This window comes from Ciceribacter azotifigens (assembly GCF_048159625.1).
In the GTDB taxonomy this organism is placed as follows: Bacteria; Pseudomonadota; Alphaproteobacteria; order Rhizobiales; family Rhizobiaceae; genus Allorhizobium; species Allorhizobium azotifigens.
Map to the genome: position 1 here is coordinate 55,087 of NZ_JBLQTA010000011.1, position 55,262 is coordinate 110,348.

The window sequence follows — 55,262 nt, forward strand, 5'->3', positions numbered from 1 at the left end:
CGGTCGCCGCCTATTACGAGCAGCTCGGCGGCAAGACGCGGATCGCCGGCAAGCCACACCGTCCGATCTACGAGGCCGCCCTTGCCGCCGCCCGCGAACAGCGCGGCGCCGATTTCCCGGTCTCGCGCGTTCTGGCGATCGGCGACGGGCTGCCGACCGACGTGCGCGGCGCACTCGATGCCGGCCTCGACCTTCTCTATGTGAGCGGCGGCATCCATGCCGGCGAATATACCGTCAGCGGCCGCACCGACGAGGCGATCCTGAAGGCCTATCTCGCCCGCGAGAAGGTGGCGCCGAATTGGTGGATGCAGAGGCTCGCCTGACGCGAGGTTAGTTCGCAGGGACAACGCATGACCGTCTTTCACCGCAACGAGAAGAAGAAGCCTCTGCCGGAAAAGTTGAAGGGCGGCGTTGTCGCCATCGGCAATTTCGACGGCGTGCACCGCGGCCATCAGAGCGTCTTGAGTCGCGCGCTCGATCTCGCGAAGAGCCGCAACGTCCCGGCGCTGGTGCTCACCTTCGAACCGCATCCGCGGACCGTCTTCAACCCGGAGAAGCCCGTCTTCCGGTTGACGCCTGCGCCGCTGCGCGCCCGCATCCTCGAAGCGATGGGCTTTCACTCGGTCATCGAATATCCCTTCGACCGGGAGTTTTCCCAGCGCTCCGCCGACGACTTCGTGAACGCGGTCCTGATCGGTTGGCTCGGCGCGAGCGAGGTCGTGACCGGCTTCGATTTCCACTTCGGCAGGGGCAGGGAAGGCGGCCCGGCCTTCCTGATGGAGGCTGGACGGACGAACGGTTTCGGCGTCACCCTGATCGACGCCTTCCGCGACGAGAACGCCGAAGTCGTCTCGTCGAGCCGTATCCGCGCCCGCCTCGGCGATGGCGATGTTTCGGAGGCTGCGGGCCTACTCGGTTACCGCTACACCGTTGAAGCCGAGGTGATCGGCGGCCAGAAGCTCGGCCGCACCTTAGGTTACCCGACCGCCAACATGGCGCTGCCGCCCGAAACGGAACTGAAGCCCGGCATCTATGCCGTCCGCCTGCGCCGCGCCGACGGTTCGCTGCATGACGGCGTGGCGAGTTTCGGCTACCGCCCGACCGTCACCGAGGACGGCGCGCCGTTGCTCGAAACCTTCGTCTTCGATTTCTCCGCCGATCTCTACGGCGAGGTCTGCGCCGTCTCCTTCTTCGGGCGCCTGCGCGACGAACTGAAGTTCGCCGGTCTCGAACCGTTGGTCGCGCAGATCCTCCGCGACGAGGAGGAGACGCGGGCGCTGCTTGCCGGCGTGCAGCCGATCAGCGCGCTCGATCGCAAGATCGCCTTCTGAAACCTCTTCTTTTCTGCGTTTTGCCCGGGCGCTGCAAAAGCGTTTCCGCGCGATCCCCGGAAATATAAGGAAATTTCTATATCACGGCCGCCGCGACCGATAGAGTCCGGCTATTCTCGCCGCCAGCCTCCCAGGATCGATTGCATGACCGAATTCACCCCCTACCTCTCCTTTGCCGGCGGCCTGCTGATCGGCCTTGCCGCCGTTCTGCTGATGGCGTTCTGGGGGCGGATCGCTGGCATGTCGGCGATCGTCATCGGCGTCTTCCCGCCGCTTGCCGCCGATTGGGGCTGGCGGGTCGCCTTTCTCGGCGGTGCGATCGGCGCGCCGGCGCTCCTGCAGGCCACCGGCCATACGGTGAGCTTCTCGGCGCCGCTCTCGCTTGCCGCCCTCGTCGTCGGCGGCGTGGTGACGGGCCTCGGCGTCACCTTCGGCTCCGGCTGCACCTCCGGCCACGGCGTCTGCGGGCTGGCAAGGCTCTCGCCGCGCTCGATCGCCGCGACGGCGAGCTTCATGGCGGCCGCCTTCGTCACCGTCTTCCTGCTCCGCCACGTATTCTGAGGATTGTCGTGATGAAATATCTCGCCGCGCTCCTCATCGGCGCCGTCTTCGGCCTCGGCATCGTGCTTTCCGGGATGGCCGATCCGTCCAAGGTGATGAACTTCTTCGATCTCGCCGGCACCTGGGATCCGAGCCTCGCCTTCGTCATGGCGGGGGCTCTCCTGGTCACCGCGCCCGGCTATGCGCTCCTGCAGCGCCGGCGCAAAAAGCCGGTCTTCGATACGCGCTTCCATATCCCGGCCCGCGGCCGCATCGACGGCCGGCTGATCGGCGGCTCGCTCCTCTTCGGCATCGGCTGGGGGATCGCCGGCTTCTGCCCCGGCGGCTCCATTCCCGCGCTCGGCCTCGGCCATCGGGAAGCCTATGTCTTCCTCGTGGCCATGGTCGCCGGCATGCTGATCGCGCGCCGTCTCCTCGACATGAAGGTCTTCACGCTCGCCGAGCGGCCGGCGTGAAGCATTTGCCGCGGCGGGCCTCTTCCTTTTCTCGGCAAAAACGCTTAAACAGCGCCCCATGACCAGGGTACGGCTGACCATGTCCCTTCGAATTATTGGCCCGGCCTTCCGCGCGCTTTGAAAGCTGCCGGAGGGTCCGGGTTTTCGGCGTTTGCAAAAGCGCCTTTTTCGTTTCCGTTTTTCCAGGAACTTGGCGCCGCCCTTCGCCGGCGCATCTCTCGATGGCAAGATCATGACCGATACCGCAGAAAAGCAAGACTATTCCTCGACCCTCTACCTTCCCCAGACCGAATTCCCGATGCGCGCAGGCCTGCCGCAGAAGGAGCCCGAGATGGTGGCACGCTGGCAGGAGATGGGCCTTTACAAGAAGCTCCGCGCCTCCGCCGCCGGCCGCGAGAAGTTCGTCCTCCACGACGGCCCGCCCTATGCCAACGGCAACATCCATATCGGCCACGCGCTCAACAAGATCCTGAAGGACGTCATCACCCGCTCGTTCCAGATGCGCGGCTACGACGCCAATTACGTTCCGGGCTGGGACTGCCACGGCCTGCCGATCGAATGGAAGATCGAGGAAGAGAACTACCGCGCCAAGGGCAAGGAAAAGCCCGACCTCAAGCAGCCCTCGGCGATGATCGAATTCCGCAAGGAATGCCGCGCCTATGCCGAAAAGTGGATCGGCGTGCAGTCCGGTGAGTTCAAGCGGCTCGGCATCGAGGGTGACTTCGAGAACCCCTACACGACGATGAACTTCCATGCCGAAGCCCGCATCGCTGGCGAGCTTCTGAAGTTCGCCACGTCCGGCCAGCTCTACCGCGGTTCGAAGCCGGTCATGTGGTCGGTCGTCGAGCGCACGGCGCTCGCAGAAGCGGAAGTCGAGTATCACGAGGTCGAGAGCGACACGATCTGGGTCAAGTTCCCCGTGCAGCATGCCGGCGAACGGTCGGGCGACCTTCTCCACACCTTCGTCGTCATCTGGACCACCACGCCCTGGACCATCCCGGGCAACCGCGCGATCTCGTTCTCCTCGCGCTTCCCCTATGGTCTCTACGAGGTGACGGCGGCACAGAACGACTTCGGTCCGCAGCCCGGCGAAAAGCTCATCTTCGCGACGCGCCTCGCCGAGGAATGCGCCGCCAAGGCCAAGGTGACGCTGAAGCTCGTCCGTGACGTCGAAGGCGATGAACTCGCCACCATCATCTGTGCGCATCCGCTCGAGGCCCTGGGCTACACCTTCCCGGTTCCGCTCCTCGACGGCGACCACGTCACCGATGATGCCGGTACCGGCTTCGTGCACACCGCGCCGTCCCACGGTCGCGAGGACTTCGACGCGTGGATGGACAACGTGCGTGCGCTCGAAGCCCGCGGCATCTCGACGAAGATCCCGTTCACGGTCGGCGACGACGGCTATTACACCGACGAGGCGCCCGGCTTCGGCCCCTCGGCCGAGGGTGGCGCTGCCCGCGTCATGGACGACAACGGCAAGAAGGGCGACGCCAACAAGCGCGTCATCGAGGCGCTGATCGCGGCCAACCACCTCTTCGCCCGCGGCCGCATCAAGCACGACTATCCGCACTCCTGGCGCTCGAAGAAGCCGGTCATCTTCCGCAACACGCCGCAGTGGTTCGTCTACATGGACAAGGACCTCGGCGACGGCTCGACGCTGCGCTCGCGTGCGCTCAAAGCCATCGACGAGACCCGCTTCGTGCCGGCCATGGGCCAGAACCGCCTGCGCGGCATGATCGAGCAGCGTCCCGACTGGGTGCTGTCGCGCCAGCGCGCCTGGGGCGTGCCGATCTGCGTCTTCGCCGACAAGGACGGTAACGTGCTGGTCGACGACGAGGTCAATGGCCGCATCCTCGACGCCTTCGAGAAGGAAGGTGCCGATGCCTGGTTCGCGCCGGGTGCCAAGGAGCGCTTCCTCGGCAACGCCCACAATCCGGACATCTGGAACCAGGTCATGGACATCCTCGACGTCTGGTTCGACTCGGGTTCTACCCACGCCTTCACGCTGGAGGACCGTCCGGACCTGAAATGGCCGGCCGACGTCTATCTCGAAGGCTCCGACCAGCACCGCGGCTGGTTCCATTCGTCCCTGCTCGAAAGCTGCGGCACGCGCGGCCGCGCGCCATACAACGCCGTCATCACCCATGGCTTCACCATGGCCGAGGACGGCCGCAAGATGTCGAAGTCGCTCGGCAATCAGGTGTTCCCGCAGGATGTGATGAAGGAATCGGGCGCCGACATCCTGCGCCTCTGGGTCATGACCACCGACTACTGGGAAGACCAGCGCCTCGGAAAGTCGATCATCCAGACCAACATCGACGCCTATCGCAAGCTCAGGAACACCATCCGCTGGATGCTCGGCACGCTCGCCCACGACAAGGGCGAGGAGATCGCCTACGCCGATATGCCGGAACTCGAAAAGCTGATGCTGCATCGTCTCGCCGAGCTCGACAGGGTCGTGCGCGAGGGCTACGACGCCTTCGATTTCAAGCGGATCACCCGTTCGCTGATCGACTTCTCCAACATCGAGCTGTCGGCCTTCTACTTCGACGTCCGCAAGGACGCGCTCTATTGCGACGCGCCGTCTTCGCTGCGCCGTCGTGCCTCGCTCGCGGTCATCCGCAAGCTGTTCGACTGCCTCGTTACCTGGATGGCGCCGATGCTGCCCTTCACCACCGAGGAAGCCTGGTTGTCGCGCAATCCGCAGGCGGCGTCGGTGCATCTCGAACAGTTCCCGGAAATCCCGGCCGAATGGCTGAACCCGGCACTCGACGAGAAGTGGAGCAAGATCCGCCAGGTTCGCACCGTCGTCACAGGTGCGCTCGAAATCGAGCGCAAGGACAAGCGCATCGGCTCCTCGCTCGAGGCCGCCCCGGTCGTCCATGTCGGCGATCCGGCGCTCTTCCAGGCGCTCGAAGGTCAGGACTTCGCCGAAATCTGCATCACCTCCAATATCACGGTGGTTGCCGACGAGGGGCCGGCGGACGCCTTCCGCCTGCCGGAAGTCGGCAAGGTTTCGGTCGAGCCGAAGCTCGCCGAGGGCCGCAAGTGTGCCCGTTCCTGGCGCATCACCACGGATGTCGGGTCCGATCCGGATTACCCGGATGTCTCTGCCCGTGATGCCGCCGCCCTGCGGGAGCTCGCCGCACTTCGTTAAGCAAATGTTACCGGGTGATTTGCGCTTTTGCCTGTCATCCGGTAAAACCTGCCTGAAATTGGCCGAAATCATCGTTCAGGCGAAGGTTGATTGGGTATTCTCGGCCGGATAGACTGTGCCGGCGAGACTGGAAGGGCGTTTATGAAAGCGGCTGATGTGTTCAGAGTGGGTGCCGGGGCGACGGGCATCATTGCGGTTTGCCTGAGCCTGACGGGTTGCGTCGGCAGCCCGACATACGGCACCGACAAGACGGCGATGGAACAGCTTGTCGACGACGTCGGGTCGGCGGTGTCGATCGGGTCGAACCCGAACAAGAACGCCGGCACCAAGTACAACCCGCGTCCCGCGTTGGTCATGCCGCCGGAGACCGCCAGGAACACGCTTGCCGCGCCGCAGCAGTCGCTTGCCAGCAAGGACAATCCCGAATGGCTGGAATCGCCGGAAGATGCGCGTGAGCGTCTCGTCGCCGAGGCCGATGCCAACAAGGACAATCCGCGTTACCGCTCGCCGCTACTCGCCGGCTACGGCACGGCCGGCACGATGACCGAAAGCCAGAAGTGGGCCGCCTTCCGCGAGGCGCGCCAGCTGCAGAAGGGCGCCTATCTCGACCAGCGCCGTTTCCTCTCCGATCCGCCGACGCAGTACCGCCAGGTCGCCTCTGCGGCGAACCTCGACGATCTCGGCGAGCCGGAACTCAAGAAGGAAAAGCGTCGCAAGAAGGAGGCCAAGGCCGCCCGCCAGACCTCCTCCTGGTGGATGCCCTTCCAATAAGAGGGCGCTCCCTCACAGTTTCGTCGCATGTCGCAGGCCGGAAACGGCCTGCTCGTCTGTTTGGCCCCGGGATATCCATGACCAGCTTCACCATCCGCAATGCGACGCCGGACGATGTCGGCGCGATCCTGCGCTTCATCACCGAGCTTGCCATCTATGAGAAGGCCGAGCACGAGGTCGAGGCGACGGAGGAAAGCCTGACCCGGACGCTCTTCGGGCCGGGTGCCGTCACGGGGGCTGCGATCCTTGAGGCGGACGGCGTCCCGGCCGGCTTTGCCATCTGGTTCTACAGCTATTCCACCTGGCAGGCGCGCAAGGGCCTCTATCTCGAGGATCTCTACGTATCGCCCGACCATCGCGGTTCCGGCGCCGGCAAGCTGCTGCTGCGCCATCTTGCGAAAATTGCGGTCGAAGAGGGCTGCGGACGCTTCGAATGGAGCGTGCTCGACTGGAATACCCCGGCGATCCGCGTCTACGAAGCCGTCGGCGCCGAACCGCAGTCGGAATGGATCCGCTACCGCCTTTCCGGTGACAGGCTCAGGGACTTCGCAGCCGGTTGAGGCGCGTTTGTCCGGGATTTTGCCTCCCCGACGTCACATCCCGTTAACCGGACGGATCATAGTGTCCGGCCATGTTCAAGATCAGCAGGAAAACGGCGACCAAGGCGGCGGTCGTGACGGCACTGTCCGTCGCGGCCTCGGTTTCGATCGTGCTGGTGCTCGTGCCAATGCTCGGCGGCCATCCCGATGGACCCGGCTTCTGGATGAGCGTCCTGTGCCCGCTCGTCATCGCCGCGCCGGCCAGCGCCTGGCAATTTCATCAGAAGGAAACGATCGAGCGCCAGCGTGACGAGATCGCGCGCATGCATGTCGAACTGGAGGACATGCATGCGGAACTCTCTGCGCTGCATGCCGACCTCAAGCAGCGGTCGCGGATCGACGCCCTGACCGGCGGATTGAACCGCGAAACCTTCTTCGCCGCCCTCGACGCCGCGGCATCCGGTTCCCGGCCGTCCGCGCTGCTGATCGCCGATGCCGATCACTTCAAGAATATCAACGACACGTTCGGCCATCTCGTCGGTGACGAGGCCTTGCGGGTGATCGGCCACACGATCGCCGCCACGCTCGGTCCCCGCGACATCTGGGGCCGGATCGGCGGCGAGGAATTCGGATTGTTCCTGGAAGGAGCGCACCGCGCAAAGACGCTCGCGGTCGCCGAGGCTCTCCGCCTCGCGGTTGCCGGCAGCGAACTCGTCGTTGAAGGCGTCCGCGTGCCGCTGTCCGTCAGCATCGGCGGACGTTGTGCAAAAGGCGTGTTCGATCCGACGGCACTCTTCCGGCAGGCCGACGAGGACCTCTATCGGGCGAAGAAGGCCGGCCGCAATCGCATCGTCATCGATGGCGAGGAGGCGGGAACGGTCGTCGTCTGAGAGGTGCCGCTCAGAGCTCCTCGCGCCGCTCGCGGAAAAAGGTCTTGAGAATATCGGCCGCACGGCGCTCGCCGATGCCGGAATAGACCTCCGGCGTATGATGGCAAGTCGGCTGCGCATAGAAGCGCACGCCGTTGTCGACGGCGCCGCCCTTCGGGTCCTCGGCGCCGTAGTAGAGCCGGCGGATGCGGGCGAAGGAAATCGCCGCCGCGCACATCGTGCAGGGTTCCAGCGTGACATAGAGATCGGCGCCGGAGAGCCGCTCGTCGCCGACACGTTCTGCGGCGAGCCTGATCGCGGCGATCTCGGCGTGCGCCGTCACGTCATGCAGTTCGCGGGTGCGGTTCCCGGCGCTCGCGACCACCTCGCCGTCGAGCACGACCACGGCACCGATGGGCACTTCGCCGCGTTTCCCGGCCGCTTCGGCTTCCGCCAGCGCAAGCTCCATGAAACGATTCGCCGGCCGCATGTGACATTTCCTCTTAACCAAGGCCCCGCGACCTGATAGGACACGGCCAAACCACAGGCAAACAACAAATGACATCCAAAGACAAGCCTAAGCGTCTCGGCGCCAAATCGTCCGAACGCGGCGCAAAGCCGTCGCCCCGCAAATTCGCCCGCTCCACCGAGAAGGGCGCGCCGAAATCCGCCGACAAGGCGGGGCCGAAAGCGCCGGCCAAGGCCGGCAAGCCGGCGCCCATCGTGGCCGCCGCCGCTGCCGAAGCGGTCGTTCCCGAGCGCATCTCCAAGCTTCTCGCCCGCGCGGGTGTTGCCTCGCGCCGCGACGTCGAGCGCATGATCATGGAAGGCCGCGTCAGCCTCAACGGCAAGGTGCTCGACACGCCGGTCGTCAACGCGACCTTCGCCGACCAGATCGAGGTCGACGGCATGCCGATCCGCGGCATCGAGCGCACGCGTCTCTGGCTCTACCACAAGCCGGCGGGGCTGGTGACCACCAATTCCGATCCGGAAGGCCGCCCGACGGTGTTCGAGAACCTGCCGGACGACCTGCCGCGCGTCATGTCCATCGGCCGCCTCGACATCAATACCGAAGGCCTGCTGCTCCTGACCAATGACGGCGGTCTCGCCCGCGTGCTCGAGCTGCCGACCACCGGCTGGCTGCGCCGCTACCGCGTCCGCGCCCATGGCGACATCGACCAGGACCGCCTCGACAAGCTGAAGGAAGGCATCGCCGTCGAAGGCGTGCTTTACGGCGCGATCGACGCTACCCTTGACCGCAAGCAGGGCCACAATGTCTGGCTCACCATGGGCCTGCGTGAAGGCAAGAACCGCGAGATCAAGAACGTGCTTGGCGCGCTCGGCCTCGAGGTGAACCGCCTGATCCGCATCTCCTACGGTCCCTTCCAGCTCGGCGACCTGCCGGAGGGCCAGGTCCAGGAGGTCCGCGGCCGGATGCTGCGCGACCAGCTCGGACCGCGCCTCATCGAGGACGCGAAGGCCAATTTCGACGCCCCAATCTATTCTCGCGACCGTGACGAGGACGAGGGCGAGACTGCCGAGAAGCCCTCCGAAAAGCCGCAGCGCGGCAAGCGGGAAAAGCCCGAAGACCGCCGCGAACGTGCGCTCGACAGGCTCGACACCCGCCGCTCCGGCCCGGCGCCCAAGGGGACGCGCGGCGACAGGCGGGAGGACGGCGACTTTGCCGACCGCCCGAAGCGCAAGCCGATGGGACAGAGCCGCACCGCCAATGTGTGGATGGCGCCAGGTGCGCGTCCGCTCGGCGAGAAGGCTGCTGCCCGCAAGGCGGCTTCCGGGACCGGCAAGCCCGGCGGACGTCCGCGTTTCGAGGAAGCCCCGCGGGGCGGGAAGCCGGCGTTCGATCAGTCGGACGCCCGTTCGCGCGTGACGATCAGCAAGGCACGTGACGAGGAAGGCGAATGGATCCGCGCCGAGGCGCCGCCCCGCCGCAAGGACGAGGACGAGGGCTTTGGCGGCAGGCGCGGCGCCGGTGGCCGACCGGATCGCGGCGATCGTCCGCGGGAAGGGCGTTCTTTCGAAGGCCGGTCTTTCGAGGATCGGCCCCGCCGCGAGCGTCCGCAGGAGGCACGTGACCGCAGCGACCGGCCTCGTGGCGACAGACCCTACGGCGATCGTCCGCGCAGCGGCGAAAAGCCTTCCGGCGACAGGCCGTTCTCCGGCAAGCCGGAGCGCAAGGGCGGCAAGAGCTTCGGCGGCAAAAGTTTCGGCGGAAAGGCTGGTGGCGGCAAGCCTGCCGGTGGAGGCGACAAGCCGCGGGGCGGCCGTCCGGGTGGCGGAAAGCCTTTCGGCGGCAAGCCTTCCGGCGGTAGCCGGGGTCCTTCGAAGGGCAGGAGGTAGCGCGCGGTGCGGATCGTCGGCGGCGAGTTTCGCGGTCGCAATCTGGCGACGCCGAAATCGAATGCGATCCGGCCGACCATCGACCGGACGCGTGAGAGCCTGTTCAACATCCTGACGCATGCGCATCCCGGCTGTCTCGACGGCACGCGCGTGCTCGACCTTTTCGCCGGCACCGGCGCGGTCGGGCTCGAGGCACTGTCGCGCGGCTGCCGTGCCGCGCTCTTCGTCGAGAACAGCGTCGAGGGCCGCAGCCTTCTCTGGGAAAACATCGATTCGCTCGGCCTGCACGGGCGGGCGAAGATCCTGCGGCGCGACGCGACCCTGCTCGGGCCCGCCGCCAATATCGAGCCCTTTCATCTGTTGTTCGCAGACCCGCCCTACAACAAGGGGCTCGGCGAGAAGGCCTTCGCCGCCGCCCATGAGGGTGGCTGGCTGGTGCCGGGAGCGCTCGCGATCCTGGAGGAGAAGGCCGAGGCGGTGATCCATATGCACCCGGCCTTCCGCCTGATCGAGGAGCGGACGTTCGGCGACACGAAGATGTACTTCTACGAATACCATCCGGCCTGACCGTCACGGGCCAACAAGGGGCTGCCGGTGGAAAGCGAAACGACGCCAGCGATGATCCCGGCTCCGGTCTCGTCCAGTGGACCGAGGCTTGCGCTCGCGTTCGGAGCGGGCGGCGCCCGCGGGCTCGCCCATATTCCGGTCATTGAGGCGCTCGACGAGATGGGCATTCGTCCGTCGGCGATCGCCGGTTCCTCGATCGGCGCGATCATCGGCGCGGGCATGGCCGCCGGAATGACCGGCCGCGACATCCGCGACTATACGCTGGAGACGGTCGGCAAGCGGTCGGCGCTGGCAAACCGCCTCTGGAGCCTCGGGCCCGCGACCATGCGCGACGCGCTCGGCGGGTTCCGGCTCGGCCAGTTCAATCTCGAACGCATCCTGGGGGCCTTTCTGCCGGAGCGCCTGCCGGAGCATTTTTCCGGCCTCAAGATCCCGCTGAAGGTGGTCGCGACGGATTATTTCGGCCAGACCGAGGTGGTCTGCGAGAGCGGCGATCTCGTCAATGCGCTGGCGGCCTCGGCGGCAATCCCCGCGCTCTTCATGCCGGTGCGCCTCGGCGGCCGTTTCATGATCGACGGCGGCATCTACAATCCCGTTCCCTATGATCATCTTGCCGGTACGGCCGACATCGTCATCGGCGTCGATGTGATCGGCGGGCCGGTCGGCGACGACGGCGAGCCGCCGAACCGCATCGACAGCCTGTTCGGTGCGAGCCAGCTGATGATGCAGGCCAATCTGGCGCTGAAGCAGAAGCTCTCGCCGCCCGATATCCTGCTGCGGCCGGACGTCAATTCCTACCGTGTTCTCGATTTCCTGAAGGCGCGGCATATCCTCGACACGGCGGAAGCCCTGAAAGACGACCTCAAGCGCCGGATCGAGGCGCGGATGGAGGACGTCGTCCGCAGCTGACGGCGTTCAGGAGTTCTCCGTGCCCGTATGCGCGCGAACGGCGGCCTCGATGTCGTCGGGCGTCGCGCGCTTCGGCTTCACCAGCGGTTCCGGCCGGACCGGACGGTTGTGCAGCATGTGCCGACCGGCATGCAGGCCGTCCGTCAGCTGGATGCGCAGCCGCTCCTCGTCGCGACGGCGGATATCCTCGCCGATCGCCAGCGCGTCCTCCTCGCTCATGCCGAGAGCTTCCAGCGTCTTGCGGCCGAAGAGCAGGCCCGACTCCAATGTCTCGCGCAGCTCGTACTCGACGTTGCGCGCCCGGAGCGACAGGCTGTGGATGCGGTCGTAGGAACGCACGAAGAGCCGCACATCCGGGCATTCGGCGAGAATGAGGTCGACGATCCTGTCGGTCGTCTCCTTCTTCTGCGTGCAGACGGCGACGATCTTCGCCCGCTTCAGGCCCGCTGCGCGCAGCACGTCGAGCCGGTTGCCGTCGCCGTAATAGATGCGGAACCCGAAGGAGGCCGCCTGGCGGATGCGGTCGGCGGAATCGTCGATGATCGTCACGTCGCGACCGCTTGCGAGCAGGATCTGCGCGGCGATCTGGGCGAAACGCGAGAAACCGACGATCAGGACGTCGGAGCCGGCACCCTCGAAGTCCTCGTCGAGCTCCTCGCGGCTGTCGCCCGTGAGCAGACGGCGCGAGAGCGCCGCACCGATCGGCGTCAGCGCCATGGTCAGCGTGACGATCGAAATCAGCAGAGATGCGGTGCCGTTCGAAAGCAGCTGCTGTGCGGTCGCCGTGGTAAACAGCACGAAGCCGAACTCGCCGCCCTGCGGCAGCAGGAAGGCGATCCGCACGGCGTCGTCATGCGGGGAGCCGGACGACCGGCAGAGCGTGTAGAGGATCGCAGCCTTGATCGCGACGACCGCCGGTACGGCGACCAGCACGAGAACGAAGTTGTCGAGGATGACGTTCAGATCGAGCGACAGCCCGACAGCCATGAAGAACAGCGCGAGCAGGACGCCGCGGAAGGGCTCGATATCGGCTTCGAGTTCGTGACGGTAGGAGGATTCCGCCAGCATCACGCCGGAAAGGAAGGCGCCCATGGCCATGGAGAGACCGGCGAGCTGCATCAGCACCGCCGATCCGAGCACGACCAGCAGCGCCGCTGCGATCATCACCTCCCTTGCGCCGGTACGGGCGATGACCTGGAAGAGCGGCGTGAGAAGGTAGCGGCCCGCCATCACCATCGCGACGACGGCAAGCACGGCGACGATCGAATCGACGAGCACCGAGCCGTTCGCCGTCTCATGACCGCTCGAAAGGATCGAGACCATGGCGAGCAGCGGCACGATCGCCAGGTCCTGCAGCAGCAGGATCGAGAAGGAGCGCTGGCCGTAGCGGGTATTCATGTCGCCGGCGTCGTTCAGGAGCTGTAGCGCGAAGGCCGTCGAGGAGAGCGCGAGCCCGAATCCCGCTACGAGACCACCGCGCCAATCGACGAGACCGGAAAAGACGGCGGCGCCCGTCAGCGCCAGGCCGGTCAGCAGCACCTGCGCCGTTCCGAGCCCGAAGATGTCGGCACGCATGCGCCAGAGCCGCGAGGGATTGAGTTCGAGGCCGATGATGAAGAGCAGGAACACCACGCCGAGCTCGGCGACGGCGAGAATTTCGCCGCCCTCCGTCAGCAGATGAAGAATCGGGCCGATGACCACACCGGCGGCAAGATAGCCGAGCACGGTTCCGAGGCCGAGCTTGCGGGAAATCGGCGCCGCCACGACGGCGCCCCCGAGGAGAAGCAGGGTTTCCGTGAAGAGCGCGTCCGGTGCCGTCGTCAAGCCGTTGTTCTCCTTTTTGTCTGTCGTGACGGCTCTCGGGGAATCGGTGCCTCGGCCCTTGATGCCTGCTGGAATGCACAATACATGGAGCCGTAATGAAAGGCCAAGTCATGACCTCTGAAATCGATTCCGCCAGTCTCCTTTCCCGCGCCGGCCAGCTTGTCGATCTCGCCCTGAAGGCGGGAGCCGACAGTGCGGATGCGGTCGTCGTCCGGTCGCGCTCGAAGTCGGTCGGCGTTCGCCTCGGCAAGGTGGAGACGACGGAGTCCTCCGAAAGCGACGACTTCTCGCTGCGGGTCTTCATCGGCAGGCAGGTCGCCAGCGTTTCGGCCAATCCCGGCTTCGACCTGAAGGCGCTTGCAGAGCGGGCGGTCGCGATGGCGAAGGTGTCGCCGGAGGACCCCTTCGCCGGCCTCGCCGATGCGGCGGACCTCGCGCGATCCTACCCCGATCTCGACCTTTTCGATCCGACCGAGGTGTCGAGCGACGCGTTGCGGGATGCGGCGCTGGCGGCGGAGGAGGCGGCGCTTGCGGTCGCGGGTGTCTCCAACTCGGTCGGGGCGGGCGCCTCGGCCGGCATGGGCGGGCTCGTGCTCGTTACTTCGCACGGCTTTTCCGGCAGCTTCCAGTCCTCGCGCTTCGGCTGCTCCGTCGGCGTCATCGCCGGCGAGGGTACGCGAATGGAGCGTGACCACGATTTCGACAGCCGGCTCTTCCATGCCGATCTCGATCCTGCCGCCGAAATCGGGCGGCGAGCCGGCGAGCGGGCGGTCCGCCGCCTCGATCCCCGCCAGGTCGAGACCGGCCAGGACGTCACGGTCGTCTTCGACCCGCGTGTGGCGCGCGGCTTCGTCGGCCATATCGCCGGCGCGATCAATGGCGCGGCGGTCGCCCGCAAGACCTCCTTCCTGCGCGACCGCATGGGAGCTCAGGTGCTGAAGTCCGGGTTGAATATCACGGACGACCCGCTGAAGGTGCGCGGTTCCGGCTCGCGGCCCTTCGACGGCGAGGGCGTGAAGGGCGAGAAGCTGGTGATGATCGAAGACGGCGTGCTGAAGCACTGGTTCCTGTCTTCCTCGGCCGCCCGTGAACTCGGCCTCCATACCAACGGCCGTGGCTCGCGCGGCGGGACGGCGGTGTCCCCGACGTCGACCAATCTCGCGCTCGAGCCGGGCAGCGTTACGCCTGAGGACCTGATCCGCTCCGTCGGCACCGGCTTCTACGTCACCGAACTGATCGGCCAAGGCGTCAACATGGTGACGGGTGAATACAGCCGCGGCGCCACCGGTTTCTGGATCGAGAACGGCGAGCTTGCCTACCCGGTTTCCGGCGTGACGATCGCCTCGAACCTGAAAGACATGTTCATGCGGCTGACCGCGGCGAACGATATCGACCGCAAGTTTGCCGTCGCCGCCCCGACCATCGCCATCGAGGGCATGACGATCGCCGGCCGCTGATGTGAGCCGCAAAAAGCAGAGGATGGTGCCACTATGACCGCCGCTATCATTTCCGACTGGCAGGCGGATCTCGATCTGATCGCTGCTGCGGCGCGCGAAGCGGGGGCGGTCGCGTTCACCTTTTTCGGCCAGTCGCCACAGGTGTGGTGGAAGAACGAGGGCCGATCGCCGGTCAGCGTCGCCGATCATGCCGCAAACGAGTGTCTCGAAGAGCGGCTGCGCACGGCCCGTCCGTCCTACGGCTGGCTCTCGGAAGAAACCGACGACGATCTCGACCGGCTGAAGTCGGACACGCTGTTCGTCGTCGATCCGATCGACGGCACCCGCGCATTCATCGCCAACAAGCCGACCTGGTGCGTCAGCGTCGCTGTCGTCCACCGCGGCAAGCCGGTGGCCGGCGTCCTCGTCGCGCCGGCGTTCGGGGAAGAGTATTCGGCGGTCGACGGCGGGCCGGCGTTGAAGAACGGCCAGCCGATCGCGGTCGCTGCCTTCAATCCGGCGAAGAAACTGCGCGTCGCGACCCCGCTCGACATCGTCGACACGTTCGACGCTCCGTTGAAGGGCCGCATCGACCGGATCGAGCATGTTCCGTCTCTCGCCTACCGGATCGCGATGGTCGCCGAAGGGCGAATCGACGCCACTTTCGTCAAGCCGAACTCCCACGACTGGGACATCGCAGCCGCCGATCTCATCCTTCAGAGGGCCGGTGGGCGGCTTGCCGATCTCGATGGCAATGCACTTGTCTACAATCGCCCGGAGGTCACCCACGGTATCCTGTGTGCAGCGGTTGAAGGCGAGCTTCCGGGTCTCCTCGAGAGGCTTGCCGCCTTCCCGCGCGGTTGACGTTTCCGTCAAAATCGATCACAGGAAAAGGGGAGGCGAACACGAATGGAAAGAAACGTAGAATGACCGAATCCAGCGATCAGAAGCAGCTCCTCCACCTCGTCTTCGGCGGTGAGCTGACCAGCCTCAAGGACCTGCATTTCAAGGACCTGAACAATCTCGACATCGTCGGCATCTTCCCCGATTATGCAAGCGCGCTGGCGGCGTGGAAGGGCAAGGCCCAGGCCACCGTCGACAACGCCCATATGCGCTATTTCATCGTGCACATGCACCGCCTTTTGACTCCGGGCGAAAAGGTCGTGGGTCAGGACTGATGGATTTCGACCGTGCCGCATCTGGCTTTTTGATCGGATGCGGTGGCGGGACGTCAATTTTTGAACGCAGTTTTGCAGCATCGACAGTTTCAGTTTGGCCAGCCTGATCGAAAGGGCGCCATGGCACCGAAAGCTAAGAGAAGCGGTCTTTATTGATGGCGATGAACGACGGTTTCGCATCGATGGCGATTACCGGCTACAGCTGGGCGGGCATTGCTGCCTACCCGCTCGCCGGTCCGCTGCTGGCGTTGCGGGCCGCCAAGGGCAAGGAAGATCGCGCGCGCCGGCTGGAGCGTTTCGGCTATCCCTCGATCGATCGACCGCACGGGCCGCTCGTCTGGATTCACGCCGCGAGCGTCGGTGAGACGCTCGCCGTCGTCGGCCTCATGCGCGAACTGCGCCGCCGCGACATCAACGTCCTTTTGACCACCGGAACCGTCACCTCCGCCGAGTTGGTGCGGCTGCGTCTCGACGGGGAAATCATCCACCAGTATGTGCCCCTCGACCTCCGGCCGGCTGTGCGCCGTTTCCTCGACTATTGGGGACCGGACATCGCCATCTCCGTCGAGTCCGAGATATGGCCGACGACGCTCGGCGAGCTCGACCGGCGCCACATCCCGCAGATTCTCGTCAACGCCCGCATGTCGGACCGCTCCTTCGAGCGCTGGAACCGCCACAACTCGATCGCCGAGGCGCTGTTTTCCAGGCTTTCGCTGGTGATTGCGCAATCGGACGTCGATGCCGAGCGCTTCCGTGATCTCGGCGCATGGCCGGTCGCCGTCTCCGGCAATCTCAAGGTCGATGGCGACGCGCCGCCCTGCGACATGACGGTGCTTGCCCGTTATCGGGAGCAGATCGGCCATCGCAAGACCTGGGCGGCCATCTCCACCTTCGAGGGCGAGGAAAAGATCGCCGTCATGGTGCACCGTGCGCTGAAAGCCCATGTCGGGCTGTTGAGCATTATCGTGCCGCGTCATCCCGAACGCTGCGACGAGCTCGAGGCGATGATGGTCGAGAAGGGACTGAAGGTCGCCCGCCGCACCCGCGACGACGCGATCACGCCGGAGACCGATGTCTTCCTCGGCGATACCATCGGAGAGATGGGGCTTTATCTGCGACTGACGGAGATCGCCTTCGTCGGACGCTCGATCACCGGACAGGGCGGCCAGAACCCGCTGGAGCCGGCGATGCTGGGCTGCGCCGTGCTGACCGGGCCGAATGTCGAGAACTTCCGCGACAGCTATCAGCGGCTCGTGCGCAACGGCAATGCCCGGATCGTGCGTGATGCCGAAATGCTGGCAAAGGCCGTGCACTTCCTCTCCGTCAACGACCTTGCGCGCCACAAGATGATCGATGCCGGCACCGAGACGCTGCAGGAGATGCGCGGCGCGCTCGTCGCGACGATCAAGGGGCTGGAGCCTTACATCAATCCTCTCACCGTCAAGGCGCGGCTGGAGCCGCGTGCTGCACGGCAGCGCTGAAGAAAAGAGAACACGATATGGACCGCGGTGCGGGGATCGAGGGGATCCTCTTCGACAAGGACGGAACGCTTCTCGATTTCGACGCGAGCTGGGCGCCGGTCAACCGCAAGCTGGCACTGCTGGCGGCCGACGGCGACCCGTTGCTCGCCGATCGCCTGTTGCTCGCCTGCGGCATGGACCCGGTGACGGGCCATATCGTGCCGGACAGCCTGTTTGCCGCCGGCAACACCCGTGAGATCGCCGACGGTCTCGTCGCCGCAGGCTCACCGATGACGAGCGAGGTGCTGGTCCCGATCCTCGACGAACTCTTCGCCGATGCCGCCGATCTCTCGGTGCCGGTCACCGAACTGGCGCCGCTCTTTTCGCGCCTGCATGGACGCGGCCTGAAGCTCGGCATCGCCTCCAGCGACAACGAGAAGTCGATCCGCCGCGTCGTCGAGCGTTTCGGCATCGCCGAATACGTCGATTTCGTCGCCGGCTACGACAGCGGTCACGGCTCGAAGCCCGAGGCGGGCATGGTGCTCGGCTTCTGCCTTGCGACGGGTCTCGCACCCGACGCTGTTGCGGTGGTCGGCGACAACAATCACGACATGCACATGGGGCACAACGCAGGCGCCGGCCTCAAGGTCGCGGTGCTGAGTGGAACCGGCTCGCGGGCGACACTTGCCGATGCCTGCGACGTCTGCCTGAACGACATCAGCGAACTCGAAGCCCTGCTCGCGTGAAGGGCGGTGGGAGGCCGAACCGGCGAGACGGGTTGACGAAAGCCATCCGCCTGCGGTCTGTTGCATCATCGTAAACAAATGCTTTCCGACGGGGCGGAAGGCGCAACGGGAGGATGTGATGGTATCGGAAGCCCCACCCTTCTGGTGGACGAAGCCGGATTGGCGCGCCTGGGCCCTGTCGCCCTTTTCGTTTCTCTACGGCCAGATTGCCGGCCGGCGGATGGCGAAGGGCAAGCGCCTGTCCTCGCCCGTTCCCGTCATCTGCGTCGGCAACTTCACCGTCGGCGGTGCTGGCAAGACGCCGACCGTCCTCGCGCTGGTACGCGCCGCTCAGGCGCAGGGCCTGAAGCCCGGCATCCTGAGCCGCGGCTATGGCGGGTCGCTCGACGTGACGACCGTCGTCGATCCTGAGCACCATCGCTCGACCGACGTCGGCGACGAGCCGCTGCTGCTCGCGCGCCACGCGCTCACCGTCATTTCCCGCAAGCGCTTCGCCGGCGCCCGCCGTCTCGTCGACGAGGGGGTGGACCTCATCATCATGGACGACGGCTTCCAGAGCGCGCGTCTTGCGGTCGATTTTGCGCTGATCGTCATCGACAGCGTTCGCGGCATCGGTAACGGTCATCTCGTGCCCGGTGGTCCTGTGCGGGCACCGATCCGCGTGCAGATGCGCTATGTCGACGGCCTGCTGAAGGTTGGTAACGGCACCGCCGCCGATCGCCTGGTGCGCCAGGCGGCACGGGCCGGCAAGCCGATCTATATCGCGTCGCTCTCGCCGCGCGGAGACGCCGGCATCTCCCGCAAGCGCGTGCTCGCCTTTGCCGGCATCGCCGATCCGGGGAAGTTCTTCCGCACCGTCGAGGAACTGGGCGCGGAGATCGTCGAGCGGCGCGCCTTGCCCGATCATCATCATATGGGCGAGGACGAGATCGCCGACCTCCTCGACAAGGCGGCGGCGAGCGATCTGGAGCTGGTGACCACGGCGAAGGATTTCGTGCGCCTGCGCTCCGGGCCGGGGCGTGCCGAGGAACTGGCAGGCAGGTGCAAGGTCGTGGAGGTGGAAATGATGTTCGACGACCCGAATGCGCCCGGAAAGATCATCGACCGGGCGATCGAGGTGCATCGTGCCCGGCGCCTGAAGGAAGGCCGGTACTAGAGAGAAGGCCGGGCTTGCGGCTCAGCGCGTCTGGACGGGAAGGGCGCCCGCCCGCTTTTCCGCCTCGAACGAGGCGGCGGCATCCACATAGGGTTCCTGCCGGGCAACGCTCCAGTAGCGCAACTCGTCGATGAGGATCGGCTGGCCGGTGACGGCGCACACCACGTAGGAGCCGGGGGACAGGATCTGGAAGTCGGCGTCCAGATACCGGAGCTTGGCTTCCCGGTTGCCGCTGCCTTCGAAACGGTTCATGTCACACTGCTCCTTCGCACGTCATTGCCTTGCCATACTCCGCGACGCGCGGAAATTCCAGAAATATCAGCTGCGGCCGAATAGCCTTTCGATGTCGGAGAGCTTGAGTTCGACATAGGTCGGTCGGCCGTGGTTGCACTGGCCCGAACCCGGCGTCGCCTCCATCTGGCGCAACAGCGCGTTCATCTCCTCGACGCGCAGCACCCGGCCGGACCGCACCGAGCCGTGGCAGGCCATGGTCGCGGCGACGTGTTCCAGTCGCGCTGCGAGCCCGCCGGCCGTGTCCCATTCGGCGATTTCGTCGGCAAGCTCGCGAATGAGCGCCTGGACATCCATCTCGCCGAGCATCGCCGGCGTCTCGCGCACGGCGACGGCGCCGGGACCGAAGCGCTCGACCGAAAGGCCGAGCTGTTCCAGCGCCCCGGCATGGACCATCAGGCGATCGCAGTCTTCTTCCGGCAGGTCGACGATCTCGGGGATCAGCAATCCCTGCGACGGCAGCCGCCGGCCGGAAAGCGCCTTGCGCATCTGTTCGAAGACGAGGCGTTCGTGGGCGGCGTGCTGGTCGACGATGACGAGCCCGTCCTCGGTCTGCGCGACGATGTAGTTGGCGTGGACCTGGGCGCGGGCCGCACCCAGCGGATGGCTCTCGACCGGCGGGGCGGATGACGGAGCGACGACCGGCGCTTCGGCGCGGGCCGTCGGCACGGCAACGGTGTCGAAGCGGGCCTGTTGCGGCTCGGCAAAGGCGAACGGCGCTGCGGCTGGCCGGTAGGGCGAGGTTTCCGGGCTCCAGGCGTAACCGCCGGCGGGGCTCGGCGGACGGAAACCGGGGCGGAAGGCGCGAAGCATGCCGCCGGCGCCCGTCGTCGAGGCGCGGTCGCCCTCACGCTGCAAGGCCTCGCGAATCGCGCCGACGATCAGGCCACGCACGAGGCCGGGGTCGCGGAAGCGGACGTCGGACTTCGCCGGGTGGACGTTGACGTCGACGAGCGCCGGATCGATCTCGATCGAGAGCACCGCCACCGGATAGCGACCATGCGGTACGGTCTCGGCATAAGCGCCGCGGATTGCCGAGAGGATCTGCTTGTCCTGCACCGGGCGGCCGTTGACGAAGGCATATTGATGGGCCGAGTTGCCGCGGTTGAAGGTCGGGACGCCGGCAAAACCGGTGAGCCTTACCTCTTCCCGTTCGGCATCGAGCGAGATGGCGTTGTCGCGGAAGTCGCTGCCGAGCACCTGCGCGATGCGGGCGAGGGGATCGCCAGCTGTCGCCGGGAATTCGAGCGTCGAACGGTCACTGCCCGACAGCACGAAGCGGACGTGGGGAAAGGCGATCGCCATCCGCTTGACGACCTCGGTGATGGCGCCCGCTTCGGCCTTTTCGGTCTTCAGGAATTTCAGCCGTGCCGGCGTCGCGAAGAAGAGGTCGCGAACCTCGACCACGGTTCCAGGATTGGCGGCGACCGGACGGATCGCCGAAACCCTGCCGCCGGCGACGCTGATCTCCGCCCCTTCCGCGCTGCCGGGCACGCGGCTCGCGATCGACAGCTTTGCGACCGAACCGATGGAGGGCAGGGCTTCGCCGCGAAAGCCGAGGCTGCGGATGTCGAAGAGTGATTCGGAAATCTTCGAGGTGCAATGTCTGCGAATCGCAAGCTCGAGATCGGCAGGCTCCATGCCGCCGCCGTTGTCGGTGACACGCAGCAGGCTCTTGCCGCCGCCGGCGGTCGCGACCTCGATTCGCGTTGCGCCGGCGTCGATCGCATTCTCGATCAGTTCTTTCGCCGCACTGGCGGGGCGCTCGATAACCTCGCCGGCGGCGATCTGGTTGATGAGCGTTTCGGAGAGTTGCTTGATGGCCATTTTATTCTTTTCCCGGATTCGGACAGGTGAGGAAAGCCCGAAAACGCCGGAAACGGTGGAAATCCGTGCGCAGTCACGGAAACGCTGCCACTCGTCATTAAGACCCCGTTAAGGACCTACAACTAACGTTGGTTGTGCTCCAATACGTTCGTAAAGGGCGGATGGTTGTTGACGTCGAAACGGCAACCGGTACAGCCGGAACCGGGTCGAAAGCATCCATTCAGGCGCCGCTCCGGCGCCCGTCAATTCTTCATGCGGAATGAAAGTGAAGGTTTTTGGATCGGTGCTCAGGCATTCTGTTCCTTGAGGCGGTAATGTGAAGAATTTTCCAACGGCGGCCGCAGAGAGCGGATCGAAGGGGAAGCATGTGACGGGCGAGACCGCGGCGCGGGACGCGCAGTTGCATACGGCCGCGCTCGACGCGGCGTCCGAGGCCCTTTCTGCCGCAATCATGGTCTACGACCGCAATGACGAACTGATCTATGCCAGCCGTCAGCTTGCAGGCTATGTGCCTGTCGCTTCGCATTTTTTCTCTCCCGGCACGAGGCTTCGCGAATTCCTGGGCGCTGCCTATGACGCCGGCATGCCTTGCTGCACCCCGGCGGACGGCACGGCGATCGGCAGCCGCGACGAATGGATCGCCGAGAGCATTGCCGCTCACTGGCGAGAACGGCTGGACTACCAGACGCGCGACAGACAGCGCGGCTGGACGAAGGTGTCGATGCGTCGTCTCTCCTCCGGTCACGGCCTCTGTGTCATCACCGACATATCCGAGCAGAAGAAGCGGGAGGAGCAGTGGCACGCGGATCTCGAGCGTGTGCAACTCACCGAGGAAATTCTCGACAACCTGCCTCATCCAGTCTTCGTCCAGGATCGCAACCTGACGCTCGTTGCGGTCAACAAGGCATTCTGTGCGCTCTTCGGTGCGGGGACGGACGTCCTGCTCGGCAATTCGCTGAACAGCCTTTTCGATGCGGCCCTCGCGGCAAGCCTCGGGAACACCGCCCGCCATGTCCTGGAAACCGGCGCGCCGTCCCTCTTATCGATGACGGTTCCGCAGCCGTCCGGACAGGTCGTGCTCGCCGTGCGCAGCCGGCGCGTCGGCAAGCCGGGTCGCTATTTCGTCGTTACCAGCCTCGATCATCCCGCGGACATGACGCTCGCCGCCGAACGGACGTCGGCAGTCACGCTCGGACCGGAACAACTGGCAGCAGGCAATGAGAATGCCGCCGACGGCCCGGCCAGCCCCCTCGACCTCTCGGGACGCCGCGTCCTGGTGGTGACCGCCGACAGCCGCTTCGCCGAAACCGGGCTTAAAGTGCTGGCGGACCTCCGCCTCGATGCGTGTTCCGTGCAGGACGCGGGTGAGGAGGACGCCTTTCTCAATGTCGCGAAAACGGCGGGAGTGGCGATCGATCTCGTCGTCGTGGATGCCGATATGGACGTGCGGTGCCTCGAACTCGCGCGCCAGTACGGCATCGACGCCCTGGCGATCGACCGCTTCCAGATTTCCGGTGAACTCGCAGCTCTTGTGGCCGAACATCTGAGTCGCAGTCCGTCCGTCGAAGAGGACGACTGGGAGATCACCACCGGCGATGCCGTGCCGATGGGAAGCGATCCGCTGGTGCTGGTCGCCGAGGACAATGCAGTCAACCAGATCGTGTTTGCCCAGATACTCGAGGGGCTCGGCTTTCGCTTTGTGATCGCGTCGGACGGAGAGGAGGCAGTCCGCCTCTGGCAGGAACTCGAGCCGCAGATCGTGCTGATGGACGTCACCCTGCCGGGGATTTCGGGATACGACGCCTGCCGGCGCATCCGCGATCTCGGCCGATCGTCCGGCCGCACGACGCCGGTGATCGGCATCCTCGCCCATGCCTTCGAACGCGACCGCGAAGACTGCCTCTCGGCGGGGATGGACGATATCCTGCACAAGCCCCTGAGCTCCGAAGCTCTCGAGGCGGTCTTCCAGCGCTTCATTCCCGGCTACATCGCGTTTTCGCCGGCCTGACTTGACGTGAGGCCCCCAAAACTTGGGGTGGGTAAAGCGGCCAAGATCGCGAAAATGCTATTATTTTTTTAATAATTCGCCCACATCCTGATGGTCGTAACAAGAGGTTCTCAGGATATCGTCGATGCCGCCGGCCGATCCGACATTGCCGCAGGTAAGCCAGAACGAGCTTCAGGCGATGGCCTACACCGACCAGCTCACCGGGCTCGGTAACCGCTATCGCCTGCGCGACAAGGTGCGGATGCTCGCGGCCGAACGTGCCGACGACCCCGCGCCCTTTACCGTCGCTCTCGTCAACCTGGACGGCTTCAAGCCGATCAACGATCTGTTCGGAACGGCGGCCGGCGACGAGATCCTCTGCCAGGCGGCCCATCGTCTGAAAGCCTGCATTCCCGACGGTGCGGCCGTCACCCGGCATGACGGCGACGAGTTCGCGGTCGTGCTCCCGCTGATTTTCGAGCGGGTCTCGGCGGAGCGGGTGGGCCAGATGATAAAGGACGTGCTGTCGGCGCCCTACGATCTCGGCGACCGCAATGTCAGGCTTTCGGCCTCCCTCGGTTTTGCCATCTATCCCTTCGCCGGTGCCGATTTCGAGGAACTGATGAAGAGCGCGGAAACGGCGCTCTATCGTTCCAAGCGGCGGGGCCGCGGCCAGATTACCGTCTATTCGAGCGAGATCGCCCAGGAGATGCGGCGCTCCACCCAACTCGAACAGGCGCTCCGCAACGCGATCATTTCCGACAATGTCGATGTCCATTTCCAGCCGATCGTCAACCTTGCCGACGGCCGGGTGAAGGGCTTCGAAGCGCTCGCGCGCTGGATCGACCCCGATCTCGGTTTCGTCTCGCCTGCGGTCTTCGTGCCGCTCGCCGAAGAGCGCGGCTTTATCGACATGCTTTCCGAGACGCTGCTGCGCAAGGCCGCGGAGGCGACGCTCGCCTGGCCGCGCGACCTCTTCCTCTCCTTCAACCTGTCTTCTGCACAGCTGATGGACCCGCGCACGACCTACAATACGCTTTCGATCCTCAACAGTGTCGGTTTCGATCCGCGTCGGCTGGAACTCGAGATCACCGAGACGGCCGTGATGACATCGGCCGATACGGCTGCACGCATCATCAACGAGCTGCGGGAACTCGGCATCCGCATATCGCTCGATGATTTCGGCACCGGACAGTCGAGCCTCGGGCGGCTTCGGGATTTCACGTTCGACAAGGTGAAGATCGACAGGGCCTTCGTGTCCGCGATCATGACGGACCGCACCTCCGAGCACATCATCAAGGCAATCGTCACCATGTGCGAAGGTCTGGACCTGACGGTCGTGGCGGAGGGTATCGAGACGGTCGCCGAGGCGAAGAAGCTGCGCGATCTCGGCTGCGGCATGGGCCAGGGCTATTACTTCGGCAAGCCGATGGATCAGGCCGCGACCTTGCGCTACCTCCACGATCACCATCATGAGTTCGCGATGCTCGACCGCGAGCGGCTCGGAGCAACGGCGCCCAGCGTCACCCCCGAGGCCTGATCTCGCCCGCGGACACGACGAAGGGCGGCGTTGCCGCCGCCCCCCATTCGAACCAGCCATTCGAACCAGTCACGTCACTCGTTCCGGGATCAGTTGTTGTCCGTCGACGAGGTGGTGGTGCTGTCCGTCGGTGTCATCGTGCTGTCGCTCGCCGACTTCTGGTCGTCGAGGGACTGGAATTCCGGCGCCGCCTTCAGGGCTTCCGCCGTTTCCATCGTCGTCAGCTTGACGTCGTTCGAGTCAGCTTCGTGGGTGATGGTGATCTTGTCCATCGGCACGGCGACATCCTTCTCGCCGATCCCGAGGAAGCCGCCGACACCGACCACGGCAGCGACGATGCCGCCCTTTTCTTCGATAATGAGGTCGTTGATGTCACCGATGCTCTCGTTCTCGGCGTTGTAGATCGGCTGGCCGATGAACTCGTTGGCGCTGACCTGCGTTTCGGTCTGCTGGGTCAGGTATTCACCGGTTACACCGGTATTGGCGGCGCTGGTGTCCGGCGCCGGCATCGTTTTGGTCGACGGCTCTGTGGTTGCACCCGGATCAGCCGGAGTCTGCATGCCCGGCGATGCGGGAGCGGCCGGCGTGGTCGCATCCTGCGCGAAGGCGAGAGGTGCCATTGCCGAAGAACCCAGCAGCAGTGCCGCGGCCGCAATGTTCAGGGACTTCTTCATGTCGAACCTACCTTTCTCACTGTTGGACTGTGACGCGACCCCGGGGTCGGTGTCGCGCCGGTTCGAGTGAAAAATGCATAGGGGAAACAATCGTTCCCGAAAAAGGCGGCAGGATTTCTTTTGCTCGCCAGGGAACAAAAGGCGCCCGCGAGAGTGTGCAGGCGCCCTTTCTGTACGCTCAGAGACGGAAGAGCGGTTCGTGGCGTCCGGCGACCGTGATGCCCAGATCGAAGGTCGTTCCCGAAAGCGGATCCTCGGCGCGGCCGGCTGCGTCCAGTCCCTCGTGGCAGGAGGTGACGAGCAGGCGATCTGCCGCCTTCCCGAAGAACGCGGGGCAGGTGACGCGGCGGGTCGGCATTTCGTAACGCGCGAGATGCGTGCCGTCCGGGGCGTAGCGATCGACGCAGGCACCGTCCCACCGGGCATTCCATATCGTGCCTTCGCTGTCGCAGACCGAACCGTCAAAGACGCCCCGCATCGACGTGCCGTCGACCAGCACGCTCGCCGGCCCGACCGGCAGGCCGGTTGCCGGGTCGAGAGGGATACGCATCAGGTGGTTCACCTTCGAGTCGGTGTAGTAGCCGATCGCGCCGTCCGGCGAGAAGCAGATGGCGTTCGGTATGCCGATCCTGTCGATGATTCGCGTCACCGTCGTGCCGGCGATGTGATAGATCGCGCCGGCCTCCGGCTCGGCCTTCTTGCTCATCGTGCCGATCCAGAGTGCACCGGAGGGATGCACGCGACCGTCGTTAGAGCGGTTCCCGGATTTTTCCGGCTCCAGTTCCGCGTGGCGCGTCAGTGTGCCCGTGGCGACGTCGCGAAGAAAGAGCCCTTCGTCGGAGGCGATCAGTTGCCGCCTGTCATCGATGAGCGCAAGCACGCTGCCCATGAAGGGAAGCACGTGGGAGCGGCGTTCGCCGGTCTCCGGGTCGTATTCCCAGAGCCGCTTTCCGAGAATGTCGAACCACCATCCACGCCCGTGCAGGAAGTCCCAGACGGGACCTTCGCCCAGCTCGTGGCACTCGTCGCAGAGGACTTTGCCCTGGAAAGGATGGGTGTCGGTCACGTTGCTGTTCCTCCCTGGTTGCTGTTGCATGATCGCTTGGACGGCATGCGGCGTTTGTTAGCTTCTAAAATGGTTTGCTGCAAAAATTGATCGCCGCGCTGGACGGGCGATGTCTTCTGCGCTTATTGTGCACACGGGGGACAGTCAATCGACATCGCAGTGCCTGCCGCGGGAACTGTCCTGCCGTCCGCCATATCGTAGTCGTTCAATCTGCATGGCTTTAGAAGGTGTGTAAGGATGGCCGCGGGGACAGACGCGGTTCCCAAGGCAAATTATTGATAAGCGTCAATATGTTCGGCACTGGGGTGCAGAACCTGGAGTTTCGTGGGGGAGCTCTGAACTCGGATTTTGCCGCGTTGTGGGGGTGAGGATCGGCTTCCGGCCGGGTCCTCTTTCATGCTCGAAGAAAACGAATGATGACGACATTGGAATCCGTTGCGGGACCGGAAAGGGTTGCCGGCTTTGTCAGTGAGCTGACGGGCTTCAAGGCTCAGTTCGATCTCTTCCGTTTCATGCGGCGCCTCACCGAGAGCTACGGTGCGCGGGCCTTCATGGTCATGAACATGCCTGGGGCGACATCGCTCGACATCGCCAACAACTCGATCATCACCAACTGGCCAGCCGATCTGATCAACGAATATGACCAGGTTCCGCTTCTCGCGACGAGCCCGATCATGCGGCGGTTGCGCAATTCGTCGGCTCCGTTCAGCTTCGACATCGACAGCGTCGTGCGCGAACGTGACGCCCGCACGACCGGCATCGCGAAATCGCTCTTCGAACGCTTCCGGATGATCCGAGGTGCCTATTTCCCGGTGCATGACGCGCATGGCGTGCGGGGTGCTGTTTCCTTTCTGGGCGACCGCGCGCCATTTTCCTTCCAGGAGATGATGGAGCTCGCCTATCTCGCCGTCCACGTCTTCAACCGGCTGACCGAGATCAAGGATCTCGACAGCCGCGCGACCGGTGCGCTGACCGACCGCGAGATCGACTGCCTGAACTGGACGGCGGCCGGAAAAACCAGCGTCGAGATCGCCGAAATCCTCAATCTCTCGGAACACACGATCAACCATTACCTGAACCGGGCGACGAAGAAGCTCGACACCGTGAACCGCACGCAGGCTGTCGCGAGGGCGCTCCGGCTCGGCCTGATCAAGTAGCCGTCTCACCCGTGCCGGTAAATTGTGCAGGGCACAATCGTCTGGCCGAAATTTTGGGCGCCGTACGCCAGTCTCCGGCGCACGCTTCGGTCGCTTTGCCTGAACGCCCGCGATTCCGGCCTTCTTTCTCGATCTGGCACGCCATATGCATCGAAGCGACAGGTCCAGAGGGGACTGAAAAAGGCGTCCGGCAAGAGGCGTCTTTGAAAGGCGAAAGCCGCCGGTTCGTGGAAGCAGCGCCGAAGAAGAGCGCGCCGATCGTTCCGGCGGCTTTTCCATGTCGACGGGGATGGAATTCCCTCGCCGAACGTGCCCGCGAGCCGCGTCCCTGCGTCGCGGTTTTACCTGTTTCGCGCAGTTTGCGGTTGGCGACGGGCAATCGCTCGACTATCTACGGAGAAGTAAAGTTAAAGCGAGGCAGGCATGGCTGGGTTCACGCGCGAACAGGTTCTTGAAACGCTGAAGTCGGTCCGCGGACCGGGTTTCGATCGCAACATCGTCGATCTCGGCATGGTGTCGGACATCTTCATTTCCGACGGAAAGGTCTACTTCTCGATCACGGTCCCGGCCGACCGCGCCCAGGAACTGGAGCCGTTGCGCCTCGCCGCCGAGAGAGCCGTGAAGGCGATGCCGGGTGTCAAGGGTGCGCTGGTCAGCCTCACGGCCGAGCGCAAGGCCGGCTCGGCGCCTTCGGCGCCCCCGCAGGGCGCGGGCCACACCCATCATGCGGCCGGACAGGCACAGCCGCAGCGTCCCGCCAAGGCCGGCATTCCCGGCATCAAGGCGATCGTCGCGGTCGCCTCCGGCAAGGGCGGCGTCGGCAAGTCTACGACTGCCGTCAATCTCGCGCTCGCGCTCAAGGCAAATGGCCTTTCCGTCGGCATCCTTGATGCCGACGTCTACGGTCCGTCGATGCCGCGGCTGCTCGGCATCACGGGCAAGCCGAAGCAGATCGACGGCCGGATGATCGTGCCGATGGAGAATTACGGCCTGAAGGCGATGTCGATGGGCTTTCTCGTCGACGAAGGAACGGCGATGATCTGGCGCGGCCCGATGGTCCAGTCGGCGTTGATGCAGATGCTGCGCGAAGTCGCCTGGGGCGATCTCGACGTCCTCGTCGTCGACATGCCGCCGGGCACAGGCGACGCCCAGCTGACCATGGCCCAGCAGGTGCCGCTTTCCGGCGCCGTGATCGTCTCGACGCCGCAGGACCTCGCGCTCATCGATGCCCGCAAGGGTCTCAACATGTTCAACAAGGTCGAGGTGCCGGTGCTCGGGATCGTGGAGAACATGAGCTATTTCATCGCGCCCGATACCGGCGTCCGCTACGACATCTTCGGTCATGGCGGCGCGAAGGCGGAGGCGGAAAAGATAGGCGTGCCGTTCCTCGGCGAAGTGCCGCTCACGATCGAGATCCGCGAGACGTCGGATGCCGGCACGCCGGTCGTCGTATCCCACCCCGACGGGCCGCAGGCGAAGGTCTATCGTGATATCGCCGAGAAGGTCTGGCAGCAGGTCGGCGCGCGCGCCGGGCGACAGGCACCGGCGATCGTCTTCGAATAGGAAGCCGCACAGGCTCCGGTGCGCGCGTCAGCCGAAGGCTGCCGCCGCCCCGGGGGGAGAAAGGGCGGCGGCAGGGTGCCAAGACCGCTTACTTCTCAATCGCGATCTTGCGCTCCTTGGGAGCTGAGCCGGGTTTCTTCGGCATGGTCACCGTCAGGACGCCCTTGTCGAACTTGGCGCTCACCGCTGCCTCGTCCACGCTGGCGGGCAGGCTCATCGAACGCTGGAAGCTGCCGTAGCGCCGTTCGACCAGGCGGTAGTTGTCCTTCTCGTCTTTCTTTTCGAACTTCTTTTCGCCCTTGAGCGTCAGGACGCCGTTCTGAATGGAGACATCGACATCGCTCTCGGAGATGCCCGGCAGTTCCGCCGTCAGCGTGATCGCCGTGTCGTTCTCCGCAACGTCGATCGACGGCGCCATGAAGCCTTCGGTCTTGTCGCCTCCCTTCAGGAGACCGCCGCGACCGAAGAAACCGTCGAACACCTTGTCCATTTCCTTGCGGAACTCGGCGAAGGGATTGTCTGACCAGAGGCTTGGAAGAGAACCAGAAGACTTATCGTTCATTGCATCCTCCTTTGGGCTTTTCGTCCACAGAAAGAATACTACGGATCGTGCTTCAGCGATCCTTGATTTAGATCAAGCTTGAATAACGGCGAAAGTGTCGAGCGGGCGGGCCCTGCCGCCGCTTCGCTCTTCGAACGCGGACCGGACAGCACCTGTTCCGCAGCGCGGTGGGACAAGAATATGGCTCTTGCCATCCATGGGCCAGTTGTGATTGTCTCCGCCGTCGGAGCGGCCGGACCCTCCGGAGCTGAAAGGCGTCTCGATTGATCAGAGCGTGCCGCAACCGCGGAGATGCGGAAATTATCCTGCCGGGCGATCCGCCGCAGAGTCTCGACCCCGACATTCTCTGGCTCGATCTGGTCAGTCCCGACCGCGAGGAGGAGTTGCTGGTCGAGGGACTGCTCGGCATTCCTTTGCCGACGCGGGACGAGCTGAAGGACATCGAACCGTCCAGCCGGCTCTACGTGGAGGAAGGCGGCGTTTACATGACGGCGTCGCTGGTGTGGAAGGTCGAAACGGGCCTCCCGGAACTGACGGACGTAGCCTTCATCCTGACCGGCAACCGGTTGGTGACGATCCGCTACGCCGAGCCCAAGTCCTTTGCGCTGTTCACCGCCGCCCTGCATCGCACGGGGGTCAATTACCGCACCGGCGCCGAGCTCATGGCACGTCTCCTGGAGACGGTCGCCGACCGGACGGCCGAGATCCTCGAAGTCACCGTCGCCCGCATCGATGCCCTTGCGGCGGACGTCTTCGTCGACCAGAAAACCGCGAGACGCCGGCCGCCGCGCTATCTCGAGGACAAGCTGATCGACATCGCCGGACACCAGCGCCTCGTCGGCAAGACCCGCGACAGCCTCGTCTCGCTTTCGCGACTCGTCTCGTTCTTCCGGGCGCTTCCCTTGATCCGCCATGACCAGGAGGCGGGCGAACTCCTGCGCATCGTCAGCCGCGACGTCCAGTCGCTTTCCGAGCACGCGGCCTTCGTGTCGAACAACATCACCTTCATGCTCGATGCATCGCTCGGGCTCATCAATGTCGAACAGAACGCCATCATCAAGATCTTCTCGATCGCCTCGGTCGTCTTCCTCCCGCCGACCCTGGTCGCATCCGTCTACGGGATGAACTTTCAATTCATGCCCGAATTGGGCTGGAACTACGGCTACGCCCTCGCACTTATGCTGATGCTGTTGTCGGCCGTCATTCCGTTCCTGTTTTTCCGCTGGAAAGGCTGGCTCTGAAGAGCCTGTGTCACTCATGCCTGATACCCATTCGGCTCAGCCTGCTACGGGCAAGGATTTGCGTCGCCTCCTCGGTCTTGCGCTCGGTTCCGTCGGCGTCGTCTACGGCGACCTCGGCACCAGCCCGCTCTATGCGTTCCGCGAGGCGCTGAAGCCCGTCGGCCACGACGGGATCACGCGGGTCGAGATCATCGGAATCATCTCTTTGATGATCTGGGCGCTGACGATCATCGTCACGCTGAAATACGTGCTGTTCCTCCTGCGGGCCGACAACGACGGCGAAGGCGGCACGCTGTCGCTGCTGGCGCTGCTAATGAAGCATGCCGGCCGTCATTCGACCGTGCTGATGTTCCTGGGGCTGATCGGTGCCGCGCTCTTCCTCGGCGACGCGATGATCACGCCGGCGCTTTCGGTTCTCTCCGCCGTCGAAGGCCTGAAGCTCGCCGTGCCGCAATCGGAGGATTACATCGTTCTCATCTCCGTCGGCATCCTGTTCGGTCTCTTCACCGTTCAGTCTCGCGGGACAGGCGTCGTGGCGAAATTCTTCGGACCGATCACGGCGCTCTGGTTCGTCGCCATGGCGCTCGGCGGACTTCTGCACATCTCCGACGACCTCGGCATCTTCTCCGCCTTCAACCCCTGGCACGCCGTCAGCTTTCTCTGGCGGGAGCAGTTCCTGGGGGTCGTCGTGCTGGGTGCAGTGTTCCTGACGGTCACGGGGGCGGAAGCGCTTTATGCCGACCTCGGCCATTTCGGCCGCCAGCCGATCCAGCTCGCCTGGTTCGTGCTCGTCTTCCCGTCGCTGGTGCTCAACTATCTGGGGCAGGGGGCGCTGGTGCTCAAGCATCCGGAGACGGCCTCGGATCCCTTCTTCCTCATGTTCCCCGGCTGGGCGCTGTTACCGATGGTCATCCTGGCGACGGCTGCGACCATCATCGCCAGCCAGGCGGTAATCACCGGCGCCTTCTCGCTGGTGCGGCAGGCGATCCACCTCGGCTTCCTGCCGCGGATGCAGATCCTCTTCACCTCGGAGACCCACACCGGCCAGATCTACCTGCCGTCCGTCAACGCCCTGCTTCTGATCGGCGTGCTCGGTCTCGTCCTGCTCTTCGAAAGCTCCGAGGCGCTCGCCACCGCCTACGGCATCTCCGTGACCGGCGCGATGGTCGTGACGACGATCATGGCCTTCGAATTCGTCCGCATCCGCTGGAACTGGTCGCGGGTGGTCGCCACCATCGTCCTGCTGCCGCTGCTCTGCCTGGAACTGGTCTTCCTCGGCGCCAACATGTTCAAGATCCACGACGGCGGCTATGTGCCGGTGCTGTTTGCGGCAGGCTTCACCGTCGTCATGTGGACCTGGCGGCGCGGCACCGCGATCCTGTTTGCCAAGACCCGCCACAGCGACGTCCCGCTGCTGCCCTTCGTCGCCTCGCTCGAGAAGAGCGAGCATCCGCCCGTCGGCGTCGCCGGCACCGCGGTCTTCCTGACGAGCGACCCCGAGACCGCGCCGGCCGCGCTGCTGCACAACCTGAAGCACAACCATGTGCTGCACGAGCGCAACATCATCCTGACGATCAAGACGGTGAGCCGCCCGCGGGCGGGCGAGGCCGAGCGCTTCCTTGTCGAGCCGATTTCCGACCGGTTCTCGCGTGTCGAGATCCGCTTCGGCTTCATGGAAACCCAGAACGTCTCGAAGGCGCTGGCGAGCCTGCGGCGCGGCGGGCTGAAGTTCGACATCATGTCGACCTCCTTCTATCTCGGTCGCCGCAAGCTGGTGCCGGATGCCAAATCGGGGATGCCCTACTGGCAGGACCGGCTCTACATCGCGCTCGCCAATATCGCCGCCGACCCTTCGGACTATTTCCGCCTGCCGGCGAACCGCGTGGTCGAACTCGGCGCCCACGTCATCATCTGAGCCCAAGACCGCACATCTTGCCGGGTGCGGGATGCGAAAGCCCGGTTTTGCCGGGGTTCCGCACCTTTGTCGCACGCGCAAGGCCCGGCCATTAACCGATCATCAAGGTTAACATGAGAGGTTTCTCTAATGTAACCGATGTCGCGTATGGAGTTCCGGTCTTGCGTGCCACAAGCCAGAGTCGCCACAAATCCGCTTCCCGCTTCGAAAAATGGAAATCGCCCGCCGTTCTGGGTTTCGTCGCCTGGCTGGTCTTTCCCTCCGTCGCCGCGAGGGCAGACATTGCGGGGCTCATCGCCGGAACCGATTTCGGCGGCAGCCAGTGGCGCATGGTGCTGACGGCCTCTCCGGCGGGGTCGGTCCACCAGGCGGAACTGCGCTTCGGCGAGACGTCGCAGGTCGCGGCGATCGCGTCCGACGCGGGCATCCTGCTCCCCGACGGACGCAAGATCGCGCTGGACGGCGGGACAAAGGCGACGGAGGAACTTCCCGACGAGGCGCGCGTGACCCGTGGCCTGAAGAAGGGCCGCATCGTCGCTGTCGAGCCGATGCTGCCGCCGAAAGCCTTCACGGCAGGCTCCATTCTCCAGCGCACGAGTTTCCTGTTTTCGCCGAAGGACACCCCGGGAGACCTCACGGCATTCGCCCGCACCAAGCCGAAGAAGGTCGATCTCGCGAGCTTCTACTTCAAGAAGGAACCGAAGACCGATCCGGCGGTCCCGTCGATGCTTGCGGGCCTCGTCACCAACCGCAACGCCGACGTGCTCGCGACCGCCTATGCGCCGGTCGAGCCGGACTTCGCTCGCGTCTCGCCTTTCGATGCCATTTTGACGGACAAGCAGGAGGCGGGGCGCTTCCGGCCGGAGATCGGCCCGGACGATCATGCCTGGGCCGCATCGGTGCTGCCGCCCTTCGTCTTCTCGGCGCGCGAACAGCAGTGCCTCGCCTCCGGCATCTACTTCGAGGCGCGCGGCGAGTCGGTGAAGGGGCAGGCGGCGGTCGCCCAGGTGATCCTGAACCGCGTGCGCAATCCGGCCTATCCCGATACCATCTGCGGCGTCGTCTACCAGAACGAGGACTGGCGCAACCGCTGCCAGTTTTCGTTCGCCTGCGACAATATCCGCGACCGGGTGAACTCCAAGTACCACTGGAAGGTCGCGCGCGAGGTTGCCATGGCCGTCACCGCCGGCAAGATCTGGCTGCCGGAGGTAGGATCCGCCACCCACTATCACGCCCTTTACGTCCGTCCGGCCTGGGCGAAGACGATGAAGAAGGTCGGCCGCATCGGTCTCCACGTCTTCTACCGTACCTACGGCGGCGGGTGGAGCTGAGGCCCCGAAGACGCAGCCGCTTTGTGTCCGCCCGGTGCGATTCCCGGGCGGATTGGTGGGCGGATTCGTCGCGTTCAACTTAAGTCTATGATTTTCCGACGTTAATTTGTGGTGAAACAAGCGCAGTCAGTGCCTTGACTATGCGAACACCTAAAATTATGGTGCGCCCGACTTCAAAACGGGTCGGAAGGGTATAAATCCCACCGTTTCTACATTCGTGACAGGCCCGAAATGGCCTGCTGAGGCTGAAATGGAGGCGAGGAGACCATGACTGACAACCGCGGAGAGGGTCTCGAAGAGCGTCGCAGGCGCCTCGCTGCCGAACTGGCGGAGAGGAAGCGCGAAACGGGGATCGAAGAGGCTGCAGAGAAGAGCGCCGAGCAGAGCCGCAAGGGGTATGCTCAGGCGATGAAACTCTCCAGCGAGTTCATTTCCGCGATCGTCGTCGGTGCACTTCTCGGCTATCTCTTCGACCGTTTTGTCGGCACGGCACCGTGGGGCATGATCGTGTTCCTGCTGCTCGGTTTCTGTGCCGGTGTGCTGAACGTCCTTCGTTCGGCGGGCATGGTGTCGGCGCCGCATCCGGCGGACCGTGCCGCGCGGGCGAAAAACGAGCGTCAGGACGGCGAGAGCCGTTCGGATCAAAGGTAAGGAAATGCCCGTCAACGGCGGGCCAGAGCGAAAGAGACCCGAAGGTGTCAAACGATCCGACCCATCAGTTCCTGGTTCAGAAGATTGTACCGATCGAGATCGGCGGGATTGACTTTTCCTTTACCAATTCTTCGCTGTTCATGGTTGCGACGGTCGCTGCGGCGTCCGGCTTCCTCTACTTCTCGACTTCGAGCCGCGGTCTGATCCCGACCCGCATGCAGTCGGTTGCCGAAATGTCCTACGAGTTCATCGCCTCGATGCTCCGGGAGGGCGCCGGTAGTCACGGCATGAAGTTCTTCCCGATGGTCTTCTCGCTGTTCATGTTCGTGCTGACCGCGAACCTGCTCGGCATGATGCCCTACTTCTTCACCGTGACGAGTCAAATCATCGTGACCTTCGCGCTCGCGATCTTCGTCATCGGCACCGTGCTGGTTTACGGCTTCTACAAGCACGGCCTGCACTTCCTCAATCTCTTCGTCCCGAGCGGTGTGCCGGGTGCGCTTCTCCCGCTGGTCGTGGCGATCGAAATCATCTCGTTCCTGTCGCGCCCGATTTCGCTTTCCGTGCGTCTGTTCGCCAACATGCTGGCAGGCCACATCACGCTCAAGGTGTTCGCAGGCTTCGTCGCCTCGCTCGGAACCCTTGGCGCTCTTGGCATCGGTGGCGCCGTCCTGCCGCTGATTATGACCGTCGCGTTGACCGGTCTCGAGTTCCTCGTCGCCTTCCTGCAGGCTTACGTCTTTGCGGTGCTGACTTGCATGTACCTCAACGATGCAATTCACCCTGGCGGGCACTAAGGATAACCACATTGGTGCTCTCGGGCGCCAGTCATTCGCCGCAACAACCCATTCGAAGGAGTTCATTCATGGAAGCGGAAGCAGCAAAGTTCATCGGCGCAGGTTTGGCTTGCTTTGGCATGGCCGGCACGGCTCTGGGCCTCGGCAACATCTTCGGCAACTATCTGTCCGGCGCGCTGCGCAACCCGTCTGCCGCTGACAGCCAGTTCGGCCGTCTGGTATTCGGCTTCGCCGTTACGGAAGCTCTGGGCATCTTCTCGCTGCTCATCGCTCTCCTCCTCCTGTTCGCCGTCTGATATCGTCAGAGGTTCGGGATCACGGCACGCCCTGCGGCGGCCGTGATCCTTCGCATTCGTAGTACACCTGGAGGTGAGCATGTTTGTGACCCCCGCCTATGCCGAGGAAGTTCCGGCAGAGGGACAGACCCACACGGAGACCGGCGTCGCCCCTCAGACGGGCGAACTCCATACGGAGACTGGCGTCCCCTCCGAAGCGGGCCACGGCGGTGGCGTTTTCCCGCCATTCGACCAGACCACCTATCCGTCGCAGCTTCTGTGGCTGGTGATCACGTTCGGCCTTTTCTACATGCTCATGCAGAAGGTCATCGTGCCGCGCGTCGGCGGCATCCTGGAAAACCGGCACGACCGGATCGCCCAGGATCTCGACGAGGCCGCCCGTCTGAAGTCCGAGGCCGATGCGGCCATCGAGACCTACGAACGGGAGCTCAGCGCCGCCAGGGCAAAGGCCGGACAGATCGCATCCGAAGCGCGTGACGCCGCCAAGGCCAAGGCCGACGCCGAACGGGCCGCCATCGAGGCGGAACTTGCCGGCAAGGTCGCAGCCGCCGAAGCCCGGATCGCCGACATCAAGGCGAAGGCATTCGCCGAAGTCGACGCCATCGCAGGCGAGACGGTGACCGCGATCGTCGAGAAGCTGATCGGTGCCAAGATCGCAAAGACCGAGGTCAAGTCGGCCGTTGCCTCCGTGACCGGCAAGCAGGAGGGTTGATCCCATGCAATTCGACGCAACATTCTTCGCCTTCGTCGGTCTCGTCCTGTTCTTCGCCCTGGTTATCTACCTCAAGGTTCCGGGCATGGTTGCCAAGTCGCTCGACGAACGCGCCGACAAGATCCGCGGCGAGCTGGCTGAAGCCAAGCGCCTGCGCGAAGAGGCCCAGCACGTGCTGGCCGAATATCAGCGCAAGCGCAAGGAAGCCGAAGCGGAAGCAGCAGGCATCGTCGCTGCCGCCGAACGCGAGGCCGCCATGCTGACCGCCGAGGCCAAGCAGAAGACCGAGGAGTTCGTGACCCGCCGCAATGCGCTCTCCGAACAGAAGATCAAGCAGGCTGAAACGGATGCGATCAACGCCGTCCGCGCCGCCGCGGTCGATCTTGCGATCGCAGCCGCCGAGACGATCATCGTCAAGAAGGCCGATGCCGCCGTCCAGGACGACCTGATCAAGAGCGCCGTGGGCGAGGTCAAGTCCCGCCTGCAGTAACAGCGGTCGCATCTGAGAATTGACGAAAGCCGGGCCCTGTCCCGGCTTTTTTCATGTCTGAAATTCAATGGACGACATCGCGGTTCCGGCCGCGCTCGGTACTCAGAGAGCGATCTCGACCTCGAGCTCGGTCTCGTCCTCGCCGTCGATACGGAATGGCCGGAAACTCATCCGGTGCAGAAGGCAGGGACCGTGGAGCGCGATCGCCATGCGGTGCTTCTCCGTGCCGTAGCCCGCATGGGCCTCGAAGCCGTAATGGGGAAATACGCTTGCGGCCCGCGCCATCATCCGGTCGCGTGTGACCTTGGCGACGATCGAGGCCGCGGCGATCGAGAAGGAGCGGGCGTCGCCCTTGACGACGGCCTTGCCGCGGCAGGAAAGCCCGTCCGGCACGTCGCGCCCGTCGGTGAGCACGAAGCCGGCCGGCAAGGCGAGCCCGGCAACCGCCCGCCGCATCGCATCGAGGCTTGCCTTGCGGATGTCGCGGCTGTCGATGTGACGCGCACAGGAGGAGGCGATCGAGACCGTCGCGCAGGAGAGGATCGTCTCGAACAGCGTCTCCCGCTGCGCCGCGGTCAGCTTCTTCGAATCGTTGAGGCCGGGCGGAATGTTGTCCGGGTCGAGGATCACCGCTGCGGCGACCACCGGTCCGGCCAGAGGTCCGCGGCCCGCCTCGTCGGTTCCGGCGATCCCGGAATAGCCCTCACGGACGGCGAGCCGTTCCAGCTCGAAATCAGGTCCGGCTGGCAGCTCGGCGAAAAGGCCTGGAGAATCGGGCGGCGTGCGACGCTTCATGGCGGCACTGATCGCACGCCGACCCGACTTCCTGCAAGTCCCCGGCCCGGATACGGGACACTATGTCCCGCATCCGGTGCGGCTCCGGGGACTTATCCGGCGCGTGGGGATAGGGGCAACCCGCGCCGGAAAGCAAATGGCCGGCCCCAGGCGACGCGGAGGCGGCGTCGTCCGGGGCAGGGCACGGCGAGAAAGTCTCCCGCCATGCCGGACATCGTCTCAGAGCAGCGAGAGCTGCACGCCGCTTCCGTTCGGCGGCACGAAGAGGTCGTCGCGCAGCTGCATGCTGCGCCGCCCGAGCCCCAGCCGCTTCGTCGCCATCTCGAAGCGCCGGCTGATCTGCCAGGCATAGGGACCTGCGCCCTTCATCCGCTTGCCGAACTCGGCGTCATAGTCCTTGCCGCCGCGCATCGAGCGCACCAGCGACATCACGTGCCGATAACGATCGGGATAGTTCTGCAGCAGCCAGTCGCGGAAGAGCGGGCTTACCTCCAGCGGCAGGCGGAGCAGGACGTAGCTCGCCTCGCACGCGCCCGCGGCCTTGCCGGAATCGAGCACCCGCTCGATCTCGTGATCGTTGAGTGCCGGGATCACCGGCGCCATCATCACGGCCGTCGGAATGCCGGCCTCCGACAGCCGGCGGATCGCCTCGAGCCGTCGCGTCGGGGTGGAAGCGCGCGGCTCCATGGTCCGCGCCAGCTTGCGGTCAAGCGTCGTCACCGAGATCCCGACCTTTGCCAGCCCCTTCTCGGCCATCGCCGCGAGGATGTCGATGTCGCGGGTGACCAACGCCGACTTGGTGACGATGGCGACCGGATGGTTCGCCTTCTGCAAGACTTCGAGCACCTGCCGCATGATCCGCCACTCGCGTTCGATCGGCTGGTAAGGATCGGTATTGGTGCCGATCGCGATCGTCCGCGGCTTGTAGCCGGGCTTGGCGAGTTCCCGCTCCAGGAGCCGCGGGGCATCGGGCTTGGCGAAGAGCTTGCTTTCGAAATCGAGGCCCGCCGAGAGGCCCATATAGGCGTGCGTCGGCCGTGCGAAGCAGTAGATGCAGCCGTGTTCGCAACCGCGATAGGGGTTCACCGAGCGATCGAAGGGAATGTCGGGGGATTCGTTGCGGGTGATCGCCGTGCGCGGCTTCTCCACCTGCACCTCCGTCCGGAACGGGGGCATGTCCTCGAGCGTCGTCCAGCCGTCGTCATAGGCGACCCGCTCGGTCGGCTCGAACCGGCCTCCTGGGTTCATGCTCGCGCCGCGCCCACGCCGCCGCTGGATGTCGACCCGAAGGCCCGACGAGTTCACCAGAGCATCGGCAATATCCGCCGTATTGGCAGGCTGGAACGCAGCCTGCGCCACAAGAGACAATTCGTTCATTGTAGGCTCCAGAGGGGCCATTGCCCCGTTCGATGAATAGATTCCTAGCGCGGAAATGAGAACATTACAAGAACAAAAATGCGAAATGTCGCAGTGGCAATGTTTTGGGCAAGGCGATAATGTCGTGCCATGTTGACTGTCATCATGGAATGCCGGGATCAGGAACCGGAGCTTGCGCAGACGCTCGCCGTGCTCGTCGCCGGCGCGATCGACGGTCTCGTCAGCGATGTGGTGGTGCTAGACCACGGTTCGAGCGACGGAACGGCGCAGTTGGCCGAGGCGACGGGGTGCCGGTTTTATAGGCAGTGGAACATGGCGGAGATCCTGAATGCCGCCCGCGGCGACTGGATTCTGCTGTTCGAGCCGGGCGCGCGGCCGCAGAACGGCTGGATCGAGGAGATCTGCGAATACGTCGCCTCGTCGCGCAAGCCGGCGCAGTTCTCGGCCTCGCGCCTCCACCGGCGGCCGTTCTTGCAGCGGATCGGCCGTCGGCCGCCTCTTGAGCAGGGCCTGCTGATGACCAAGGGCGAGGCGCTCGCGGCGGCGACATCGGCCGGCGACCTCGACCATATCGCCCGCGGCCGGAAGGCGCAGCGACTGTCGAGCGAACTCGTCCCGTCTTGGGTCGCACGGCAGAACCGCCGCCCGGCAGTGTGAGCAGGCAAGGCGGTCAGGCGAGGGCTGTTCGGCTCAGCCGCGGCGCAGGTGTTCGTCGAGCCGCGGCATGATTTCCACGAAATTGCACGGCATGTGGCGGTAGTCGAGCTGCCATTTCAGGATGCCGTCCCAGGCGTCCTTGCAGGCGCCGGGCGAGCCGGGCAGCACGAAGATATAGGTCGCGTTGGCGACGCCGCCGGTGGCGCGCGACTGGATGGTCGAGGTGCCGATCTTGTCGTAGGAGAGCCGGTGGAAGACCTCGGAGAAGCCATCCATCCGCTTCTCGAACAGCGGCTCCAGCGCCTCCGGTGTTACGTCGCGGCCGGTGAAGCCGGTTCCGCCGGTGGTGATGACGACATCGATCTCCTGCGACAGCGTCCAGGCATGCACCTGGTCGTAGATGCGGTCGCGGTCATCGGGAACGATCGCCCGGTCGACCAGCCTGTGGCCGGCTTCGGTGATCCGTGCCACAAGGGTGTCGCCCGACTTGTCATCGGCCAGCGTACGCGTGTCCGAAACCGTGAGCACGGCGATTCCCACGGGAATGAAGGGTCGCGTCTCGTCGAGCCGGTTCATGAAGTCTCTCCTGCAACTGTTCGGGTCGCTTCAAAATACCAGCGCGGCTGCTGGCGCGAAAGGTGGCTGACGGCCGCTCTGGCCGCGGCATAATCGCCGTAGAGGCCGAAGCAGGTGGCGCCGGAGCCGGACATCCGGACGAACGCGGCGCCGCTTCCGGCAAGCATGTCGCAGACGTCGCCAATCTCCGGCAGCAGGGCACGCGCGGGCACCTCCAGATCGTTGCGCAGCGTGGAGAGCCACGCGATCCAGGCTTCGTGGTCAGCGACCTGCGGAGGCGACGAAATCGGCGGATTGTCCTTCCTGTCGAGCCGGCGAAAGACCTCCGGCGTCGAGACCGCCTTCAGCGGATTGGCGAGCACCATGGCGAAGGAGGGCATATGGGGGAGGGGTGTGATCGCCTCGCCGATGCCGCTAGCTCGGAGCGGCCGAGACTCGAGGCACATCGGAACGTCCGCCCCGAGCCGCAGCGCGACCGCCGCGAGGTCGCTCGCGGGCAGGTCCGCATTCCAGAGCCGCAGCAGTCCGCGCAGAGTCGCGGCGGCGTCGGCCGACCCGCCGCCGATCCCGGAGGCAATCGGCAGGTTCTTTTCGAGCGTTATTTCGACGGGGGGCGTATCCAGACCGCGGCTGCTCAAAGCCTCTCGCAGGAGGTCGCGCGCCTTCGTGACGAGATTGTCGCCGGTCCCTTTCGGATCGGCCGCAAGGGTCGCGCCGAAGCGACCGGAGAGCGAAAGACTATCCTCGCTTGCGGCGGCAAAGGTCAGCCGGTCCCCCGCTTCGGCAAAGGTCACGATGCTGTCGAGCAGGTGATAGCCATCCTCGCGCCGCCCGGTGACGTGCAGCGCGAGATTGATCTTGGCCGGCGCCGCCTCGACGACCCCGGTGGAGATCACGGGTCCGGCGGAGGGCATGGATTACGACTTCTTGTCGGCTTCCGTCCGCGGCGGTTCGGGATCGGCTTCCGGGGCCGCCTTCGCCGCATCGGCTGCGAGCGGCGGCAGGCCCTTGTCGATCTTTGCCTGGATCTTGGCGATCTGGTCCTTCTCCGGATCGGAGGCGAGTGCGCGCTTCCACTGGTAGGTGGCTTCGAGCTTGCGTCCGACGCGCCAGTAGGCGTCGCCCAGATGGTCGTTGATCGTCGCGTCGCCGGCCTTCAGCTCGGCCGCCCGCTCCAGCTCGGTCACCGCCTCGTCGAAACGGTTCATGCGGAAATAGGCCCAGCCGAGCGAATCGACGATGTAGCCGTCATCGGGCCTCAACTCGACCGCCTTGCGGATCATCTCGAGGCCCTCGCCGAGATTGCGGTTCATGTCGACCCAGGAATAGCCGAGATAGTTGAGCACCTGCGGCTGGTCGGGGTTGAGCTCGAGCGCCTTGCGGAAGCTCGGTTCCGCCTTGTCCCACTGCTTCAGCCGCTCATAGGCGATACCGCGCTGGAAGAAGACCGACCAGTCGCCGCGGCTGGGCTTCGGGCCGATCACCTCGACCGCCTTGTCGTAGTTGTCGGCCATGGCGGCATAGTCCTTCGCTTCCGAAAGCACGCTGCCGTAGGCGAGATAGCTGCGGATGTCACTCGGATCGGAGTCGATCAGCGACTTCAGGTGCTTGCGCGCCTCTTCCACCTTGCCGGTCTCGGCCAGCGTCAGGCCGAGCTGCAGCTCGGAAATGCGCCGCATTGGAGAGGTTTCGGGAACCTGCTTGTAGAAGCCGATCGCCCGCTCCGGCCGTTCGAGCTTCTCGGCGAGGCCGCCGAGCAGGATCAGCGTGTCGGCGCTCTTCGGCTCCAGCGCATGGGCAAGCTGCAGATAGAGCGTCACGGTCTCCTCGGCGCCGTCGCGGTTCAGCGCGCCGCCGATCGAGAAGAGAACGCCGGCCGCACCTTCGGTGGCGTTGGTCACCACGGGTTCGATGGGCTCTCCCTTGGCGATACGGTCGCGCAGGGCCTTGAAGGGCGCGAAGTTTCCGACAAGAGCATCGCCGGCCGCGATCGCATCGAGCGCCTTCTGCTTGTTGCCCTGCTTGGCTTCGAGTGCAGCCAGCGACATGACGGCCCGCACGAAGGTGTCGGGCGCGGTGGCGCCACCCTCGCGGTCGGTCACCGCCTCGTTGAGGTTGCGCCGCGCGGCGTCCGTATCGCCGGTGAGCATGGCGATCACGCCGGCATTGTAACGCTTGAAGATGCCGTACCAGTCGGGGCCTTCGAGGCCTTCCACCATGGCGAGCGCCTTCTTGCCCTCACCGGCGCCGACCGTCGTCCAGGCAACCAGAAGCGAATTCATCAGCCGGTCCAGATCGTTCGGACCCTGGTACTTCAGGATTTTCTCCGCCGTGGTGAATTCGCGGCTGCGGATCGCGTCGAGGCCGCGGGCAACCGTCGTCACCCGTTCGACGGCAACGTCGTTCTTCAGGTCGTTGGCGAATTTCACGCCCTCGTCGAAATCGCCGTTCATGAACAGCGCGATCATCAGCCGTTCGCGGATCTCCACATCGCCGGGGTTGAGCGCCAATGCCTTCTTGTAGAGCGGAATCGCGACATCATAGTCCCGTTCGGCGTCGGCCACCCGACCCGCGAGGAAGGCGCCGGAGAAGGTGTCGACGATGCCGGGATCGAATGTCTCCCCCTCGGCCGTGGGAGCGGTTTCCGTCTGCGCGTTCGCAACCGTGGCGGGCGACAGCGACAGCAGGAGCGCCACGGCGGTCCCGGTGATCAGACGAAGGGCAAGACTTTGCCGCATGAACGAGCCTTTCAACAAAGATAGCCGGAACGATCCGGCCGAAAACTTTCATCCGTCGAGACGATTCACGTACAGAATGGCTTTTTTGAAGCACAGCCGCAAGGCAATGCCGGTCGCCGATCAATTGACCCGCGCGATGCAGAAATCGATCACGTCGAGCAGCGCCGATTTCCATTTCGTATCCGGCAGCGGCGCCAGTGCGTCACGGGCGATGGTGCCGTAGTGCAGCGCGCGTGTAATGGTATCGCTGAGGCCGCCGTACTTGGAAATGAGGCCGAGCGCCTTTTCGAGCCGCGCGTCGTCGTTCTGGCCACTCTCGATCGCCTCGCGCCAGAACTCGCGTTCCGACGGCGTGCCGCGGCGATAGGCGAGAATGACCGGCAGGGTGATCTTGCCCTCGCGGAAATCGTCGCCGACATTCTTGCCGAGTTCGGAGGCCTTGCCGCCGTAATCGAGCGCGTCGTCGACGAGCTGAAAGGCGAGGCCGAGATTCATCCCGTAGGATTTCAGCGCGTTCCGCCCGGCGCGGTCGGCGCCGGCGATGATCGGGCCGACTTCGGCGGCCGCCGCGAAGAGTGCCGCCGTCTTGGCACGGATCACCTCGAGATAGTCGTCCTCGGTCGTCTCCATGTTCTTGGCGACGGAAAGCTGCAGCACCTCGCCCTCGGCGATGATCGAGGCTGCGGCGGAGAGCACGTCGAGCGCTTCCAGCGAGCCGACCTCGACCATCATGCGGAAGGCCTGGCCGAGCAGGAAGTCGCCGACGAGCACGCTCGCCTGGTTCCCCCAGATCATGCGTGCCGTGGACTTTCCGCGGCGCAGGTCGCTCTCGTCGACCACGTCATCGTGGAGGAGCGTTGCCGTGTGCATGAATTCGACGCTGGTCGCGAGCTTGACGTCGCCGTCGCCGGCATAGTCGAACATCGCAGCCGAGGCGAGCGTCAGCATAGGGCGCAGGCGCTTGCCACCGGAGGAGATCAGGTGGTTGGCGACTTCGGGAATCATCTGCACGTCGGAACCGGCCTTCGAGAGGATCAACTGGTTGACCCGTTCCATGCCGGCCTTGGTGAGGTCGACCAGCGGCTTGACGGACGCCTGTTTGTTTTTGTTTTCCTCAAGCGGTATGACTACGCCCAACGCACCGGACTCCTGTTTCAAAGCTGGCCCGACCATAAAAAGTGGCGCCTGCGACGGCAAGAGGCGAAATGGCCCCACGCGCTCCAATCGGCGAGGTTTTTTAGCAAAATGTACGAGATGATCCGCAGCAACGATCCCGTCTTGCTGTCCTTCGCCGAAAGCCTGATGAAGGACGCCGGAATCGCCTGCATGATTGCCGACCAGTCGATGAGCGTGCTCGAAGGATCGCTCGGCATGCTGCCGCGCCGGCTGCTGGTCGAGGAGGGCAGGGCGGACGAGGCGCGCAAGATCCTGATGGACGCCGGCCTCGCGGACGAATTGCGTGACGAGAAGGATTGATCCGATGACGGTTGCCACAGGGATCGTCGAAACCGTCGACGCCTTCCATCGCGGCCGCTTTCACCTCGTGCAGCCGAAGGGGCGCGGCCATCGCGCCGGCATGGATGCCATGCTGTTGGCATCCTTGGTCGACCATGCCGGTCCGTTCCGGCTCGCCGATCTCGGCGCCGGCGCCGGCGCTGCCGGGCTTGCTGTCGCCGCCCGGCTTCCGGAGGCTGAGGTTACACTCGTCGAACGCTCGGCGGAAATGCTAGGCTATGCCGCAAAGAGCCTCGCGCTGCCGGAAAATGCCGCGATCGCCCCGCGCGTCGACCTCGTCGAGGCCGACGTCACGCTCACGGGAAGAGCGAGGGCGGCGGCGGGGCTTGCCGACGACAGTTTCCACCACGTCATCATGAACCCGCCCTTCAACGACGTGCGCGACCGCCGCACGCCCGACAGCCTGAAGGCGGAAGCCCATGCCATGACCGGAGGGCTCTTCGAAGCCTGGATCCGCACGGCCGGCGCGATCATGGTGCCCGGCGGGCAATTGTCGCTGATCGCCCGCCCGGAATCGGTGGCGGAAATCATCGATGCCTGCGGCCGTCGCTTCGGCGGCATCGAGATCACGCCGGTCTATCCGCGTACCGGCGAGAATGCGGTGCGCGTCCTGGTGACGGCGATCAAGGGATCGCGGGCACGCCTCGCGTTCCGCTCGCCGCTTCTCATGCACGACGATCCTGAAAGCCACGCCTTCTCGGCCGATGTCGACGACCTGAACAACGGCCGCAAGGCCTATCTGCGCAAGGGCTAGGGCCGGTCGTCACTCGAGCAGGAAGTCGGAGGCGAGCTTCAGGTTCAGCACGGTGATGAGGAGCGCCATCGCAAGTGCCACCATGGTCAGCCAGCGGGGTGCGGTGAGCCCGCCCATCTTGCGACGGTTGGCCGTGATCAGCACGAGCGGGAAGACGGCGAACGGCAGTTGCAGGCTGAGCACCACCTGGCTCAGGATCAGCAGCTCGCCGGTGCCGCGCTCCCCGTACCAGATGGCGACGAATGCTGCCGGCACGATTGCCAGTGCTCGGGTCGCGAGCCTGCGGATCCACGGCTTCACCCGCATCCGCACGAAGCCTTCCATGACGATCTGGCCGGCGAGCGTCGCCGTCGCCGTCGAATTGAGGCCGCTGCACAGGAGCGCGATGCCGAACAGGAGAGGCGCCACGGTCGAGCCGAGGAGCGGGGCGAGCAGCGCATGCGCGTCTCCGAGTTCGGCGATCCCGAAATTGCCGGAAGTGTGGAAGGCAGCCGCCGAGAGGATGAGGATCGCCGCATTGACGAGCAGCGCGAAGAACAGCGCCAGCGTGGAATCGATGGTGGCGAAGGAGAGCGCCTCGCGCCGGCCTTTCGGGCTCGAATCGTATCTGCGCGTCTGCACGATCCCCGAATGGAGATAGAGATTGTGCGGCATGACGGTCGCGCCGAGAATACCGATCGCGATGTAGAGCATCTGCGGATCTGAGACGATCTGCGAAGACGGCAGGAAGCCGCGGGCGACCGCGCCGGCATCGGGGGCCGCGAGCGAGAGCTGGATGGCGAAGCTCGCGCCGATGACGGCGGTGAGCGTGATCACGAAGGCTTCGATCCAGCGGAAGCCGAGCCGCTGCAGCAGAAGGACCAGGAAGACGTCGCTCGCCGTCACGATGACGCCGATCTCGATCGGCATTCCGAAGATGAGTTTCAGGCCAATGGCGGTGCCGATCACCTCGGCGAGGTCCGTCGCGATGATCGCGATCTCGGCGAGGATCCACAACCCGTAGGCAATCGGTGGGGGATAGGAATCGCGGCATGCGCGCGCCAGGTCGCGGTCGGTGGCGATGGCAAGCCGCGCGGCCAGCGATTGCAGGAACATCGCCATGACGCTGGAGAGGAGGACGACGAACAGCAGCGTATAGCCGTAGCGAGCGCCGCCGGAAAGCGATGTCGCCCAGTTGCCGGGATCCATGTAGCCGACCGCGACCAGGTATCCGGGGCCGAGAAAGGCGAGTGCCCGCCGCCAGAATGGCCGGCTGCTGCGGACCTCGATCGAACCGTGGATCTCCGCAAGCGCGGGTTCGCCAAGCTCGCTGCGCCATCCGGGCGACTGTGTCGGTCGCGCTGCCGTTTCAGTCATCCGGCTTCCTTCTTGCGATGCGTCAAGTTCTATATTGAGACTAATTTGCAGAAACCTAATGAGCCGATCGAAGCCTGGCAAGGGGTGGCGGGAGCCGGGCCATTGTTGTTTTTCACCGGAAGACTTACATGGACGGCCTGACGACCTGTAAGCGTATATGAAGGGCTGCCCGATGCCGAATTTTCTCGATCGCCTGTTGCCGAAACGGTTCCGCAAGAAGGGAACGGTGATCCCGGTCGTCCGCCTGCAAGGGACGATTGCCGCCGGCGGTTCCAGGTTCAAGCCGGCGCTCAATCTCGCAAGCGTGGCGCCGATGCTGGAGAAGGCGTTTTCGAAGAAGGATGCGCCGGCCGTCGCCATTACTATCAATTCGCCGGGCGGATCGCCGGTTCAGTCGCGGATGATCTTCCAGCGCATCCGGGCGCTCGCCGAGGAGAAGGGCAAGACGGTGCTCGTCTATGTCGAGGACGTCGCGGCCTCCGGCGGCTACATGATCGCGCTTGCCGGCGACGAGATCGTCGCCGACCCGTCCTCGATCGTCGGCTCGATCGGCGTCGTCTCCGGCGGTTTCGGCTTCCCTGAACTTCTGAAGAAGATCGGCGTCGAGCGCCGCGTCTACACCGCCGGCGAGAACAAGGTGATCCTCGATCCGTTCCAGCCGGAGAAGGAAAGCGACATCGAATACCTGAAGAGCCTGCAGGTGGAGATCCACACCATCTTCATCGAGATGGTGAAGGCGCGCCGCGAAAGCCGCCTCGCCGACGAACCGGGCATCTTCTCCGGGCTCTTCTGGACGGGCCGCCGCGGCCTGGAACTCGGCCTCGTCGATCGTCTCGGCGGCATGCGGGAGGACATCAAGCGCCGCTACGGCAAGGATGCGAAGCTGGAGCTCGTCAGCGGCGCCAAGGATTTCTTCGGCAGGCGGCTTCCGGGCGTTTCCGCCTTCGCCGCACCGGATGCGGAACAGATCGCCGCAGCCGCCGTAGGCGGGCTTGCCGAAGTGCTGGAAGAAAAGGCATTGTGGGGTCGCTACGGCCTCTGAGGTCGAGATAGGATACGGGAACGGAACGCATGGCGCAGTTGATCCTCCTGCTACTGCTGGTCGGCGGCGCAATGCTGCTCTATCGCCGCTTCGTCGCAGATGCGGAAAAGCTCTCCGCCCGCTCGAAGCAGGCGGAGCGCGAGCGCGAGACCGGCGCCATGGGAACCCTGATAAAGGACCCTAAAACCGGCGAGTACCGCGTCAAGCGGGAAGGGGAATAGGGGGCGTCTCCGCCCCCTCAGCTTGCCGGCAAAGGTCGCCGCGACCAGTGCGGCTTCGCATCCGCCGTCACCCCGGCCTTGAGCCGGGGACCAGCAACGGCGCGTCCGCGCCGTGAAAGATTCTTTTGCGATCAATGGCTTGATCGCGCTGGATACCGGCTCGGAGGCCGGTATGACGGGCGCCTTGCGCTTGCGCCGCAGATCATCGAAAGCCTCGACTGCAGGTTTGCGAGGGGCCTGGAGACGCAGTCGCCCCTCACAATCCGAGATCGGACAGCGACGGATGGTCGTCGGGCCTGCGACCGAGCGGCCAGTGGAACAGGCGGTCGGCTTCCTTGATCGGGAGATCGTTGATCGATGCATGTCGGTGCGTCATCAGCCCGTTCGCATCGAACTGCCAGTTCTCGTTGCCGTAGGAGCGATACCAGTTCTGTGCGTCGTCGTGCCATTCATAGGCGAAGCGCACCGCTATGCGGTTCTCCCGGAACGCCCAGACTTCCTTGATCAGCCGGTAGTCGAGCTCGCGTCTCCACTTGCGCGTGAGAAACGTCACAATCTCCTCGCGGCCGGTCACGAAATCCGCGCGGTTGCGCCAGCGGCTGTCGGGGCTGTAGGCGAGCGAGACGCGCTCGGGATCGCGGCTGTTCCACGCATCTTCGGCGGCCCGGACCTTCTGGCGCGCGGTTTCCTCGTTGAAGGGCGGAAGGGGAGGGCGTTGGTTCGACATGACTGCTCCTTTCTGTATAGACAGGTCTGTCTATACACTTGACCTGTACAGGTCTGTCTGTCAAGAACGGTCATGACCGGAACAAAGACGAAATCGGCGACCCCTGCGCGGGACCGCATCCTGGAAACGGCGAAGCGCCTGTTCTACCGCAACGGCATCCGTGCCACCGGCATCGATACGATCATCGCCGAAGCCGGCGTCGCCAAGATGTCGTTCTACAACAACTTCCCCTCCAAGGACGATCTGGTGCGGGCCTTCCTCGCCGCGCGCCACGAGGCCTGGATGGCCGCGTTCACCGACCGGGTGGAAGAGCATATCGAGGCGCGCGGCCTTGCCGCGCTCGCCTTCGCGCTCGACGAATGGTTCGCCGAGCCGGATTTTCGCGGCTGTGCCTTCATCAACACCGTCGCGGAATTCGGGCAAGAATTCGAGGGTGCCATGCGCCACAAGGTCGAGCTGGAGGAGTATGTGCAAGGTATCGCCAACCGCCTCGGCCTCTCAGCACCGGAGCGGGTCGCCGGCGAGGCGATGATCGTCATCGAGGGTGCGATCGTGCGCGCACAGATGGGGTTCCGCGAAGGATTGCGGGATCAGGCGGTCTCGCTGCTGCAATGGGTCGAACGGGGCGCGAGAGGCTGACGTCGCCGCGGCGCAGACTCTTGACCCGACCGGCCGGGCGTGGCACTGACCCCGGTAACCTCCTGATCCAGCAAAGACCGGCTTTCACCATGTCCGATATTCCTGCCCACATGGACCCCAAGCGCTCCTTCCAGGCGCTCATCCTGACGCTGCACAACTACTGGGCCGACAAGGGTTGCGCCGTCCTGCAGCCCTACGACATGGAAGTCGGCGCCGGCACCTTCCATCCGGCGACGACGCTTCGCGCGCTCGGCCCGAAGCCGTGGAAGGCCGCCTATGTCCAGCCCTCGCGCCGCCCCTCCGATGGCCGCTACGGCGAAAACCCCAACCGTCTTCAGCACTACTACCAGTATCAGGTGATCCTGAAGCCGAACCCGTCCAACCTGCAGGAGCTCTATCTGGGTTCCCTGAAGGCGATCGGCCTCGATCCGCTGCTGCATGACATCCGCTTCGTCGAGGACGACTGGGAAAGCCCGACGCTGGGCGCCTGGGGCCTCGGCTGGGAATGCTGGTGCGACGGCATGGAAGTCTCGCAGTTCACCTATTTCCAGCAGGTCTGCGGCATCGAATGCTCGCCGGTTGCCGGCGAACTCACCTACGGCCTCGAGCGCCTCGCCATGTATGTGCAGGGCGTCGACAACGTCTATGATCTAAACTTCAACGGACGTGAAGGCGAGGAGAAGATCTCCTACGGCGACGTCTTCCTGCAGGCCGAGCAGGAGTATTCGCGGCACAATTTCGAATACGCCAACACCGAGATGCTGCACCGCCATTTCGAAGACGCGGAAAAGGAATGCCAGGCGCTTCTCGCCGCCGGCAGCCCTTCCGAGCCCGGCGCGCTGCACAAGTGCGTGCTGCCGGCCTATGACCAGTGCATCAAGGCCTCCCACGTCTTCAACCTGCTGGACGCCCGCGGCGTGATCTCGGTCACGGAGCGCCAGAGCTACATCCTCAGGGTCCGTACCCTCGCCAAGGCCTGCGGCGAAGCCTTCCTGCTGACGGATGCCGGCGGGGCGAATCTCGGCAAGGCCGCGTGACGCCGAGCCGGTCCCTGCCGGCTCCTGCCTTCGCCCGGCGGCTCGACCGGGCGCGCCGCCTCTGGGAATGGCTTGCCCTCGCCACCGGCGCGCTGATCGCCGTCAAGGTCGTCTCCTATCTCTATCTTGCGTTCGCGAGCTACGTGGTCGAACGCACCGGATCGCGGGTCACCGCAGGAATTGACAGCCCTGCCGTGCGGACCTGGTTTTCGATCGAGATCGGGTGGGACGCCGCGGTGATCTTGCTGGGCGCCGTGCTCCTCATCGTCTGGCTCCGGCTGATCTGGCTTTCCGTCGTGCTGGCCGAACGAATTGCGCCCGGCAGCGTGCGCTATCCGCCATGGATGGCGGTCACCGGATTCCTCGTTCCGATCGTCAATCTCTGGATGCCGGTCTACACGATGAGCGACCTCGATGAGTTCTGCGCGCGGGAAGAGGGACGGTCCACTGCGCCCTTTCCGTTGCAGCCCGCCCTGATCGTCACGCTCACGCTGGCCGCGTTCCGATTGGACGCCGCCAGTTTCGATATTTCCGGGTCCGCGCCGATGGACATGGCGAGTGCGCGAACGGCGCTGCACCTCGTTGCCGCCGGCGGTGTCGGCAAGCTCCTGTTGCTGCTTGTCTGCGACGGCTTCCTGCGGGCGATCCGTCCCGGGCAGGAGATCGCCCTCGCCGATCTTTCCAGCCGCGAACGGGCATGGAGCCGGACGGGCGCAGATCGCGCAGATTCTCGATGACAGTCGCCGCAAGGCCCTAGAATGGCTGGTGACTTTCCGCGCCGGGACGCATAAGGTCCGGCATTGTTCGCCCTCGCCGGAGCATGGAAGATGTATACTATTCTCGCGATACTTGTCGCCCTCGTTCTTTATGCAGTTTTCATCTACAACGGCCTCGTCAAGGCCCGGCAGATGGCCGAGGAGGCCTGGTCCGGGATCGACGTGCAGCTGAAGCGCCGCGCCGACCTCATCCCGAACCTCATCGAGACGGTCAAGGGCTATGCCGGCCATGAGAAGTCGACGCTCGAGGAAGTCGTCGCGCTGCGCAACAAGGCGCAGGCCGTGCCCGCCGGCGACGTCGAGGGGCGTGCTGTCGCCGAAGGCCTGCTCGGCCAGGCGCTCGGCCGGGTGATCGCGCTCGCGGAAGCCTATCCGGACCTCAAGGCCAACCAGAACTTCCTGGAACTGCAGCGTTCGCTCGAAACCATCGAAGGCGAAATCCAGATGTCGCGCCGCTATTACAACGGCGCCGCGCGCGACCTGAACGTCCGCATCGAGAGCTTCCCGTCGAATCTCGTCGCCGGCCAGTTCGGCTTTGCCAAGAAGCCCTATTTCGAGATCACCAACGAGGCCGACCGCGCCGTCCCGACGGTAAAGTTCTAAGTTGAGCGCTCCCGCAGGCGGAGCGCGACCGAGACAAGACGCATGACGACAGACAGACTGACCATCATTCCGCCCGGCCATCCGCTCGCCGGGCGGGTGAGCCCTCCGGGTTCGAAATCGATCACCAATCGCGCACTACTGCTCGCCGGACTTGCGAAGGGGACGAGCCGTCTCACCGGCGCGCTGAAGAGCGACGACACCCGCTACATGGCCGAGGCGCTGCGGGCGATGGGCGTCACCGTCGAGGAGCCCGATGCGACGACCTTCGTCGTCACGAGTTCCGGCGAGCTGAAACCGCCGGCCGGTCCGCTCTTCCTCGGCAATGCCGGCACGGCCACGCGCTTTCTCACCGCGGCGCTGGCGCTCGGCCGCGGGCACTATGTGGTCGACGGCGACGAGCACATGCGCAAGCGTCCGATCCGGCCGCTGGTCGATGCGCTTCGTTCCCTCGGCGTCGCAATCGAGGCGCCGACCGGCTGCCCGCCGGTCACCATCGACGCCACCGGCGCCTTTGCGGAAAACGGCGTGGTGATCGATGCCGGCCTGTCGAGCCAGTATGTCTCCGCGCTCCTGATGGCAGCCGCCTGTGCGGATGCCCCCTTCGAGATCGCCCTTGCCGGTGCCGATATCGGCGCGCGCGGCTATATCGACCTGACGCTTGCCGCCATGCGCGCCTTCGGTGCGCGCGTCGAGCAGCCGACGCCCGCCTCCTGGCGGATCGCGCCGACCGGCTATACGGCGACCGACTTCCACATCGAGCCGGATGCCTCTGCCGCCACCTATCTCTGGGCCGCGGAAGTATTGACCGGCGGAAAGATCGACATCGGCACACCGGCCGGCGAGTTCACCCAGCCGGATGCGAAGGCGCACGATGTCATCGCCGCCTTCCCGTCGATGCCGGCGGTGATCGACGGTTCGCAGATGCAGGATGCGATCCCGACGATCGCGGTGCTCGCGGCGTTCAACGACAAGCCAGTACGCTTCACCGGCATCGCCAATCTTCGCGTCAAGGAATGCGACCGGGTGCGCGCGCTGTCGACGGGCCTGAACAATATCCGTCCCGGTCTCGCGGCGGAGGAGGGGGACGACCTTCTCGTCTTCTCCGATCCGGCACTCGCCGGCCAGAGCCTGCCGGCTGCGATCGACACCTTCGCCGACCATCGCATCGCCATGAGCTTCGCGCTTGCCGGACTGAAGATTTCCGACATCACCATTCTCGACCCCGGCTGTGTCGCCAAGACCTATCCCGATTACTGGGATGCGTTGGCCTCCCTCGGCGTCCAATACAAGGCGGGATAATCGACCGTGAAAACGCTCTTCGGCCTCCTCTTCACGATGTTTCTCTCGCTGGCCCTCGTGAGGGGGGCTGCAGCCGAAGAGGTCATTCGCTCCTACCATGCCGACATCGAGGTCGCTGCCGACGCGACCCTGACGGTGAGGGAAACGATCACCGTCAACGCTGAGGGCAACGAGATCCGGCGCGGCATCTTCCGCGATTTTCCGCTCTATGCCGTCGATGACGCCGGCCGCCGCACGAAGGTCGATTTCGAGCTCCTTTCCGTCGAACGTGACGGCGAGCCCGAGGCGAACCATACCGAGACCATCTCCGGCGGCATCCGCATCTATGCCGGCTCGGCCGAAACCTTCCTCTCGCCGGGGGAATATACCTATCGCTTCACCTACAAAACCGGCCGGCAGATCCGCTATTTCCAGGATCACGACGAGCTCTACTGGAACGTCACCGGCAATGGCTGGCAGTTCCCGATCGAGGAGGCGAGTGCCACGGTCTCGCTTCCGGACGGCGCGACGCCGACGAACACGGCCGTCTATACCGGCCCGCAAGGCTCGACGGAGAGCGATGCCCGCGTGGTGCCCGGCAGTGGCGGGTTGGAGTTCGAGACGACCCGCGCGCTCGGCCCTCAGGAGGGGCTGACCATCGTCCTCGGCTTCCCGAAAGGCGTCGTCGCCGCACCGACCGCCGGGCAGAGCCGGTGGTGGTTCCTGCGCGACAACATCAACGCGATCCTCGGCTTCGGCGGGCTCTTCCTGGTCTTTGCTTATTACCTGCGTTCATGGATCGCCGTCGGCCGCGATCCGGACGGGGGCGTGATCGTGCCGCGCTGGGATCCGCCGGAGGGCATTTCGCCGGCGCTCGTCAACTACATCGACAACAAGGGTTTTTCCGGTGCCGGCTGGACGGCGCTCTCCGCCTCGCTGATTGATCTTGCCGTCCACGGCTATGTCGAGCTCGACGATCTGGAAAAGTCGATCGTCGTGCGGCGCACCGGCAAGGCCGCGCCGACAACGCTTCCGGCCGGGCAGGCGAGCTTGCTTGTCGAGCTCGGCGAAGCGGGCAGCACCTTCACCATCGACAAGGCGAACGGCAAGCGGGTCGAGAGCGTGGGCCGCAAGTTCCGCAGTGCCATCGAGAAGGAGCATCGCGGCAAATACTACCGCGCGAACTCCGGCTATTTCGGCGGCGGCGTGGCGCTCAGCATCGCGGCACTCGTGGCGCTCTTCGTCTTCGGAACGCTCGAGGAGGACACGATCGGGCTGATGTTCATCCCGACCTTCTTCTCCGTCTTCTTCGGTGCCTTCGGGGTGGCGATCGGCAAGGGGATGAGCCGCAGTTCCTCGCTCCTCTCGAAGATCGTCTCGATCGTGGTGCTGACCGTGATCGGCTTTGCCGCCTTCACCATCCTCGTGCTCGTCCTGGTGACCGCCGTCTTTGAGCTCGCCGACGCCGGACAGACGGAAGTGGTGTTGGCCGTCGGCGCCATCGTGCTGCTCAACGTCCTCTTCTTCTTCCTGATGGGCGCGCCGACGCCGATCGGCCGCAAGATGATGGACGGCATCGAGGGCCTGCGCACCTACATGACGCTCGCCGAAAAGGACCGGCTCAACATGCAGGGCGCACCGAAAATGTCGCCGAGTCACTATGAAACCCTGCTGCCCTACGCCGTCGCGCTGGGCGTCGAAAAGCCCTGGACCAGCACCTTCGAGACCTGGCTTGCCTCAGCCGCCGCCGG

The 55,262-nt window shown here is 64.9% G+C and carries 55 protein-coding genes (2 of these 55 only partly in view); 40 read left to right on the forward strand and 15 right to left on the reverse strand.

The features are described 5' to 3' along the window. From ACM6UT_RS15855 to ACM6UT_RS15890, 8 genes are all read left to right on the forward strand, one after another. A protein-coding gene (locus ACM6UT_RS15855) for a TIGR01459 family HAD-type hydrolase (RefSeq protein WP_416798311.1) crosses the window boundary here: on the forward strand, positions 1-323 show its 3' portion. The gene continues 529 nt to the left of window position 1, outside the view; 323 of the gene's 852 nt are visible here — the last part of the coding sequence; its start codon lies beyond the left edge, outside the window; its stop codon occupies positions 321-323. Positions 324-350: 27 nt separating this feature from the next. Beyond that, on the forward strand, positions 351-1,331 hold the full coding sequence (locus ACM6UT_RS15860) for a bifunctional riboflavin kinase/FAD synthetase (protein ID WP_416798312.1): 981 nt from the start codon (positions 351-353) through the stop codon (positions 1,329-1,331). A gap of 144 nt (positions 1,332-1,475) precedes the next feature. Next, entirely contained in the window at positions 1,476-1,892 is a 417-nt protein-coding gene (locus ACM6UT_RS15865) for a YeeE/YedE family protein (RefSeq protein WP_416798313.1), read from the forward strand. A gap of 11 nt (positions 1,893-1,903) precedes the next feature. Then, positions 1,904-2,347 (forward strand): DUF6691 family protein, encoded by a 444-nt coding sequence (locus ACM6UT_RS15870; protein WP_416798314.1) that lies wholly within the window; start codon positions 1,904-1,906, stop codon positions 2,345-2,347. A gap of 232 nt (positions 2,348-2,579) precedes the next feature. After that, positions 2,580-5,507, forward strand: a complete 2,928-nt coding sequence (ileS, locus tag ACM6UT_RS15875; protein ID WP_416798315.1) for an isoleucine--tRNA ligase — start codon at positions 2,580-2,582, stop codon at positions 5,505-5,507. Between the two features lie 141 nt (positions 5,508-5,648). Beyond that, positions 5,649-6,278 carry a hypothetical protein gene (locus tag ACM6UT_RS15880; RefSeq protein ID WP_416798316.1) on the forward strand — a complete coding sequence of 210 codons (630 nt, stop codon included), beginning with the start codon at positions 5,649-5,651 and terminating at the stop codon, positions 6,276-6,278. Positions 6,279-6,355: 77 nt separating this feature from the next. Continuing rightward, positions 6,356-6,838: a GNAT family N-acetyltransferase gene (locus ACM6UT_RS15885; RefSeq protein ID WP_416798317.1), complete on the forward strand. Its 483-nt coding sequence runs from the start codon at positions 6,356-6,358 to the stop codon at positions 6,836-6,838. Positions 6,839-6,909: 71 nt separating this feature from the next. Continuing rightward, positions 6,910-7,707, forward strand: coding sequence for a GGDEF domain-containing protein (locus tag ACM6UT_RS15890; RefSeq protein WP_416798318.1), 798 nt, complete (start codon positions 6,910-6,912; stop codon positions 7,705-7,707). Between the two features lie 10 nt (positions 7,708-7,717). Here ACM6UT_RS15890 and ACM6UT_RS15895 read toward each other — a convergent pair whose 3' ends face one another. Beyond that, positions 7,718-8,176: a nucleoside deaminase gene (locus ACM6UT_RS15895; RefSeq protein WP_416798319.1), complete on the reverse strand. Its 459-nt coding sequence runs from the start codon at positions 8,174-8,176 to the stop codon at positions 7,718-7,720. Positions 8,177-8,244: 68 nt separating this feature from the next. Here ACM6UT_RS15895 and ACM6UT_RS15900 point away from each other — a divergent pair, with 68 nt between their 5' ends. From ACM6UT_RS15900 to ACM6UT_RS15910, 3 genes are read left to right on the forward strand one after another with little or no spacing between them, the layout of a single operon-like run. Beyond that, a complete protein-coding gene (locus ACM6UT_RS15900) occupies positions 8,245-10,044 on the forward strand; it encodes a pseudouridine synthase (protein WP_416798320.1) in 1,800 nt (599 codons plus the stop codon). Positions 10,045-10,050: 6 nt separating this feature from the next. After that, a complete protein-coding gene (gene rsmD, locus ACM6UT_RS15905) occupies positions 10,051-10,611 on the forward strand; it encodes a 16S rRNA (guanine(966)-N(2))-methyltransferase RsmD (RefSeq protein WP_416798321.1) in 561 nt (186 codons plus the stop codon). A gap of 51 nt (positions 10,612-10,662) precedes the next feature. Then, entirely contained in the window at positions 10,663-11,520 is an 858-nt protein-coding gene (locus ACM6UT_RS15910; RefSeq protein WP_416798402.1) for a patatin-like phospholipase family protein, read from the forward strand. 6 nt (positions 11,521-11,526) lie between these two features. Here ACM6UT_RS15910 and ACM6UT_RS15915 read toward each other — a convergent pair whose 3' ends face one another. Beyond that, positions 11,527-13,344, reverse strand: a complete 1,818-nt coding sequence (locus ACM6UT_RS15915) for a monovalent cation:proton antiporter-2 (CPA2) family protein (protein ID WP_416798322.1) — start codon at positions 13,342-13,344, stop codon at positions 11,527-11,529. A gap of 110 nt (positions 13,345-13,454) precedes the next feature. On the opposite strand from ACM6UT_RS15915, the gene ACM6UT_RS15920 reads away from it, so the two are divergent. From ACM6UT_RS15920 to lpxK, 6 genes are all read left to right on the forward strand, one after another. Then, the gene (locus tag ACM6UT_RS15920; protein WP_416798323.1) at positions 13,455-14,801 is read left to right on the forward strand and encodes a TldD/PmbA family protein; all 1,347 of its coding nucleotides are present in this window, start codon (positions 13,455-13,457) and stop codon (positions 14,799-14,801) included. Between the two features lie 33 nt (positions 14,802-14,834). Further along, positions 14,835-15,644, forward strand: coding sequence for a 3'(2'),5'-bisphosphate nucleotidase CysQ (locus tag ACM6UT_RS15925; protein WP_416798324.1), 810 nt, complete (start codon positions 14,835-14,837; stop codon positions 15,642-15,644). A gap of 62 nt (positions 15,645-15,706) precedes the next feature. Then, on the forward strand, positions 15,707-15,958 hold the full coding sequence (locus ACM6UT_RS15930; protein WP_416798325.1) for a DUF4170 domain-containing protein: 252 nt from the start codon (positions 15,707-15,709) through the stop codon (positions 15,956-15,958). A gap of 161 nt (positions 15,959-16,119) precedes the next feature. Then, complete coding sequence (gene waaA / locus ACM6UT_RS15935; protein ID WP_416798403.1) at positions 16,120-17,439, forward strand: lipid IV(A) 3-deoxy-D-manno-octulosonic acid transferase; 1,320 nt, start codon at positions 16,120-16,122, stop codon at positions 17,437-17,439. 17 nt (positions 17,440-17,456) lie between these two features. Then, positions 17,457-18,164, forward strand: a complete 708-nt coding sequence (locus ACM6UT_RS15940) for an HAD family hydrolase (RefSeq protein ID WP_416798326.1) — start codon at positions 17,457-17,459, stop codon at positions 18,162-18,164. A gap of 118 nt (positions 18,165-18,282) precedes the next feature. Continuing rightward, positions 18,283-19,320, forward strand: a complete 1,038-nt coding sequence (gene lpxK / locus ACM6UT_RS15945; protein WP_416798327.1) for a tetraacyldisaccharide 4'-kinase — start codon at positions 18,283-18,285, stop codon at positions 19,318-19,320. 21 nt (positions 19,321-19,341) lie between these two features. Here lpxK and ACM6UT_RS15950 read toward each other — a convergent pair whose 3' ends face one another. Both ACM6UT_RS15950 and mutL read right to left on the reverse strand, forming a co-directional pair. Next, positions 19,342-19,572, reverse strand: coding sequence for a DUF2093 domain-containing protein (locus tag ACM6UT_RS15950; protein WP_416798328.1), 231 nt, complete (start codon positions 19,570-19,572; stop codon positions 19,342-19,344). 66 nt (positions 19,573-19,638) lie between these two features. Continuing rightward, on the reverse strand, positions 19,639-21,438 hold the full coding sequence (mutL, locus tag ACM6UT_RS15955) for a DNA mismatch repair endonuclease MutL (protein ID WP_416798329.1): 1,800 nt from the start codon (positions 21,436-21,438) through the stop codon (positions 19,639-19,641). 316 nt (positions 21,439-21,754) lie between these two features. Here mutL and ACM6UT_RS15960 point away from each other — a divergent pair, with 316 nt between their 5' ends. Further along, a complete protein-coding gene (locus ACM6UT_RS15960) occupies positions 21,755-23,446 on the forward strand; it encodes a response regulator (RefSeq protein ID WP_416798330.1) in 1,692 nt (563 codons plus the stop codon). A gap of 124 nt (positions 23,447-23,570) precedes the next feature. Further along, positions 23,571-24,965, forward strand: a complete 1,395-nt coding sequence (locus ACM6UT_RS15965; protein ID WP_416798331.1) for a putative bifunctional diguanylate cyclase/phosphodiesterase — start codon at positions 23,571-23,573, stop codon at positions 24,963-24,965. Between the two features lie 89 nt (positions 24,966-25,054). Here the strand turns inward: ACM6UT_RS15965 and ACM6UT_RS15970 are convergent, their stop codons facing one another. Continuing rightward, on the reverse strand, positions 25,055-25,639 hold the full coding sequence (locus tag ACM6UT_RS15970; RefSeq protein WP_416798332.1) for a PRC-barrel domain-containing protein: 585 nt from the start codon (positions 25,637-25,639) through the stop codon (positions 25,055-25,057). Between the two features lie 178 nt (positions 25,640-25,817). Then, a complete protein-coding gene (locus tag ACM6UT_RS15975) occupies positions 25,818-26,705 on the reverse strand; it encodes an SMP-30/gluconolactonase/LRE family protein (RefSeq protein ID WP_416798333.1) in 888 nt (295 codons plus the stop codon). A 413-nt stretch (positions 26,706-27,118) separates the two neighbouring features. On the opposite strand from ACM6UT_RS15975, the gene ACM6UT_RS15980 reads away from it, so the two are divergent. Next, on the forward strand, positions 27,119-27,862 hold the full coding sequence (locus ACM6UT_RS15980; protein ID WP_416798334.1) for a LuxR family transcriptional regulator: 744 nt from the start codon (positions 27,119-27,121) through the stop codon (positions 27,860-27,862). 423 nt (positions 27,863-28,285) lie between these two features. Then, a complete protein-coding gene (apbC, locus tag ACM6UT_RS15985; protein ID WP_416798335.1) occupies positions 28,286-29,425 on the forward strand; it encodes an iron-sulfur cluster carrier protein ApbC in 1,140 nt (379 codons plus the stop codon). 88 nt (positions 29,426-29,513) lie between these two features. On the opposite strand, the gene ACM6UT_RS15990 is transcribed toward apbC, so the two are convergent. Further along, the gene (locus ACM6UT_RS15990) at positions 29,514-29,987 is read right to left on the reverse strand and encodes an Hsp20/alpha crystallin family protein (RefSeq protein WP_416798336.1); all 474 of its coding nucleotides are present in this window, start codon (positions 29,985-29,987) and stop codon (positions 29,514-29,516) included. A 266-nt stretch (positions 29,988-30,253) separates the two neighbouring features. On the opposite strand from ACM6UT_RS15990, the gene ACM6UT_RS15995 reads away from it, so the two are divergent. The 8 genes from ACM6UT_RS15995 (at position 30,254) to ACM6UT_RS16030 (ending at position 37,420) form a co-directional block, all read left to right on the forward strand. Further along, entirely contained in the window at positions 30,254-31,228 is a 975-nt protein-coding gene (locus tag ACM6UT_RS15995; protein ID WP_416798404.1) for a magnesium transporter CorA family protein, read from the forward strand. A 16-nt stretch (positions 31,229-31,244) separates the two neighbouring features. Continuing rightward, entirely contained in the window at positions 31,245-33,143 is a 1,899-nt protein-coding gene (locus ACM6UT_RS16000; protein WP_416798337.1) for a potassium transporter Kup, read from the forward strand. A 161-nt stretch (positions 33,144-33,304) separates the two neighbouring features. After that, the gene (locus ACM6UT_RS16005) at positions 33,305-34,474 is read left to right on the forward strand and encodes a cell wall hydrolase (protein ID WP_416798338.1); all 1,170 of its coding nucleotides are present in this window, start codon (positions 33,305-33,307) and stop codon (positions 34,472-34,474) included. A 267-nt stretch (positions 34,475-34,741) separates the two neighbouring features. Next, entirely contained in the window at positions 34,742-35,125 is a 384-nt protein-coding gene (locus ACM6UT_RS16010) for an AtpZ/AtpI family protein (RefSeq protein WP_416798339.1), read from the forward strand. A 44-nt stretch (positions 35,126-35,169) separates the two neighbouring features. Then, on the forward strand, positions 35,170-35,922 hold the full coding sequence (locus tag ACM6UT_RS16015) for a F0F1 ATP synthase subunit A (RefSeq protein ID WP_129334490.1): 753 nt from the start codon (positions 35,170-35,172) through the stop codon (positions 35,920-35,922). Positions 35,923-35,990: 68 nt separating this feature from the next. Next, positions 35,991-36,218: a F0F1 ATP synthase subunit C gene (locus ACM6UT_RS16020; protein ID WP_046796018.1), complete on the forward strand. Its 228-nt coding sequence runs from the start codon at positions 35,991-35,993 to the stop codon at positions 36,216-36,218. A gap of 79 nt (positions 36,219-36,297) precedes the next feature. After that, the gene (locus tag ACM6UT_RS16025; protein ID WP_416798340.1) at positions 36,298-36,930 is read left to right on the forward strand and encodes a F0F1 ATP synthase subunit B; all 633 of its coding nucleotides are present in this window, start codon (positions 36,298-36,300) and stop codon (positions 36,928-36,930) included. 4 nt (positions 36,931-36,934) lie between these two features. Then, entirely contained in the window at positions 36,935-37,420 is a 486-nt protein-coding gene (locus tag ACM6UT_RS16030; protein WP_416798341.1) for a F0F1 ATP synthase subunit B, read from the forward strand. A gap of 102 nt (positions 37,421-37,522) precedes the next feature. Here the strand turns inward: ACM6UT_RS16030 and ACM6UT_RS16035 are convergent, their stop codons facing one another. Together ACM6UT_RS16035 and ACM6UT_RS16040 are read right to left on the reverse strand one after the other, a co-directional pair. Next, positions 37,523-38,215, reverse strand: a complete 693-nt coding sequence (locus tag ACM6UT_RS16035) for a ribonuclease HII (protein WP_416798342.1) — start codon at positions 38,213-38,215, stop codon at positions 37,523-37,525. 219 nt (positions 38,216-38,434) lie between these two features. Next, a complete protein-coding gene (locus tag ACM6UT_RS16040) occupies positions 38,435-39,592 on the reverse strand; it encodes a PA0069 family radical SAM protein (protein ID WP_416798343.1) in 1,158 nt (385 codons plus the stop codon). A 129-nt stretch (positions 39,593-39,721) separates the two neighbouring features. On the opposite strand from ACM6UT_RS16040, the gene ACM6UT_RS16045 reads away from it, so the two are divergent. Then, positions 39,722-40,249, forward strand: coding sequence for a glycosyltransferase family protein (locus ACM6UT_RS16045; RefSeq protein ID WP_416798344.1), 528 nt, complete (start codon positions 39,722-39,724; stop codon positions 40,247-40,249). A gap of 33 nt (positions 40,250-40,282) precedes the next feature. Here the strand turns inward: ACM6UT_RS16045 and moaB are convergent, their stop codons facing one another. The 4 genes from moaB to ACM6UT_RS16065 form a co-directional block, all read right to left on the reverse strand. After that, positions 40,283-40,825: a molybdenum cofactor biosynthesis protein B gene (gene moaB / locus ACM6UT_RS16050; protein ID WP_416798345.1), complete on the reverse strand. Its 543-nt coding sequence runs from the start codon at positions 40,823-40,825 to the stop codon at positions 40,283-40,285. Next, a complete protein-coding gene (locus ACM6UT_RS16055) occupies positions 40,822-41,739 on the reverse strand; it encodes a 4-(cytidine 5'-diphospho)-2-C-methyl-D-erythritol kinase (RefSeq protein WP_416798346.1) in 918 nt (305 codons plus the stop codon). Before ACM6UT_RS16055 ends, moaB begins: the two co-directional genes overlap by 4 nt. 3 nt (positions 41,740-41,742) lie before the next feature. Beyond that, on the reverse strand, positions 41,743-43,563 hold the full coding sequence (locus tag ACM6UT_RS16060; RefSeq protein WP_416798347.1) for a tetratricopeptide repeat protein: 1,821 nt from the start codon (positions 43,561-43,563) through the stop codon (positions 41,743-41,745). A gap of 120 nt (positions 43,564-43,683) precedes the next feature. After that, positions 43,684-44,700 (reverse strand): polyprenyl synthetase family protein, encoded by a 1,017-nt coding sequence (locus ACM6UT_RS16065; RefSeq protein WP_416798348.1) that lies wholly within the window; start codon positions 44,698-44,700, stop codon positions 43,684-43,686. 108 nt (positions 44,701-44,808) lie between these two features. On the opposite strand from ACM6UT_RS16065, the gene ACM6UT_RS16070 reads away from it, so the two are divergent. Both ACM6UT_RS16070 and ACM6UT_RS16075 read left to right on the forward strand, forming a co-directional pair. After that, positions 44,809-45,039 (forward strand): putative signal transducing protein, encoded by a 231-nt coding sequence (locus ACM6UT_RS16070; RefSeq protein WP_129334500.1) that lies wholly within the window; start codon positions 44,809-44,811, stop codon positions 45,037-45,039. A 4-nt stretch (positions 45,040-45,043) separates the two neighbouring features. Further along, the gene (locus ACM6UT_RS16075; protein WP_416798349.1) at positions 45,044-45,832 is read left to right on the forward strand and encodes a tRNA1(Val) (adenine(37)-N6)-methyltransferase; all 789 of its coding nucleotides are present in this window, start codon (positions 45,044-45,046) and stop codon (positions 45,830-45,832) included. 9 nt (positions 45,833-45,841) lie between these two features. Here the strand turns inward: ACM6UT_RS16075 and ACM6UT_RS16080 are convergent, their stop codons facing one another. Beyond that, complete coding sequence (locus tag ACM6UT_RS16080) at positions 45,842-47,188, reverse strand: Nramp family divalent metal transporter (protein ID WP_416798350.1); 1,347 nt, start codon at positions 47,186-47,188, stop codon at positions 45,842-45,844. Between the two features lie 172 nt (positions 47,189-47,360). Here ACM6UT_RS16080 and ACM6UT_RS16085 point away from each other — a divergent pair, with 172 nt between their 5' ends. Then, positions 47,361-48,230 carry a S49 family peptidase gene (locus ACM6UT_RS16085; protein ID WP_416798351.1) on the forward strand — a complete coding sequence of 290 codons (870 nt, stop codon included), beginning with the start codon at positions 47,361-47,363 and terminating at the stop codon, positions 48,228-48,230. Between the two features lie 29 nt (positions 48,231-48,259). Further along, positions 48,260-48,451, forward strand: a complete 192-nt coding sequence (locus ACM6UT_RS16090) for a hypothetical protein (protein ID WP_416798352.1) — start codon at positions 48,260-48,262, stop codon at positions 48,449-48,451. Between the two features lie 256 nt (positions 48,452-48,707). Here the strand turns inward: ACM6UT_RS16090 and ACM6UT_RS16095 are convergent, their stop codons facing one another. Beyond that, positions 48,708-49,178, reverse strand: a complete 471-nt coding sequence (locus tag ACM6UT_RS16095; protein WP_416798353.1) for a nuclear transport factor 2 family protein — start codon at positions 49,176-49,178, stop codon at positions 48,708-48,710. 72 nt (positions 49,179-49,250) lie between these two features. Here ACM6UT_RS16095 and ACM6UT_RS16100 point away from each other — a divergent pair, with 72 nt between their 5' ends. The 6 genes from ACM6UT_RS16100 to ACM6UT_RS16125 form a co-directional block, all read left to right on the forward strand. Further along, positions 49,251-49,817: a TetR/AcrR family transcriptional regulator gene (locus tag ACM6UT_RS16100; RefSeq protein ID WP_416798354.1), complete on the forward strand. Its 567-nt coding sequence runs from the start codon at positions 49,251-49,253 to the stop codon at positions 49,815-49,817. An 89-nt stretch (positions 49,818-49,906) separates the two neighbouring features. After that, positions 49,907-50,854 carry a glycine--tRNA ligase subunit alpha gene (locus ACM6UT_RS16105; protein WP_416798355.1) on the forward strand — a complete coding sequence of 316 codons (948 nt, stop codon included), beginning with the start codon at positions 49,907-49,909 and terminating at the stop codon, positions 50,852-50,854. Beyond that, positions 50,851-51,591, forward strand: coding sequence for a DUF4328 domain-containing protein (locus tag ACM6UT_RS16110; protein WP_416798356.1), 741 nt, complete (start codon positions 50,851-50,853; stop codon positions 51,589-51,591). The genes ACM6UT_RS16105 and ACM6UT_RS16110 overlap by 4 nt, the downstream gene beginning before the upstream one ends. Positions 51,592-51,681: 90 nt before the next feature. Continuing rightward, positions 51,682-52,233, forward strand: a complete 552-nt coding sequence (locus ACM6UT_RS16115) for a LemA family protein (protein WP_416798357.1) — start codon at positions 51,682-51,684, stop codon at positions 52,231-52,233. A gap of 42 nt (positions 52,234-52,275) precedes the next feature. After that, positions 52,276-53,532: a 3-phosphoshikimate 1-carboxyvinyltransferase gene (locus tag ACM6UT_RS16120; RefSeq protein WP_416798358.1), complete on the forward strand. Its 1,257-nt coding sequence runs from the start codon at positions 52,276-52,278 to the stop codon at positions 53,530-53,532. A 36-nt stretch (positions 53,533-53,568) separates the two neighbouring features. Continuing rightward, positions 53,569-55,262: the 5' portion of a DUF2207 domain-containing protein gene (locus tag ACM6UT_RS16125; protein ID WP_416798405.1), read on the forward strand. The gene runs 208 nt beyond the window's last position; 1,694 of the gene's 1,902 nt are visible here — the first part of the coding sequence; the start codon lies at positions 53,569-53,571; its stop codon lies beyond the right edge, outside the window.

Excerpts from the sequence above, each read along its gene's own strand:
- ACM6UT_RS15860 (WP_416798312.1), top strand. The coding sequence starts at position 351 with ATGACCGTCTTTCACCGCAACGAGAAGAAGAAGCCTCTGCCGGAAAAG.
- ACM6UT_RS15865 (WP_416798313.1), top strand. The coding sequence starts at position 1,476 with ATGACCGAATTCACCCCCTACCTCTCCTTTGCCGGCGGCCTGCTGATC.
- ACM6UT_RS15870 (WP_416798314.1), top strand. The coding sequence starts at position 1,904 with ATGAAATATCTCGCCGCGCTCCTCATCGGCGCCGTCTTCGGCCTCGGC.
- ileS (WP_416798315.1), top strand. The coding sequence starts at position 2,580 with ATGACCGATACCGCAGAAAAGCAAGACTATTCCTCGACCCTCTACCTT.
- ACM6UT_RS15880 (WP_416798316.1), top strand. The coding sequence starts at position 5,649 with ATGAAAGCGGCTGATGTGTTCAGAGTGGGTGCCGGGGCGACGGGCATC.
- ACM6UT_RS15885 (WP_416798317.1), top strand. The coding sequence starts at position 6,356 with ATGACCAGCTTCACCATCCGCAATGCGACGCCGGACGATGTCGGCGCG.
- ACM6UT_RS15890 (WP_416798318.1), top strand. The coding sequence starts at position 6,910 with ATGTTCAAGATCAGCAGGAAAACGGCGACCAAGGCGGCGGTCGTGACG.
- ACM6UT_RS15895 (WP_416798319.1), bottom strand. The coding sequence starts at position 8,176 with ATGCGGCCGGCGAATCGTTTCATGGAGCTTGCGCTGGCGGAAGCCGAA.
- ACM6UT_RS15900 (WP_416798320.1), top strand. The coding sequence starts at position 8,245 with ATGACATCCAAAGACAAGCCTAAGCGTCTCGGCGCCAAATCGTCCGAA.
- ACM6UT_RS15910 (WP_416798402.1), top strand. The coding sequence starts at position 10,663 with ATGATCCCGGCTCCGGTCTCGTCCAGTGGACCGAGGCTTGCGCTCGCG.
- ACM6UT_RS15920 (WP_416798323.1), top strand. The coding sequence starts at position 13,455 with ATGACCTCTGAAATCGATTCCGCCAGTCTCCTTTCCCGCGCCGGCCAG.
- ACM6UT_RS15925 (WP_416798324.1), top strand. The coding sequence starts at position 14,835 with ATGACCGCCGCTATCATTTCCGACTGGCAGGCGGATCTCGATCTGATC.
- ACM6UT_RS15930 (WP_416798325.1), top strand. The coding sequence starts at position 15,707 with ATGACCGAATCCAGCGATCAGAAGCAGCTCCTCCACCTCGTCTTCGGC.
- waaA (WP_416798403.1), top strand. The coding sequence starts at position 16,120 with ATGAACGACGGTTTCGCATCGATGGCGATTACCGGCTACAGCTGGGCG.
- ACM6UT_RS15940 (WP_416798326.1), top strand. The coding sequence starts at position 17,457 with ATGGACCGCGGTGCGGGGATCGAGGGGATCCTCTTCGACAAGGACGGA.
- lpxK (WP_416798327.1), top strand. The coding sequence starts at position 18,283 with ATGGTATCGGAAGCCCCACCCTTCTGGTGGACGAAGCCGGATTGGCGC.
- ACM6UT_RS15950 (WP_416798328.1), bottom strand. The coding sequence starts at position 19,572 with ATGAACCGTTTCGAAGGCAGCGGCAACCGGGAAGCCAAGCTCCGGTAT.
- mutL (WP_416798329.1), bottom strand. The coding sequence starts at position 21,438 with ATGGCCATCAAGCAACTCTCCGAAACGCTCATCAACCAGATCGCCGCC.
- ACM6UT_RS15965 (WP_416798331.1), top strand. The coding sequence starts at position 23,571 with ATGCCGCCGGCCGATCCGACATTGCCGCAGGTAAGCCAGAACGAGCTT.
- ACM6UT_RS15970 (WP_416798332.1), bottom strand. The coding sequence starts at position 25,639 with ATGAAGAAGTCCCTGAACATTGCGGCCGCGGCACTGCTGCTGGGTTCT.
- ACM6UT_RS15980 (WP_416798334.1), top strand. The coding sequence starts at position 27,119 with ATGATGACGACATTGGAATCCGTTGCGGGACCGGAAAGGGTTGCCGGC.
- apbC (WP_416798335.1), top strand. The coding sequence starts at position 28,286 with ATGGCTGGGTTCACGCGCGAACAGGTTCTTGAAACGCTGAAGTCGGTC.
- ACM6UT_RS15990 (WP_416798336.1), bottom strand. The coding sequence starts at position 29,987 with ATGAACGATAAGTCTTCTGGTTCTCTTCCAAGCCTCTGGTCAGACAAT.
- ACM6UT_RS16000 (WP_416798337.1), top strand. The coding sequence starts at position 31,245 with ATGCCTGATACCCATTCGGCTCAGCCTGCTACGGGCAAGGATTTGCGT.
- ACM6UT_RS16010 (WP_416798339.1), top strand. The coding sequence starts at position 34,742 with ATGACTGACAACCGCGGAGAGGGTCTCGAAGAGCGTCGCAGGCGCCTC.
- ACM6UT_RS16020 (WP_046796018.1), top strand. The coding sequence starts at position 35,991 with ATGGAAGCGGAAGCAGCAAAGTTCATCGGCGCAGGTTTGGCTTGCTTT.
- ACM6UT_RS16025 (WP_416798340.1), top strand. The coding sequence starts at position 36,298 with ATGTTTGTGACCCCCGCCTATGCCGAGGAAGTTCCGGCAGAGGGACAG.
- ACM6UT_RS16030 (WP_416798341.1), top strand. The coding sequence starts at position 36,935 with ATGCAATTCGACGCAACATTCTTCGCCTTCGTCGGTCTCGTCCTGTTC.
- ACM6UT_RS16035 (WP_416798342.1), bottom strand. The coding sequence starts at position 38,215 with ATGAAGCGTCGCACGCCGCCCGATTCTCCAGGCCTTTTCGCCGAGCTG.
- ACM6UT_RS16040 (WP_416798343.1), bottom strand. The coding sequence starts at position 39,592 with ATGAACGAATTGTCTCTTGTGGCGCAGGCTGCGTTCCAGCCTGCCAAT.
- ACM6UT_RS16045 (WP_416798344.1), top strand. The coding sequence starts at position 39,722 with ATGTTGACTGTCATCATGGAATGCCGGGATCAGGAACCGGAGCTTGCG.
- moaB (WP_416798345.1), bottom strand. The coding sequence starts at position 40,825 with ATGAACCGGCTCGACGAGACGCGACCCTTCATTCCCGTGGGAATCGCC.
- ACM6UT_RS16055 (WP_416798346.1), bottom strand. The coding sequence starts at position 41,739 with ATGCCCTCCGCCGGACCCGTGATCTCCACCGGGGTCGTCGAGGCGGCG.
- ACM6UT_RS16060 (WP_416798347.1), bottom strand. The coding sequence starts at position 43,563 with ATGCGGCAAAGTCTTGCCCTTCGTCTGATCACCGGGACCGCCGTGGCG.
- ACM6UT_RS16070 (WP_129334500.1), top strand. The coding sequence starts at position 44,809 with ATGTACGAGATGATCCGCAGCAACGATCCCGTCTTGCTGTCCTTCGCC.
- ACM6UT_RS16075 (WP_416798349.1), top strand. The coding sequence starts at position 45,044 with ATGACGGTTGCCACAGGGATCGTCGAAACCGTCGACGCCTTCCATCGC.
- ACM6UT_RS16080 (WP_416798350.1), bottom strand. The coding sequence starts at position 47,188 with ATGACTGAAACGGCAGCGCGACCGACACAGTCGCCCGGATGGCGCAGC.
- ACM6UT_RS16085 (WP_416798351.1), top strand. The coding sequence starts at position 47,361 with ATGCCGAATTTTCTCGATCGCCTGTTGCCGAAACGGTTCCGCAAGAAG.
- ACM6UT_RS16090 (WP_416798352.1), top strand. The coding sequence starts at position 48,260 with ATGGCGCAGTTGATCCTCCTGCTACTGCTGGTCGGCGGCGCAATGCTG.
- ACM6UT_RS16095 (WP_416798353.1), bottom strand. The coding sequence starts at position 49,178 with ATGTCGAACCAACGCCCTCCCCTTCCGCCCTTCAACGAGGAAACCGCG.
- ACM6UT_RS16100 (WP_416798354.1), top strand. The coding sequence starts at position 49,251 with ATGACCGGAACAAAGACGAAATCGGCGACCCCTGCGCGGGACCGCATC.
- ACM6UT_RS16105 (WP_416798355.1), top strand. The coding sequence starts at position 49,907 with ATGTCCGATATTCCTGCCCACATGGACCCCAAGCGCTCCTTCCAGGCG.
- ACM6UT_RS16115 (WP_416798357.1), top strand. The coding sequence starts at position 51,682 with ATGTATACTATTCTCGCGATACTTGTCGCCCTCGTTCTTTATGCAGTT.
- ACM6UT_RS16120 (WP_416798358.1), top strand. The coding sequence starts at position 52,276 with ATGACGACAGACAGACTGACCATCATTCCGCCCGGCCATCCGCTCGCC.